Origin of the sequence: Pseudomonas sp. 10-1B (assembly GCF_000935045.1) — a bacterium.
Classification (GTDB): Bacteria; Pseudomonadota; Gammaproteobacteria; order Pseudomonadales; family Pseudomonadaceae; genus Aquipseudomonas.
This window is the reverse complement of sequence record NZ_JYKS01000040.1, coordinates 55196-112128: the sequence shown is the minus strand read 5'-3', so window position 1 is coordinate 112128 and position 56933 is coordinate 55196. Positions and strand designations below refer to the sequence as shown.

Annotated in this window: 53 protein-coding genes (1 of these 53 cut by a window edge); 37 read left to right on the top strand and 16 right to left on the bottom strand. The window is 64.4% G+C overall.

Going from position 1 to position 56933, the window contains the following annotated elements; translation table 11 throughout:
• Window positions 1-807, bottom strand: the 5' portion of a protein-coding gene (gene mdlC / locus TZ03_RS21260) for a benzoylformate decarboxylase (protein WP_051100249.1). Its footprint begins 780 nt before the window's first position; the window shows 807 of its 1587 coding nt (coding positions 1-807); its start codon is at window positions 805-807; its stop codon lies off the left edge, out of view.
• Window positions 808-924: 117 nt separating this feature from the next.
• On the opposite strand from mdlC, the gene TZ03_RS21255 reads away from it, so the two are divergent.
• Window positions 925-1821 carry a LysR family transcriptional regulator gene (locus TZ03_RS21255; protein WP_051100248.1) on the top strand — a complete coding sequence of 299 codons (897 nt, stop codon included), beginning with the start codon at window positions 925-927 and terminating at the stop codon, window positions 1819-1821.
• Here the strand turns inward: TZ03_RS21255 and TZ03_RS21250 are convergent.
• Window positions 1818-3149: an MFS transporter gene (locus TZ03_RS21250; protein ID WP_051100247.1), complete on the bottom strand. Its 1332-nt coding sequence runs from the start codon at window positions 3147-3149 to the stop codon at window positions 1818-1820. The two genes, TZ03_RS21255 and TZ03_RS21250, sit on opposite strands and share 4 nt — an antisense overlap.
• A gap of 558 nt (window positions 3150-3707) precedes the next feature.
• On the opposite strand from TZ03_RS21250, the gene mrdA reads away from it, so the two are divergent.
• The gene (gene mrdA / locus TZ03_RS21245; protein ID WP_051100246.1) at window positions 3708-5603 is read left to right on the top strand and encodes a penicillin-binding protein 2; all 1896 of its coding nucleotides are present in this window, start codon (window positions 3708-3710) and stop codon (window positions 5601-5603) included.
• A 26-nt stretch (window positions 5604-5629) separates the two neighbouring features.
• Here the strand turns inward: mrdA and TZ03_RS21240 are convergent, their stop codons facing one another.
• Complete coding sequence (locus TZ03_RS21240; RefSeq protein WP_051100245.1) at window positions 5630-6517, bottom strand: LysR family transcriptional regulator; 888 nt, start codon at window positions 6515-6517, stop codon at window positions 5630-5632.
• Window positions 6518-6644: 127 nt separating this feature from the next.
• Between TZ03_RS21240 and TZ03_RS21235 the strand changes: the two genes are divergently transcribed.
• The 13 genes from TZ03_RS21235 (at window position 6645) to TZ03_RS21175 (ending at window position 20840) form a co-directional block, all read left to right on the top strand.
• On the top strand, window positions 6645-7484 hold the full coding sequence (locus TZ03_RS21235) for an FAS1-like dehydratase domain-containing protein (protein ID WP_051100272.1): 840 nt from the start codon (window positions 6645-6647) through the stop codon (window positions 7482-7484).
• Between the two features lie 20 nt (window positions 7485-7504).
• Window positions 7505-8668, top strand: coding sequence for an acyl-CoA dehydrogenase family protein (locus TZ03_RS21230; protein ID WP_051100244.1), 1164 nt, complete (start codon window positions 7505-7507; stop codon window positions 8666-8668).
• A gap of 10 nt (window positions 8669-8678) precedes the next feature.
• Complete coding sequence (locus TZ03_RS21225; RefSeq protein WP_051100243.1) at window positions 8679-10028, top strand: MmgE/PrpD family protein; 1350 nt, start codon at window positions 8679-8681, stop codon at window positions 10026-10028.
• Window positions 10029-10046: 18 nt separating this feature from the next.
• Window positions 10047-11246: a CaiB/BaiF CoA transferase family protein gene (locus TZ03_RS21220; protein WP_051100242.1), complete on the top strand. Its 1200-nt coding sequence runs from the start codon at window positions 10047-10049 to the stop codon at window positions 11244-11246.
• Window positions 11243-12061 carry an HpcH/HpaI aldolase/citrate lyase family protein gene (locus TZ03_RS21215; RefSeq protein WP_051100241.1) on the top strand — a complete coding sequence of 273 codons (819 nt, stop codon included), beginning with the start codon at window positions 11243-11245 and terminating at the stop codon, window positions 12059-12061. The genes TZ03_RS21220 and TZ03_RS21215 overlap by 4 nt, the downstream gene beginning before the upstream one ends.
• 226 nt (window positions 12062-12287) lie before the next feature.
• Window positions 12288-13286 carry a TRAP transporter substrate-binding protein gene (locus tag TZ03_RS21210; RefSeq protein WP_051100240.1) on the top strand — a complete coding sequence of 333 codons (999 nt, stop codon included), beginning with the start codon at window positions 12288-12290 and terminating at the stop codon, window positions 13284-13286.
• A gap of 68 nt (window positions 13287-13354) precedes the next feature.
• Window positions 13355-13987, top strand: a complete 633-nt coding sequence (locus TZ03_RS21205) for a TRAP transporter small permease (protein ID WP_051100239.1) — start codon at window positions 13355-13357, stop codon at window positions 13985-13987.
• Entirely contained in the window at window positions 13987-15270 is a 1284-nt protein-coding gene (dctM, locus tag TZ03_RS21200) for a C4-dicarboxylate TRAP transporter large permease protein DctM (RefSeq protein WP_051100238.1), read from the top strand. Before TZ03_RS21205 ends, dctM begins: the two co-directional genes overlap by 1 nt.
• 300 nt (window positions 15271-15570) lie before the next feature.
• Complete coding sequence (gene msuE, locus TZ03_RS21195) at window positions 15571-16131, top strand: FMN reductase (RefSeq protein ID WP_051100237.1); 561 nt, start codon at window positions 15571-15573, stop codon at window positions 16129-16131.
• A gap of 9 nt (window positions 16132-16140) precedes the next feature.
• Complete coding sequence (locus TZ03_RS21190) at window positions 16141-17328, top strand: acyl-CoA dehydrogenase family protein (RefSeq protein WP_051100236.1); 1188 nt, start codon at window positions 16141-16143, stop codon at window positions 17326-17328.
• Window positions 17329-17337: 9 nt separating this feature from the next.
• Entirely contained in the window at window positions 17338-18438 is a 1101-nt protein-coding gene (gene sfnR / locus TZ03_RS21185; RefSeq protein WP_051100235.1) for a sigma54-dependent transcriptional activator SfnR, read from the top strand.
• 287 nt (window positions 18439-18725) lie between these two features.
• A complete protein-coding gene (locus tag TZ03_RS21180; RefSeq protein ID WP_051100234.1) occupies window positions 18726-20045 on the top strand; it encodes an NAD(P)/FAD-dependent oxidoreductase in 1320 nt (439 codons plus the stop codon).
• Window positions 20046-20057: 12 nt separating this feature from the next.
• Window positions 20058-20840 carry an NAD(P)-binding domain-containing protein gene (locus TZ03_RS21175; RefSeq protein ID WP_051100233.1) on the top strand — a complete coding sequence of 261 codons (783 nt, stop codon included), beginning with the start codon at window positions 20058-20060 and terminating at the stop codon, window positions 20838-20840.
• Window positions 20841-20973: 133 nt separating this feature from the next.
• Here the strand turns inward: TZ03_RS21175 and TZ03_RS21170 are convergent, their stop codons facing one another.
• Complete coding sequence (locus TZ03_RS21170) at window positions 20974-22452, bottom strand: FAD-dependent oxidoreductase (RefSeq protein ID WP_051100232.1); 1479 nt, start codon at window positions 22450-22452, stop codon at window positions 20974-20976.
• 297 nt (window positions 22453-22749) lie between these two features.
• On the opposite strand from TZ03_RS21170, the gene TZ03_RS21165 reads away from it, so the two are divergent.
• From TZ03_RS21165 to TZ03_RS21155, 3 genes are read left to right on the top strand one after another with little or no spacing between them, the layout of a single operon-like run.
• Window positions 22750-24129, top strand: a complete 1380-nt coding sequence (locus tag TZ03_RS21165) for an MFS transporter (RefSeq protein ID WP_051100231.1) — start codon at window positions 22750-22752, stop codon at window positions 24127-24129.
• Between the two features lie 11 nt (window positions 24130-24140).
• A complete protein-coding gene (locus TZ03_RS21160; RefSeq protein WP_051100230.1) occupies window positions 24141-24491 on the top strand; it encodes a cupin domain-containing protein in 351 nt (116 codons plus the stop codon).
• Between the two features lie 11 nt (window positions 24492-24502).
• Entirely contained in the window at window positions 24503-24844 is a 342-nt protein-coding gene (locus TZ03_RS21155; RefSeq protein ID WP_051100229.1) for a RidA family protein, read from the top strand.
• 223 nt (window positions 24845-25067) lie between these two features.
• On the opposite strand, the gene TZ03_RS21150 is transcribed toward TZ03_RS21155, so the two are convergent.
• Window positions 25068-26141: a GlxA family transcriptional regulator gene (locus tag TZ03_RS21150; RefSeq protein ID WP_051100228.1), complete on the bottom strand. Its 1074-nt coding sequence runs from the start codon at window positions 26139-26141 to the stop codon at window positions 25068-25070.
• A 200-nt stretch (window positions 26142-26341) separates the two neighbouring features.
• Between TZ03_RS21150 and TZ03_RS21145 the strand changes: the two genes are divergently transcribed.
• The 4 genes from TZ03_RS21145 to TZ03_RS21130 all read left to right on the top strand — a co-directional run bounded on the left by TZ03_RS21145 (window position 26342) and on the right by TZ03_RS21130 (window position 30684).
• Window positions 26342-27733, top strand: coding sequence for an NAD(P)/FAD-dependent oxidoreductase (locus tag TZ03_RS21145; RefSeq protein ID WP_051100227.1), 1392 nt, complete (start codon window positions 26342-26344; stop codon window positions 27731-27733).
• 10 nt (window positions 27734-27743) lie between these two features.
• Complete coding sequence (locus tag TZ03_RS21140; RefSeq protein WP_051100226.1) at window positions 27744-28712, top strand: NAD(P)-dependent oxidoreductase; 969 nt, start codon at window positions 27744-27746, stop codon at window positions 28710-28712.
• A complete protein-coding gene (locus tag TZ03_RS21135; protein ID WP_051100225.1) occupies window positions 28709-30160 on the top strand; it encodes an aldehyde dehydrogenase family protein in 1452 nt (483 codons plus the stop codon). Before TZ03_RS21140 ends, TZ03_RS21135 begins: the two co-directional genes overlap by 4 nt.
• A gap of 206 nt (window positions 30161-30366) precedes the next feature.
• Window positions 30367-30684 carry a DUF2388 domain-containing protein gene (locus tag TZ03_RS21130; RefSeq protein ID WP_051100223.1) on the top strand — a complete coding sequence of 106 codons (318 nt, stop codon included), beginning with the start codon at window positions 30367-30369 and terminating at the stop codon, window positions 30682-30684.
• A gap of 109 nt (window positions 30685-30793) precedes the next feature.
• On the opposite strand, the gene glcC is transcribed toward TZ03_RS21130, so the two are convergent.
• Complete coding sequence (gene glcC / locus TZ03_RS21125; protein WP_051100221.1) at window positions 30794-31558, bottom strand: transcriptional regulator GlcC; 765 nt, start codon at window positions 31556-31558, stop codon at window positions 30794-30796.
• A gap of 195 nt (window positions 31559-31753) precedes the next feature.
• On the opposite strand from glcC, the gene glcD reads away from it, so the two are divergent.
• From glcD to TZ03_RS21095, 6 genes are all read left to right on the top strand, one after another.
• Complete coding sequence (gene glcD, locus TZ03_RS21120) at window positions 31754-33253, top strand: glycolate oxidase subunit GlcD (RefSeq protein WP_051100219.1); 1500 nt, start codon at window positions 31754-31756, stop codon at window positions 33251-33253.
• Window positions 33253-34305, top strand: a complete 1053-nt coding sequence (gene glcE, locus TZ03_RS21115; RefSeq protein ID WP_051100217.1) for a glycolate oxidase subunit GlcE — start codon at window positions 33253-33255, stop codon at window positions 34303-34305. Before glcD ends, glcE begins: the two co-directional genes overlap by 1 nt.
• A gap of 9 nt (window positions 34306-34314) precedes the next feature.
• Window positions 34315-35550, top strand: a complete 1236-nt coding sequence (gene glcF / locus TZ03_RS21110) for a glycolate oxidase subunit GlcF (protein WP_051100214.1) — start codon at window positions 34315-34317, stop codon at window positions 35548-35550.
• Window positions 35543-35941 (top strand): heme-binding protein, encoded by a 399-nt coding sequence (locus TZ03_RS21105; RefSeq protein WP_051100212.1) that lies wholly within the window; start codon window positions 35543-35545, stop codon window positions 35939-35941. The genes glcF and TZ03_RS21105 overlap by 8 nt, the downstream gene beginning before the upstream one ends.
• Before the next feature lie 178 nt (window positions 35942-36119).
• A complete protein-coding gene (locus TZ03_RS21100) occupies window positions 36120-36458 on the top strand; it encodes a hypothetical protein (RefSeq protein WP_051100210.1) in 339 nt (112 codons plus the stop codon).
• 360 nt (window positions 36459-36818) lie between these two features.
• A complete protein-coding gene (locus tag TZ03_RS21095; protein WP_051100208.1) occupies window positions 36819-38252 on the top strand; it encodes a PLP-dependent aminotransferase family protein in 1434 nt (477 codons plus the stop codon).
• Here TZ03_RS21095 and TZ03_RS21090 read toward each other — a convergent pair.
• Window positions 38245-39441 carry a CynX/NimT family MFS transporter gene (locus TZ03_RS21090; RefSeq protein ID WP_051100206.1) on the bottom strand — a complete coding sequence of 399 codons (1197 nt, stop codon included), beginning with the start codon at window positions 39439-39441 and terminating at the stop codon, window positions 38245-38247. The genes TZ03_RS21095 and TZ03_RS21090 overlap by 8 nt on opposite strands.
• 200 nt (window positions 39442-39641) lie before the next feature.
• Here TZ03_RS21090 and TZ03_RS21085 point away from each other — a divergent pair, with 200 nt between their 5' ends.
• Complete coding sequence (locus tag TZ03_RS21085) at window positions 39642-40079, top strand: carboxymuconolactone decarboxylase family protein (protein ID WP_051100204.1); 438 nt, start codon at window positions 39642-39644, stop codon at window positions 40077-40079.
• Between the two features lie 130 nt (window positions 40080-40209).
• On the opposite strand, the gene TZ03_RS21080 is transcribed toward TZ03_RS21085, so the two are convergent.
• Window positions 40210-41220, bottom strand: coding sequence for an AraC family transcriptional regulator (locus tag TZ03_RS21080; protein ID WP_051100202.1), 1011 nt, complete (start codon window positions 41218-41220; stop codon window positions 40210-40212).
• Between the two features lie 168 nt (window positions 41221-41388).
• On the opposite strand from TZ03_RS21080, the gene TZ03_RS21075 reads away from it, so the two are divergent.
• Genes TZ03_RS21075 through TZ03_RS21065 form a run of 3 tightly spaced genes read left to right on the top strand, consistent with a single transcriptional unit; the run spans window position 41389 to window position 44029 of the window.
• Entirely contained in the window at window positions 41389-42573 is a 1185-nt protein-coding gene (locus TZ03_RS21075) for an acetyl-CoA C-acyltransferase family protein (RefSeq protein WP_051100200.1), read from the top strand.
• 13 nt (window positions 42574-42586) lie between these two features.
• On the top strand, window positions 42587-43435 hold the full coding sequence (locus TZ03_RS21070; protein WP_051100198.1) for a 3-hydroxybutyryl-CoA dehydrogenase: 849 nt from the start codon (window positions 42587-42589) through the stop codon (window positions 43433-43435).
• A 12-nt stretch (window positions 43436-43447) separates the two neighbouring features.
• Window positions 43448-44029, top strand: coding sequence for a TetR/AcrR family transcriptional regulator (locus TZ03_RS21065; protein WP_051100196.1), 582 nt, complete (start codon window positions 43448-43450; stop codon window positions 44027-44029).
• A 109-nt stretch (window positions 44030-44138) separates the two neighbouring features.
• Here TZ03_RS21065 and TZ03_RS21060 read toward each other — a convergent pair whose 3' ends face one another.
• The 5 genes from TZ03_RS21060 to TZ03_RS21040 are packed head-to-tail and all read right to left on the bottom strand — an operon-like array spanning window position 44139 to window position 50638.
• A complete protein-coding gene (locus tag TZ03_RS21060; RefSeq protein WP_051100193.1) occupies window positions 44139-44516 on the bottom strand; it encodes a response regulator in 378 nt (125 codons plus the stop codon).
• A 44-nt stretch (window positions 44517-44560) separates the two neighbouring features.
• The gene (locus TZ03_RS21055; RefSeq protein WP_051100191.1) at window positions 44561-45787 is read right to left on the bottom strand and encodes a hybrid sensor histidine kinase/response regulator; all 1227 of its coding nucleotides are present in this window, start codon (window positions 45785-45787) and stop codon (window positions 44561-44563) included.
• On the bottom strand, window positions 45781-46356 hold the full coding sequence (locus TZ03_RS21050) for a chemotaxis protein CheB (protein WP_051100189.1): 576 nt from the start codon (window positions 46354-46356) through the stop codon (window positions 45781-45783). The genes TZ03_RS21055 and TZ03_RS21050 overlap by 7 nt, the downstream gene beginning before the upstream one ends.
• Complete coding sequence (locus tag TZ03_RS21045; RefSeq protein ID WP_051100187.1) at window positions 46353-47174, bottom strand: CheR family methyltransferase; 822 nt, start codon at window positions 47172-47174, stop codon at window positions 46353-46355. The genes TZ03_RS21050 and TZ03_RS21045 overlap by 4 nt, the downstream gene beginning before the upstream one ends.
• Entirely contained in the window at window positions 47171-50638 is a 3468-nt protein-coding gene (locus tag TZ03_RS21040) for a response regulator (RefSeq protein ID WP_051100185.1), read from the bottom strand. Before TZ03_RS21040 ends, TZ03_RS21045 begins: the two co-directional genes overlap by 4 nt.
• A 246-nt stretch (window positions 50639-50884) precedes the next feature.
• Between TZ03_RS21040 and TZ03_RS21035 the strand changes: the two genes are divergently transcribed.
• A complete protein-coding gene (locus tag TZ03_RS21035; RefSeq protein ID WP_051100184.1) occupies window positions 50885-51235 on the top strand; it encodes a response regulator in 351 nt (116 codons plus the stop codon).
• A gap of 375 nt (window positions 51236-51610) precedes the next feature.
• Here TZ03_RS21035 and cobF read toward each other — a convergent pair whose 3' ends face one another.
• Window positions 51611-52360: a precorrin-6A synthase (deacetylating) gene (cobF, locus tag TZ03_RS21030; protein WP_051100182.1), complete on the bottom strand. Its 750-nt coding sequence runs from the start codon at window positions 52358-52360 to the stop codon at window positions 51611-51613.
• A gap of 67 nt (window positions 52361-52427) precedes the next feature.
• On the bottom strand, window positions 52428-53717 hold the full coding sequence (locus TZ03_RS21025) for an OprD family porin (protein WP_051100180.1): 1290 nt from the start codon (window positions 53715-53717) through the stop codon (window positions 52428-52430).
• Between the two features lie 362 nt (window positions 53718-54079).
• Between TZ03_RS21025 and TZ03_RS21020 the strand changes: the two genes are divergently transcribed.
• From TZ03_RS21020 to TZ03_RS21010, 3 genes are all read left to right on the top strand, one after another.
• Entirely contained in the window at window positions 54080-54439 is a 360-nt protein-coding gene (locus TZ03_RS21020; RefSeq protein ID WP_051100178.1) for a histone-like nucleoid-structuring protein, MvaT/MvaU family, read from the top strand.
• Between the two features lie 225 nt (window positions 54440-54664).
• Window positions 54665-55192, top strand: coding sequence for a lactoylglutathione lyase (gene gloA, locus TZ03_RS21015; RefSeq protein WP_051100176.1), 528 nt, complete (start codon window positions 54665-54667; stop codon window positions 55190-55192).
• A gap of 97 nt (window positions 55193-55289) precedes the next feature.
• Window positions 55290-55532 carry a hypothetical protein gene (locus tag TZ03_RS21010; RefSeq protein ID WP_051100174.1) on the top strand — a complete coding sequence of 81 codons (243 nt, stop codon included), beginning with the start codon at window positions 55290-55292 and terminating at the stop codon, window positions 55530-55532.
• A 67-nt stretch (window positions 55533-55599) separates the two neighbouring features.
• Here TZ03_RS21010 and TZ03_RS21005 read toward each other — a convergent pair whose 3' ends face one another.
• Window positions 55600-56421 carry a shikimate 5-dehydrogenase gene (locus TZ03_RS21005; RefSeq protein ID WP_051100172.1) on the bottom strand — a complete coding sequence of 274 codons (822 nt, stop codon included), beginning with the start codon at window positions 56419-56421 and terminating at the stop codon, window positions 55600-55602.
• 258 nt (window positions 56422-56679) lie between these two features.
• Between TZ03_RS21005 and TZ03_RS21000 the strand changes: the two genes are divergently transcribed.
• Entirely contained in the window at window positions 56680-56862 is a 183-nt protein-coding gene (locus tag TZ03_RS21000; protein WP_051100170.1) for a hypothetical protein, read from the top strand.
• The last annotated feature ends 71 nt before the right edge of the window (window positions 56863-56933 follow it).

Genomic DNA, 56933 nt, shown 5'->3' with positions numbered 1-56933 from the left:
CAGGTCATGCCCGGCCAGGTTGTGGCTGATACCGGCAATGGCCGCTGGCAGCACTCCGCGGAAGCAAGCATGGCGCGTGGGGAACGGGCAGCGCGACGCCGAAGGCGCAACCCAGGCCGGCATGCGCAGCTTTTCCGCCAACTGCACAGCCAGACCGTTGGCGCCACTGCCATCGACATCCGGGCCCAGCACCAGCACCGGGTTGCGTGCCACCGCCAGGCGCTGGCACAGCTGCTGCAGTTGCGCTGGCGACGGCAGGCCGGCGCTGCTGACTTGGCGCCGCGCCAGGTGCTCGACCCCGGCCGGGGCTTCACACGCCCAGTCGTCGTAAGGGATCGACACGTATACCGGCCCACGCGGTGCGAGGCTGGCGGTGTGAATCGCCTGGCTCAGGGCGCGCGGCACGTCCTGCGCAGTAGCGGGCTCGTGACTCCACTTGACCAGCGGCTTGGGCAACTGTGCAGCGTCGACATTGGCCAGCATCGCTTCCACCCCGATCATCGAGCGCACTTGCTGGCCGGCAGTGATCACCAAAGGGCTGTGCGAATACCAGGCATTGGTCAGGGCGCCCATGCCATTGCCGGTACCGGCAGCCGCATGCAGGTTGACGAAAGTCGGCTGACCGCTGGCCAGCGCATAGCCATCGGCCATGCCGACCACGGCGCCTTCGTGCAGGCCGAGGATGTAGCGGAAGTCCTCCGGGAAGCCCTTGAGGAACGGCAGCTCGTTGGAGCCAGGGTTACCGAAGATGGTGGTCAGGCCATGCTCGCGGAGGATGTCGTAGGTGGCGCCGTGAACAGTTTTCATAAAGCCCCTTGCAGCTTGTTTTTGGAATTCGGGTTACTTTTACAGCCACCTTCAGATTGATCAAATTGATACTATCTTTACCAAAAATAAAACTTGTCTATATGAAGCCAGCGCCCCATGAGCCACATCGACCTGAACCTGATCCGCACCTTCGTCACCCTTTACGAGGCCCGCAGCGTCACCCTGGCCGCCGAACGCCTGTTCGTTACCCAGCCATCGGTGAGCTATGGCCTGGCCCGCCTGCGCGAACTGTTCGACGACACCCTGTTCAGCCGCACACGTGACGGTATCCAGCCAACCTTTGTTGCCGACCAGCTGTACAGCACCCTGCGCGATGCACTGACGCGCATCGAAGGTGCCGTTCAAAGCACCCGTCAGTTCGACCCCGCAACCACCGAACGCAGGTTCCGCATCGCCCTTTCCGACCTCGGCGAAATGGGCTTCTTGCCGCTGATCCTGGCGCGCCTGAACCGCGATGCCCCTCGCGCCGAAGTCGAGGTGCTGCCGCTGCAGGTGGACCAGGTGGGCGACTGGTTGGCCAGCGGCAAGATCGACGCCGCCATCTGCCGCCCGCCTGTGCCGGGCACGCGCAGCCAGGTGCTGCTACGCGAGCGCTATGTGTGCCTGCTCAGCTGCGACCACCCCCGTATCAGCACAGAACTGAGCCTTGAACAGTTCATTGCAGAACGGCATATCAGCGTTACCCGTACCACCGGCCACGGTAGTGTCGAAGACGTGCTCAACAGCATGCAGTTGCAACGGCGCATCAGCCTGCAGGTGCCGCACTTTTCGGTACTGCCGAAGATCATCCCCGGTACCGACCTGCTCGCCGTATTGCCGGCACAAATCGCCCGGCTGTTCATGCAGGACGGTGGCTTGCGAATGCTCGAGCTGCCGTTCCAGGTCGCCGCGTTCAATGTCTCGCTGAACTGGCACCCCAACAGCGACAACTCCGCCGCCCTGCAATGGTTCTGCGCCACGGTCGCCGAGGCGATCATCGACGGCCAGGCTTAAGCGTCGGCCACCACCGGTCGAACCGGGCTGGCCGCCGGCCGCAACAACAGCAGGCAACCTGCAGCCAGCACGAACACGCTGGCGAACACCCCGTACAGGTGCAGAGGTTGCCAGCCGCCATCGAGCAATACCCCGGCCACGGTCGGCGACAGGATCGCGCCCATGCGGCCGATGCCGATACCCCAGCCCACGCCGGTGGCACGTACCGAGGCGTCATAGACCACCGGCGACAGGGCATACAACCCGGCCACGCAGCCGTTGGAGAACAGCCCGATTAGCAGCCCCAGCGCCAACGCAGCACTGACCGAGGCGCCATTGGCCACGAACAGCACCAGCAATGCCGCGGTGATGAGCATGAACAGCGCCAGCACACGAGTCAGTGGCCAGCGCGAAGCCAGGCCGCCGATCAGCGCCGCGCCGAGGATGCCGCCGACGCTCAGCAGCACCCCGCCGGTGATGCCCTGCTGGGCCGACAGACCGGCGGCAACGAGCAGCTTCGGGGTCCAGCTCATGACGAAGTAAAAGCCGAACATGACCAAGAAGAAGAGCAACCAGATCACCAGCGTGGTGCGACGCATGGCTGGCGCCAGCAGTTGCCTGAAGCCGGTGGCGGCACCCGCTACGGTTGCCGCTGGCGTCGGCAGTTGCGCCAATGCCGGCTGGCCCAGCCGCGCCGCCAGGCGGTTGACCCGGGCCAGGGCATTGGCTGGCCGGCGTGCCAGCAGGAAGTCCAGCGACTCCGGCAGCCACAGCAGTACCAGCGGGATCACCAACACGGTGGCGATACCGCCAAACAGGAACACCGAGCGCCAGCCCCAATGCCCCAGCAACCATACCGCCAGCAAACCACCCAAGGTCGCGCCCAGGGCATAGCCGGTGGACTGCAAGCTCACCGCCAGGCCGCGCCAGCGCTTGCTGGCGTACTCACTGGCAATCACGTTGCTACTGGCCAGGATGCCGCCAATGCCCAACCCGGTCAGGCCGCGCAACAGGGCCAATTGCAACGGGCTCTGGCTCAGCGCCGAAAGCAACATGCCGATGCCGGAAAGGACAAGGCACAACAGGATCAGCGGGCGCCGGCCAAAGCGGTCGGCCCACGGCGCGATGAACAGCGACCCAGCCGCCATGCCGAACAGGCCGGCGCTGAGCAGTAACCCTACCTGTGCCCCGTTCAGGCCCCACTCGGCGGACACCGAGGCGGCGGTGAAGGCCATTACCAGCACGTCGAAGCCATCGATCATGTTGAGGATGATGCAAATGCCAATCGCCAGGCACTGGAAGCGGCCCATCGGGTCGTTGTCCAGGCGCTGCTTGAGATCGGAATTCATACGGTCACCTGCCGGTTCACAGGTGGGAGGACAGATGCGCGCGCGCAGGCAAAGCGCAAGGAAACCTGACGGTTCCGTAGCCCTGGAAAACCATTCATGACTGGACCCTTTTTGTAATTGTTGTCGCATACGGCTGGAGGGCTCCGGCCGTTGTCAGGCGCTAATCAATCAGATAATGGATCCACAAACAACATCAACACTCACAGCCAAACCTGATTTTGGCCGTAAATTCATCATAAAAAAGATACGAAATCCATATTTATCTTTATTTATCAAAAAGTTAATTAAATTTACCATTATATGGTAACTGTTCGTTTATCGAACACTATTGATTTATGGATCCATAAAACACAGAAAATTCTCACCCTCAAACCTCATGCCCCCTGCCATGAACAAATCTTCATGTTTCCCGCCAAGGCTCTGATCACGGGGCATCCAGCCAATGCCAGCCCACCGCCAGTCGGCACTCGCCTTGAGGCTTCGAAACGTGTTGCGTAGCATCCCCGCCCCGTTCGCACGCCCGCACGGCCAACACGATGCCCGTAAAATGAGCCCCTGATGCCGCAACCTATCCCCCTCAAGGACCACGAAAAGGAAAAGCACCTGGTCAACCGCCGGCTTCTGGCCTGCGCTGCCCTGGTGTTCAGCCTGTGTGCCGTGCTGGTGGGCCGGCTCTATGTGCTGCAAGTACTGCAGCACGACCAGCAAACCGCTGTGTCGGAAAACAACCGCGTGCATGTGCTGCCCATCGCTCCCGAACGCGGGCTGATCTACGATCGCAACGGCGTGGTGCTGGCCGACAACAAGCCCAGCTTCGACCTAACCATGACCCGCGAGCGGGCCGGCGGTGACTCGGCCAAGGTGCTCGACACCCTGACGCAGGTGCTGGGCCTGTCCGAGGACGACCGCAAGCAGTTCGACAAGGACCTGCGCCGCGGCCGCAAGCCGTTCGAGCCGGTCACCCTGATGGTGGGCCTGAGTGAAGAGCAGATCGCCCTGGTGGCAGTCAACCAGTTCCGCCTTCCGGGCCTGGAGGTGGAGCCGCAGTTCATCCGCGAGTACCCGCTGGCCGAGCATTTCGCCCACTCGGTGGGCTATGTGGGGCGCATCAACGAGAAAGAAGCCAAGACCCTCGACAGCACTGAATACCGTGGCACCCAGTCGATCGGCAAGACCGGTATCGAGCACTTCTACGAAAGCCAGCTGCACGGCCACGTGGGTTACGAGGAAGTCGAAACCAACGCCCAGGGCCGAGTGATGCGCGTGCTCAACCACAAGGCCCCGACCCCAGGCCAGGACATCGTGCTGACCCTGGACGCCCACCTGCAGCTAGCCGCGGAAAAGGCCCTGGGCGACCGCCGTGGTTCGGTGGTGGTGCTGGACCCGGCCAACGGCGATGTGCTGGCGATGGTCAGCAACCCCAGCTTCGACCCCAACCTGTTCGTCAAGGGCATCAGCTTCAAGCAGTACGCCGCCCTGCGCGATTCCATCGACCGCCCACTGTTCAACCGCGTGCTACGCGGCCTGTATGCCCCAGGTTCCACGGTGAAGCCGGAAGTGGCCATCGCCGGTCTCGACAGCGGTGTGATCACCCCGGGCAGCCGGGTATTCGACCCGGGCTACTACGAATTGCCCAACTACCAGCACAAGTACCGCAACTGGAACCGCAGCGGTGACGGCTGGGTGGATATGTACACTGCCATCATGCGCTCCAACGACACCTACTTCTACGACCTGGCGCACAAGCTGGGCATCGACCGCCTGCACGACTACATGGCCGAGTTCGGACTGGGCCAGAAGGTATCGCTGGACATGTTCGAGGAAGCGTCGGGACTGATGCCGTCGGCCGAGTGGAAACGCGCCACCCGGCGCCAAGCCTGGTTCCCGGGGGAGACGCTGATCCTGGGCATCGGCCAGGGCTACATGCAGGTCACCCCGCTGCAACTGGCCCAGGCCACCAGCCTGCTGGCGAGCAAGGGCGTATGGCACCGCCCGCACCTGGCCATGACCGTGGGCGGCGATACACCGGTCGATCCCAACCCGATGCCCAATATCGTGCTGCACGACAAGCACGCCTGGGACCAGGTCAGCCAAGGCATGCAGATGGTCATGCATGACCCGCGCGGCATTGCCCGCGCTGCCGCGGCCGGTGCGCAGTACCGGATTGCCGGCAAGAGCGGCACGGCGCAGGTGGTGGCGATCAAGCAGGGCGAGCGCTACAACCGCGACAAGACCTTGGAGCGGCACCGCGACAACGCCCTGTTCGTCGGCTTTGCCCCGGCCGACCACCCCAGTGTGGTGGTGGCGGTGATGATCGAGAACGGCGAGGCCGGTGGCCGGGTGGCGGGGCCGGTGGTGCGCGAGGTGATGGATGCCTACCTGCTGGATGAGCAGGGGCATCTGAAGGCGGAGTTTGCGGGTGGCGGGACCACCAGGCAAGTGCCGCACACCTAGTGGCGGAAGGGCTCGACCCGCGCGCTTCAGCCGCCCGGCATCAACGTGGCGATCAACGCACGTACCGTTCCCGGCAGGGCATCCAGCTCTCGCACCAGGATGCTCCGCTCGCGCACCGCCCATGGCTCATCCAGGGTGACGGTGATCAATTCCATGGTCTGGCTGTGCCGCAGCGCCGCCGATTCGGGAATGATGCCGATCCCCACTCCCGCCTCCACCAGCCGGCAGATGGCCTCGAAGCTCGACAGTTGAATCCGCAGCGACAGGTTCAGGCCCATCCGTTCTACATGGTCACGCAGGAAACTCAGCAAGGTGCTGCCTTCATGCAGGCCGATGTGCTGGAAGGCCAGCGTTTGCTCCAAGGTAACCCGCTCGCGGGACGCCAGCTCGTGCCCTGCCGGCACGATCAACACCAGTCGGTCGGTACTGAAGTGCAGCACTTGCAAGCCGCTGGCCTCGACCGGCCCGGCGATGATGCCCATGTCGCTGCTGCCATCGAGCACCCCGCGCACGATGTCCCGCGACAGCCGCTCCTGCAGGTCCACCGTCACACCTGGGCGCTTGGCCAGGAACCCGGCCAGCACTTCTGGCAGGAATTCGGTCACGGCGGTGGTGTTGGCGAAGATGCGGATATGCCCGGCCGAGTCAGCGCCGAACTGAGTGAATTCGGCTTTCAGGTAATCCACCTGACGCATGATCAGGCGGGCATGCATCAACAGTTTATGCCCGGCAGGCGTCAACTCCACACCACGGCTGTCGCGGTACAACAGGCGCGTATCGAGCTGGGCCTCCAGCGCCTTGATGCGCGCACTGGCGGCGGCCGGCGAAAGAAAGGCGCGGCGCGCGCCTTGGGTCAGGCTCGGCGACTCGCCGATATGAATGAAAAGCCGCAGGTCAGCCAGGTCGAAATGCATGGGAGGTTCCGCTCGTTGCGATGGCGTTCAGCATACACGAACGCCACCTTACGAAAATGCAAATTCACAGAATGCCAGGTGCCTCGCATGATCCACTGCATAACAACAAATGCAGAGGCCCATGGTTATGACTGCTTCCACCCCGCTCACCGACTACAGCGCCTGGATCGGCCGCACCGAAGAGGCCGTCGATGAGCTCAGCCGCAACCTGGTCAAACGCATCGCCGCCACCTTTGGCGAGCCTGCGCCAGGCGCGGGCCAGCCCCTGCCGCCGCTGTGGATGTGGTGCTTTTTCCAAGAACCGGTGGTCGAATCGCAACTGGGCAGCGACGGCCACCCGGCACGCGGCAGCTTCCTGCCGCCGGCCGACAACCGCAACCGCATGTGGGCCGGCGGGCGGGTCGAGTTCATCGCCCCGCTCAAGGTCGGCGCCGAGGCCCATCGCCTGTCGACCATCGTGCACATCGAGGAAAAGCACGGCCGCACTGGCGCGCTGCTGTTCGTCACCGTGCGCCACGACTACTCGCAACACGGCCAGCTGTGCGTGCGTGAAGAGCAGGACATCGTCTACCGTGAGCCCAACCCGCCTAAGCTCGGCAGCGCTGCAGCCGGGGCACCGGCCGACTGGCACGAAGCCGTCACGCCAACCCCTACCCTGCTGTTCCGCTACTCCGCCGTGACCTTCAACGGCCACCGCATCCACTACGACTTCCCCTATGTCACCGAAACCGAAGGCTACGCCGGCCTGGTCGTGCACGGGCCGATGATCGCCACCCTCAACCTGCGTGCGTTCATCCGTGCCAACCCTGGCAAGCAGGTGCGGCATTTCACCTACCGCGGCGTGCGCCCCTTGACCGTACCCACGCCATTCGAGGTTGCCGGGCGCATCAGCGCACCCGGCCAGGCCCAACTATGGGCCGGCAATGCCGAAGGTGTGGCACAGAGCGCCGAAGTGCTTTTCGACTGAGACCTGACAGGTAACCCCGCATGCATACGTACGACAGCGATGACCTCAATGCCATCCGTGAAGGCGTGCGCGCCTTGTGCGCCCAATTCGACGCCAGCTACTGGCGCACCATCGATGAACAAAAAGGCTTCCCCGAAGCCTTCGTCAAAGCCATGACCGACGCTGGCTGGTTGTCGGCGATGATCCCGGAAGCTTACGGCGGCTCGGGCCTGGGCCTGGCCGAAGCGTCGGTGATCCTCGAAGAGGTGAACGCCTGTGGTGGCAACTCCGGCACCGTGCACGGGCAGATGTACAACATGTTCACCCTGCTGCGCCACGGCAGCGAGGCACAGAAGCGCCACTACCTGCCCAAGCTTGCCAGCGGCGAGCTGCGCCTGCAGTCGATGGGGGTGACCGAGCCGACCACTGGTACCGACACCACCAAGATCAAGACCACCGCCGTACGCCAGGGCGACAAGTACGTGATCAATGGCCAAAAGGTGTGGATCTCGCGGGTGCAGCACTCCGACTTGATGATCCTGCTGGCACGCACTACACCACTGGCTGAGGTGAAGAAGAAATCCGAAGGCATGTCGATTTTCCTGGTCGACCTGCGTGAAGCCATCGGCAATGGCCTGACCGTGCAGCCGATCGCCAACATGGTCAACCACGAAACCAACGAGCTGTTCTTCGACAACCTGGAAATCCCGGCCAGCAGCCTGATCGGCGAAGAAGGCAAAGGCTTCCGCTACATCCTCGACGGCCTCAATGCCGAGCGCACGCTAATTGCCGCCGAATGCATCGGCGATGGCCGCTGGTTCGTCGAGAAAGCCAGCCAGTATGCCCGTGACCGCGTGATATTCGGCCGCCCCATCGGGCAGAACCAGGGCGTGCAGTTCCCCATCGCCGAAGCGCATATCGAGATCGAGGCCGCCGACCTGATGCGCTGGCGTGCCTGCGCCGAATACGACAGCGGGCAGAACGCCGGGGCCAGCGCCAACATGGCCAAGTACCTGGCCGCCAAGGCCAGCTGGGAGGCGGCCAACGCCTGCCTGCAGACCCACGGTGGCTTCGGCTTTGCCTGCGAATACGACGTCGAGCGCAAGTTCCGCGAAACCCGCCTGTACCAGGTGGCGCCGATTTCCACCAACCTGATCCTGTCCTACGTGGCCGAGCACCTGCTCGAACTGCCGCGCAGCTTCTGAGGGCCCGAGCATGCACCATACCCAAGCCCTGGCCGGGTTCCTGGCCGACCTGCGCTACGCCGACATCCCCGGCCACGTGCTGGACCGCACCGAAGACCTGTTTCTCGACTGGCTCGGCTCGGCCCTGGCCAGCCAAGGTGCCCACCCGATACCGTTGTTCGAACGCTACGCCGAACGCATGGGGCCCACGCAGGGCAGCGCGCGGGTGCTGACCAGCGGGCGTACGTCATCGCCCTACTTCGCCGCATTGGTCAACGGCGCTGCCTCGCACCTGGTCGAGCAGGACGACCTGCACAACAGCTCGGTGCTGCACCCGGCCACCGTGGTGTTTTCCGCCGTGCTGGCGGCCGCACAGGACCTTGGCAAAAGCGGCCAGGACCTGCTGCTGGCCGCGGTCGCTGGCTACGAAGCCGGCATCCGCATCGGTGAATTCCTTGGTCGTTCGCACTACCGCATCTTCCACACCACCGCCACCGTCGGCACCCTGGCCGCCGCCGTGGGCGTTGGCAAACTGCTGGGCTTCGACCAGGACCGCTTCATCAACCTGCTCGGCAGCGCCGGCACCCAGGCCGCCGGGCTCTGGGAGTTCCTGCGCGACGCCGCCGACTCCAAACAGTTGCACACCGCCAAGGCCGCAGCCGATGGCCTGCTTGCCGCGTACCTGACCGCCGATGGCCTGAGCGGCGCGCGCAACATCCTCGAAGGCGACCAGGGCCTGGCGGCCGGCATGTCCAGCGACGCCGACCCGACGCGCCTCAGCGACCGCCTGGGCACGCGCTGGGCGCTGGTGGAGACCTCGTTCAAGTTCCACGCTTCTTGCCGTCACACCCACCCCGCTGCCGACGCGCTGCTGCAGTTGATGCAGCACGAAGGGCTGGGCCACGAGCAGATCGCCAAGGTGGTCACCCGGGTGCACCAGGGCGCCATTGATGTGCTAGGCCGGGTCACCACGCCGACTACCGTGCACCAGGCCAAGTTCTCCATGGGTACCGTGCTCGGCCTGATCGCCGTGCATGGCAGCGCACAACTCATCGAATTCCGCGACCTGGCGCTGACCGACCCCCGGGTTGCGCGCTTGCGCGAAAAGGTGGAAATGCAGCTCGACCCTGAAGTTGACGCCGCCTACCCGGCACGCTGGCTGGGTCGTGTCGAGGTCACCTGCACCGATGGCCGCACCTTCAGCGCCGCCATCGACGAGCCCAAGGGCGACCCCGGCAATACCCTCGCGCGCGCGGAGCTGGAAGCCAAGTTCCAGCGCCTGCTGGCCTACTCCGGCGCACGCAGCCCGGCCCAGGGCCAGGCCCTGATCGAGCAGGTCTGGCAACTGCGCGATGCCCGTTCGCTGACCGCGCTGCACTGATGATGAACAGGTGACCCCATGACTCGAACCGCACCCCGCCCGCTGGACGGCATCACCGTCATCAGCCTGGAACATGCCATCGCCGCGCCCTTCTGTACCCGTCAGCTGGCGGACCTGGGCGCGCGCGTGATCAAGGTCGAACGCCCCGGCAGCGGCGACTTCGCCCGTGGCTACGACCAACGCGTCGACGGCCTGGCCTCGCACTTCGTGTGGACCAACCGCTCCAAGGAGAGCCTCACCCTCGACCTCAAGCAGCAGGCCGCCGACGGCATTCTCGAAGCCTTGTTGGCCAAGGCCGACGTCTTTGTGCAAAACCTTGCCCCCGGCGCGGCCGCGCGCATGGGTTTGTCGTTCGAAGCGCTGCACCAGCGCTTCCCGCGCCTGATCGTGTGTGACATCTCTGGCTACGGCGAAGGCGGCCCTTATGAAAAGAAAAAGGCCTATGACCTGCTGATCCAGAGCGAGGGCGGCTTCCTCTCGGTGACCGGCGGTGCTGGCGACGAGGAAATGGCCAAGGCCGGCTGCTCGATCGCCGACATCGCCGCCGGCATGTATGCCTACACCGGCGTGCTATCGGCACTGCTGCTGCGCGACAAGACCGGACTGGGCAGCCGTATCGATGTGTCGATGCTGGAAAGCTTGGTGGAATGGATGGGCTACCCGATGTACTACGCCTACAACGGTGCACCACCACCGCCCCGCGCCGGCGCCTCGCACTCGACCATCTACCCGTACGGGCCGTTCCCTACCGGCGGTGGCGGCACCATCATGCTTGGTTTGCAGAACGAACGGGAATGGGCGCTGTTCTGCGAGAAGGTATTGCTCGACCCGGCACTGGCCAGCGATGACCGTTTCAATGCCAACTTCAAGCGCTCGGAAAACCGCGATGTGCTGCGCCAGATCATCGTCGATGGCTTCGCCAAGCTGTCGCTGGACGAGGTGGTGGCACGGCTGGAAGACGCGCAGATCGCCAACGCCCGGGTCAACGACATGCATGGGGTGTGGCAGCACCCGCAGCTACAGGCGCGCGACAGCTGGCGCGAGGTGGACAGCCCGGCAGGCAAGCTGCCGTCACTGCTGCCACCGGGGCGCAATGCGGCGTTCACCCCACGCATGGATGCGGTACCGGCGCTGGGGCAGCACACCCAGGGTATTCTGGGCGAGCTGGGGTTCAGCGCCGAGCAACAGGCCAGCCTGGCCGCAGGAGGGGTGGTATGAATACCGTGCGCTCCGCGCTGTTCGTGCCCGGCAGCCGGCCCGAACGCTTCGCCAAGGCCCTGGCGTCGGGGGCCGACGTGGTCATCGTCGACTTCGAGGATGCCGTGGAGCCCCCCCTCAAGCAGCAAGCCCGCGACAATCTGGCAGCCTTTCTGCATGCCACCCCGCAAGCATCGGTGTGGGTGCGGGTGAATGCACCACAACACCAGGAGCATGCGGCGGACCTCACCTTTTGCGCACAGCAGCCGGGTGTTAGCGGGCTGCTGTTGCCCAAGGTGGAAAGCGCCACCCAGGTGGCAGTCGCTTGGCACGCGGGCAAGCCGGTATGGCCGATCATCGAAAGCGCCAGGGGGTTGTTGGCCCTCGCCGAGATCGCGGCTGCCGCGGGTGTCGAGCGGCTGTCGTTCGGCAGCCTGGACCTGGCACTGGACTTGAACCTCAATACCGAAAGCGCGGCGGCGCGACAGGTCCTCGACCAGGCGCGCATGGCCGTGCAACTGCATTCGCGGGGGGCGGCTCTGGCGCCGCCGCTGGATGGGGTGTTTCCGGCCATCGCCGATACCGATGGGCTGCAGCGGGCCATGCGGCATGCCTATGACATGGGCTATGGCGGCGCGTTGTGCATTCATCCCAGGCAAGTGCCGGTGATTCATGCGGCGCTGGCGCCGAGTGCCGAGGAACTGGCGTGGGCGCGGAGCGTAATAGCGGCGAGCGAGGCTGCCAACGGGGCTGGTGCGTTTCAGCTGGATGGGCAGATGGTCGATGCGCCGGTGGTGTTGCGGGCGCAGCGGTTACTGGGCCAACAGATGAGTTGACGCTACTGGCCTCTTCGCGGGTGAACCCGCTCCCACAGCGTCACCACAGTCTTCGAGCCTTGCGCATACCTGTGGGAGCGGGCTCACCCGCGAAAAGGCCGGTACAGGCAGTCAGTGTTCAGCAAAGCCGAACGCCGCCTTACATAAATGCTAATTCTTCATACGCAGTCCCTTGGTCCATCTTTATGCTCAATCCTCCTACAACAATAAATCAGAGGTGACATCGATGTTGAAGCTGACCCAGGCGCTGTTCTGCGCCGCTGCAGTGTCCATGGCCGGCCTGGCCCAGGCCGCCGACCCGATCATCATCAAGTTCGCCCATGTGGTGGCCGACAGCACTCCTAAAGGCCAGGGCGCGCTGATGTTCCAGAAGCGGGTCGCCGACGATCCGAAACTCAAGGACAAGGTAAAAGTCGAGGTCTACCCCAACTCGTCACTGTTCGGCGACGGCAAGGAAATGGAAGCCCTGCTGTTAGGCGATGTGCAAATGCTGGCGCCTTCGCTGGCGAAGTTCGAGCACTACAACAAGCAGGTGCAGATCTTCGACCTACCATTCCTGTTCGATGATCTGGCCGCTGTCGACCGCTTCCAGCAGGGGCCGCAAGGCAAGGCACTGCTGACTTCGATGGAAGACAAGGGCATCCGTGGCCTGGCCTACTGGCACAACGGCCTGAAACAGCTGTCGGCGAACAAGAAAGTGATTCTGCCCAAGGACGCCCGTGGCCTGAAATTCCGCGTGCAGGCCTCCAGCGTGCTTGAGGAACAGTTCAAGGCAGTGCGGGCCAACCCGCGCAAGATGAGCTTCGCCGAGGTCTACCAGGGCCTGCAGACCGGCACCGTCAATGGCACCGAGAACACTTGGTCGAACTATGAAAGCCAGAAGGTCAACGAGGTGCAGCCGTTCTTCACCGAGACCAACCACGGCCTGATCGACTACATGGTGATCACCAACGCCAAGTTCTGGAACAGCCTGCCCGAGGACGTGCGCGGCGAGTTGCAGGTGATCATGGACGAGGTCACCGTCGAGGTGAACAAGCAGGCCGAAGCCCTCAACCAAACCTCCCGGCAAAAGATCATCGACGCCAAGACCAGCGAGATCGACCCGCTGACCGCCAAGCAGCGCCAGCAGTGGCGCGAGTCGATGCGCCCGGTGTGGGAGAAGTTTTCCGACCAGATCGGCGCCGACCTGATCAAGGCAGCCGAAAGCGCCAACAAGGCCTCCTGATCGACCCTCGCCCTGCCCTGGCCACCCGCCCACGGGTGGCCTGTCCTCTCTCTGTCTGGAGACCCCCTATGCAATCGCTCAGGCGAGTCTGGGAGCATTTCGAGGAAGGCATGATCGCCTTTCTCCTGGCGGCCATGACCTTGGTGACGTTCGTCTACGTGGCGCTGAACAACCTCTACACGATGTTCTACACGCTCAGTGACCACTGGGCGTTTGCCAGCGATCTGCTGCTCGACATTGGCGACCAACTGATGGCCTACGCCCAGGAAATGACCTGGAGTATCGCCCTGACCAAGGCGCTGTTCGGCTGGCTGATCTTCTTCGGTATTGCCTACGGGGTGCGCACCGCAGGCCACCTCGGCGTCGACGTGCTGGTGCGGCGCACAAGCAAGCCGGTGCAACGGGTACTAGCCATGATCGCCTGCGCTTGCTGCCTGGCCTATGCCGGGCTGTTCCTGGTGGCCAGCATCAAATGGGTCAATGCGGTACTGGCCGCGGGTATCGGCGCCGAAGACCTCGACCGCTACGGCATCAAGATCGGCCATATCGCACTGATCGTGCCGTTCGGCTTCGGCCTGGTCATCGTCCGCTATCTGGAAATTTTCTACCGCCTGTTCACCCATCGCCAGTACAGCCTGGGCCTGGCCGACGAGGCCGCCGAAGCCAGCAAGCTGGCCCACCCAGGTGAGGAGCACCACTGATGACGGTAATCTGCCTGTTCCTGCTGTTGTTCGTGCTCATGTTCCTTGGCGTGCCGATCGCCATTTCCCTGGGCCTGTCGGGGGCGCTGTCGATCCTGATGTTCAGCCAGGACTCGCTGAGTTCGCTGGCGATCAAGCTGTTCGAGACTTCCGATAGCTACACCTTCCTGGCCATTCCGTTCTTCCTGCTGTCGGGCGCCTTCATGACCACCGGCGGCGTGGCGCAGCGGCTGATCGACTTCGCCAACGCCTGCGTCGGGCATATCCGTGGCGGCCTGGCCATTGCCGCGGTGCTGGCGTGCATGCTGTTTGCCGCGCTTTCAGGTTCGTCGCCGGCTACCGTCGCGGCAGTCGGTTCGATCGCCGTCGCCGGCATGGTGCGCTCGGGTTACCCACGCGAGTTCGGCGCCGGGATCATCTGCAACGCCGGTACCCTGGGCATCCTGATTCCACCATCGATCGTCATGGTGGTGTACTCGGCGGCCACCGAGACCTCGGTCGGCAAGCTGTTCATGGCCGGTGTGGTGCCAGGTATCCTGCTGGGCGTGGCCCTGATGGTGACGATCTACATCGTCGCGCGGGTCAAGAAACTGCCGGCGCAACCACGGGCAAGCTTTGCCGAATGGTTGAGCACGGCCAGGCGTGCATTCTGGGGCCTGTTGCTGCTCGTGATCATCCTCGGTGGCATCTATAGCGGCATGTTCACCCCCACCGAAGCGGCCGCCGTGGCGGCGGTATACTCGGCATTCATCGCCTTGTTCGTGTACAAGGACATGCGCTTCAGGGACTGCCCGAAAGTACTGCTGGAATCGGGCCGGTTGACCATCATGCTGCTGTTCATCATCGCCAACGCCATGCTCTTCGCCCATGTGCTGACGACCGAACAGATCCCCCAGCAGATCACGCAATGGGTACTGTCCGAGGGCCTCACGCCGATCGGTTTCCTGATCATGGTCAACGTGGTGCTGCTGATTGCCGGCAGCTTCATGGAGCCATCGGCGATCATCCTGATCCTGGCGCCGATTTTCTTCCCGATCGCGATGAAGCTGGGGATCGACCCCATTCACCTGGGGATCGTGATGGTCGTGAACATGGAGATCGGCCTGGTGCATCCACCGGTGGGGTTGAACCTGTTCGTGACTTCGGCGGTGACCGGGTTGACGCTGGGGCAAACGATTCGCGCTGCGCTGCCGTGGTTGTCGATCCTGCTGCTGTTCCTGGTGCTGGTGACCTATGTGCCATTCATCTCGTTGGCGCTGCCAGAATGGTTAGGCATGCCGTAGGTACTTCCGCGCTCACAGGACAAACGGGGCCGCTTTGCGGCCCAAACTCATAAAGGAATAAGAATATGAATTCTTATTCTTTTTTATTCATCCAACAATCTTCTATAACTCTCCTCACTGTACAGCCGCCAACACTTGGCCAACTGTTCGCAGCGCAACACCTGATCAACATACAATGCCTGCACGGCAACAGCAGCGAACATAAAAATATCGCTAACATGTTGATTTAATAGAAGATTACAACCAGGCATGACGATTGCTCAAGCAAAGTCCCGCTCAACCCGAACCGGAGACCTGCCCATGAGCACCCCACTGAACGTCGTAGCCCTGTCCGGCGGCACTTCCCGCCCTTCGCGCACCCTGGCCCTGACGGAGGCGATTCTCGCCGAGCTGGCCGAGCACCTGCACATCAAGCCGCACCTGATCGAGCTGGGCGAGATCGCCCGCCCGCTGGGCAGCGCCCTGTGGCGCAGCGAACTGCCCGAGGCCGTCGAACAGCAACTGCGCCTGGTGGAAAAGGCCGACCTGCTGGTGGTGACCACGCCCGTGTATCGCGGCAGCTTCACCGGCCACTTCAAGCACCTGTTCGACTTGATCGGCCAGGACGCCCTGGTCGACACCCCTGTACTGCTCGCCGCCACCGGCGGCAGCGAGCGTCATGCGCTGGTGCTCGACCACCAGCTGCGCCCGCTGTTCAGCTTCCTGCAGGCACTGACCCTGCCCATCGGCGTGTTCGCCAGCCAGGCGGAAATGGCCGACTACCGGGTGTCCAGCGACGCCCTCGCCGCCCGTATCCGCCTGGCCGCCGAGCGTGCCGTGCCACTGTTCGGTGCCCACCACGCGCTGCGCCAAAGCGCCTGAGGAGCGGCCATGAATGCACCTGTGAATACGCCGCTGCGCCCGGCCCTGGTCATCGCCCGCGAACTGGCCGGGCAGTTTGCCCAGACCGCCGTCGAACGCGACGAGCGCGGTGGTACGCCGAAAGCCGAGCGCGATGCCTTGCGCGACAGCGGCCTGCTGTCGCTGACCATTGCGCAAGCCTTCGGCGGCCAGGGCGCCAGCTGGCACGACACCTTCGCGGTGGTGCGCGAGTTCGCCCGGGTCGACAGCTCCATCGCCCACGTGTTTGGCTTTCACCACTTGATGCTGGCCACCGTGCGCCTGTTCTCGCGCCCGGACCAGTGGCAGCCCTGGTTCGAGCAGACCGCCCGCAAGCAGTGGTTCTGGGGCAATGCCCTGAACCCGCTGGACACCCGCACCGTGGTCAAGCACTTCGATGGCTGGTGCGAATTCTCCGGCAAGAAAAGCTTCTGCTCCGGCGCCAGCGACTCGGAAATGCTGATTGCCTCGGCGGTGGACGAACGTGCCGGCGGCAAGTTGCTGATCGCCGCGATCCCCAGTGGCCGCACCGGCATCAGCCTGCACAGCGACTGGAACAACATCGGCCAGCGCCAGACCGACAGCGGCAGCGCCACCTTCGAGCGAGTACGGGTCGAACACAACGAACTGCTGCTCGACCCAGGCCCCTTGAGCACCCCGTTCGCGGCCCTGCGCCCGCTGATTGCCCAACTGCATTTCGCCAACCTGTTCCTCGGTATCGCCGAGGGCGCCTTCGACGAAGCTCGCCAGTACACCCTCAAGGAAAGCCGGCCGTGGTTCCGCTCCAGCGCCGCCAGCAGCGCCGAAGACCCTTATGTGCTGCGCCATTACGGCGAGTTCTGGGTCGGCCTGGAAAGCGTGCGCCTGCTGATCGAACGCGCCGCGCGCCAACTGGATGCCGCCTGGGCCAAGGAACATGCCCTCACCGCTGAAGAACGCGGCGACCTGGCCCTGGCCATCGGCATCGCCAAGGTCGCCGCCAGCCGCCACGGCCTGGACATCTGCAACCGGCTGTTCGAAGTCACCGGTGCCCGCGCCACCCACGCCTCGCTGCGCTTCGACCGCCACTGGCGCAACCTGCGCACGCAAACCCTGCACGACCCGGTGGACTACCGCATCCACGAACTCGGCGAGTGGGCCCTCAACGACAAGCGCCCTGCCCCATCCTTCTATTCCTGAGGATTGCCCATGCAACTGCTGACCCTCCCCCCGTCACCGACACTGGCTACCTCGATCAGGGCGACCGCACAGGTCTTCGAAGACCCCAGGTCGCAGGCGCTGCTCGCCCACCTGCAACAGGTCGCCCCCAGCGAGGCCAGCGTCCTGATCATCGGCGAAACCGGCACGGGCAAGGAGCTGGTCGCACGCCACATCCACAACCTCAGCGGCCGGCGCAACGGCCCATTCGTCGCGGTCAACTGTGGCGCGTTCTCCGAGTCGCTGGTCGAAGCCGAACTGTTCGGCCATGAAAAAGGCGCCTTCACCGGCGCCCTGGCGGCCAAGGCCGGCTGGTTCGAAGAAGCCAACGGCGGCACGCTGTTCCTTGACGAAATCGGCGACCTGCCGTTGCCGATCCAAGTCAAGCTGCTGCGTGTGCTGCAAGAGCGCGAGGTGGTGCGGCTCGGGTCGCGCAAGAGCATCCCGATCAACGTGCGGGTACTGGCGGCGACCAACGTGCAGCTGGAAAAGGCCATCAACGCCGGGCACTTCCGTGAAGACTTGTACTACCGGCTGAACGTGGTGACCCTGCAGTTGCACCCGCTGCGCGAGCGCCCGGGTGACATCCTGCCACTGGCTAGGCATTTCATCCGCAGCTACAGCGACCGGCTGGGCTACGGGCCGGTGGAACTTAGCCCCAAGGCCCAGGCCAAGCTGGTGGAGTACAGCTGGCCAGGCAATATCCGCGAACTGGAAAACGTGATTCACCACAGTTTGCTGACCTGCGGCGACGGCACGATTCAGGCGCAGGACCTGCGTTTGTCCAACCTGCGCATCGAGCGGCAAGAGGAAGAGCCGGCAGGCAATGGCGTGGAGGACCTGCTGCAGCGGGCGTTCAGCCGTTTGTACGAGGAACAGTCGGAAGACCTTTACGAGAAAGTGGAAAATGCCCTGCTGCGGTCGGCCTATCGGTTTTGCCACTACAACCAGGTGCATACCGCGCAGTTGCTGGGGTTGTCGCGCAACATCACACGCACACGGCTGATTGCGATCGGGGAGTTGGTGGTGAACAAGCGGCGCGGGCAGCAACAGCCGGCATTGGATAACCGTGTGGTGCGGTTGTCGATCTGAGGGTTGTATTGCCGGTACCGGCCTCTTCGCGGGCTTGCCCGCTCCCACAGGGATGGCATCAGGGTTGCCAGGTGCTCGCCACAGGCGCTGCATATCTTGTGGCAAACACCTATCAGCCCTGATGCGATCCCTGCGAGGCTTGCCGACGATTGGCCCATCAGCCCGATGCCCCCCAGCTCGCCCCGCTCAATGCCCCCAGCCCGAACATCCCATTCCCCGTCCCTCCCGTCATAGTCCCCGCACGTCCCCCAATGCCATAGTGGAGAAAACAACACGGATAAAATCCCATGTACAGAAACACCTCTACCCCCGCGGACGACAACGGTTGCGGCTGGTTCCACCTCAGCCCCAAGCGCCAGCCACGCGCTGCGCACCGGGGGCGGAGCGAGGCGCGCTGGGTGGTGCTCGGCGCGGGCTTCACCGGCCTGGCCGCCGCGCGGCAACTGGCGCTGCACCACCCTGACGACGAGGTGATCCTGGTCGATGCCCAGGAAGTCGGCTTCGGCGCCTCGGGGCGCAACTCCGGCTTTGCCATCGACCTGCCCCACGACATCGGTGCCGCCGACTACATCGGTGACCTGCCCACCGCGCGGATGAACCTCAAGCTCAACCTGCGCGCGCAGGCGATCCTGCGCGGGCTGATCAACCAGCACGGCATCGACTGCCAGATCCGCCCGGACGGCAAGTACCAGGCGGCAGTCGAAGACAAGGGCCTGGCCGTGCTCGAAGCCTACCGCAGCGGCCTGGAAAAACTCGGCCAGCCCTACCAGATGATCGACGCCCGCGACCTGCCCGAGCACTTCGGCACCGCGTTCTATCGCAAGGCGCTGTACACCCCGGGCACCCAGTTGCTGCAACCGGCCGCCCTGGCCAAGGGCCTGGCCGAAAGCCTGCCGACCAACGTGACCCTGCACGAACGCACCACCATCACCCATATCGAGCAGGGCCGGCGTATCACCCTCAAGCATGCCAATGGCGAGATCATCGGCGACCAGTTGCTGCTGACCAACAACGCCTTCGCCTCGCACTTCGGCTTCCTGCCCGGCCGTTTGCTGCCGATTTTCACCTACGCCAGCATGACCCGCCCGCTGACCGAGGAAGAACAGGCGCGCCTGGGCGGCAAGAGCACGTGGGGCATCATCCCCGCCGATCCGTTCGGCAGCACCCTGCGCCGTACCCCGGACCAGCGCCTGCTGGTGCGCAACAGCTTCAGCTTCAATGCCGACGGCCGCGCCAACCCACGCCACATTGCCCGCGCCGGGCGCCAACACCGTGAATCGTTCGAGCGGCGCTTTCCGATGCTCTCGGGCCTGCCGTTCGAGTACACCTGGGGTGGCTCGATGTGCCTGTCACGCAACCACCTCTCGCACTTCGGCACCCTCGCCCCCAACGTGCATGCGGCACTGTGCTGCAATGGCCTGGGCATAACCCGTGGCACCGCCACCGGCACCTTGCTGGCCGACTGGCTGAGCGGTGAGCGCGACGAACTGATCGACTTCCTGCTCGGTTCGGCCGGCCCCAACCGCAACCCGCCAGAGCCACTGCTGAGCGTGGGCGTCAACCTCAACCTGCACTGGGGCCAGCGCCGCGCCGGCCTGGAAAGCTGACAAGGAGGCAACATGCATAGCCTGGGTATTCTCGGGGTGGGCGAGCTGACCGAAAAAGTGGTCATCGGCCTGCGCCGCAGTGGTTTCGATGGCCCCATCCTGCTTTCACCGCGCAATGCGCAACGGGCCGCCATGCTGGCCCATGAGCAGGGTTGCGAAGTACTGGCGAGCAACCAGGCGGTGGCCGATCAGGCCGAACTGGTGATTCTCGGCGTACGCCCGCACTCGCTGGGCGAACTGGCAGACGAAGTACGCCTGCGCCCCGGCCAGCGCCTGGTATCGCTGGCCGCTGGGATCAGCCTTGGCCAACTGGCGAGCGCCTTCCCCGGCGCCCTCTGCGTGCGCGCGATGCTGTCGTACGCTGCGCAATACAACCAATCCACGGTGGTGGTCTGCCCGCCCGATGCGCTGGCTAAACAGTACCTTGGGCCGCTGGGTAAGCTGGTGGTCCTGCAGGGCGAACCTGAGTTCGAACTGGCCACGGTGGCAGCGTGCATGAACGGCTGGTTCTACTTCCTGCTGCACGACCTGCAGCAATGGCTGATGGACAAAGGCCTGCCGGCGGCAGAAGCACGTGCGCTGGTGCTGGGCAATCTACAGGACTGCGTGGCCAGCGCCGGACAGCAGCCGGAATACACGCTCAAGGCCCTGGGGCAGGCCATTGCCACCCCGGGCACGTTTACCGCCGATGGGCTGGCGGTGTTGATGCATCAACCGGTGAGTGCCACCTGGGGGGCGGCTTGTGAAGTGGTGCTGGATGCCTTGCTGACCCGGGCAACGTTGCCTGACCGGTAGCACTCTCCCGGTAGCCCGCTGTCATTGCACAAACTCTGACTCACTGGTTTAGCAGGCCCTTGTAGCGGCGGGCTTGCCCGCGAACACCGGCGAAGCCGGTGCCGGCGCCTGCTTCGCGGGCAAGCCAGTAGTTCTAGAGTTGCCGATACACCCGGGCAGTGTCCTCTTCGAAGTGTTTCAGCTCTTCCTGCCGCCGCGCCTCCGACCAGCCCATTGCCGCGGCCGCACACTGTGACAACTGCTCCACCCGCTCGCGCCCCAGGTCAGGGTCCAGCCCACACGGCAAGCGCCGCCGCACCAGGTCCACCAACCTCACCACATGCTCGCGGCCAATGATACGGGCAATGTCCTCGTGATCGATGCGCTCGCGCTCGATCATGCCCTTGGGCGCCTTGCCGCGCTTGCCCAGTCGCACCTCCACAGCACGCGCGATCAGCCGCGCCGCATGGCGATGGAGCATGATGGTCGAGCCGGTCAGGGTCAGCAAGTCCGGCTTGCCGGCCGCCTCGCTCAAACGCACCGGCAGGTAGCTGCTGCGCCCGTCCAGGGTAGAGGTCGGGCGCACGCCGCACCAGCAATGCTGCACGTCGTCACGGGTCAGCTGCAGTCCGGGGAACAGCTGGTTGGCCTCGGCGAGGATGTAGTCGATCTCGCCGTCCTCGACGCGCACCGTGTCCGGGTCGTCGGTGAAATGCGACTCGGTCGGGCCGATGAAGTGAAACTCGCGCCAGGGGAACACATAGTACGGTTCCCCCTTGCTGGAGAATGCCTCCAGGCCCTGACCGCGGTAGGCCTCGGGCAACCGCACCATGACGTTGACACCCTTGATGCCGAGTACCCGCGGGCCACGATCGGCGGCACCCGCCACGCGGTCGACCCAGGGCCCGGCAGCGTTGATCACCACCTTGGCAGTTACGTGCGCCTGGCCGAGGGCTTCGGGGGCCTGCTCGTCCAGGGTCAGCCGCCACTGGCCTTCGCTGCGCTGCAGGTGGCTGACACGGGTATAGGTACGCACCGTGGCGCCGCGCCATTGTGCGTCCAGCGCAGTGTCGACGCAGATGCGCTCGGGCCAGGCATACATGTATTCCTCGAACACGCCCACACCACGCAACGGCCCGCCGAGGCCGGCGACCATGGCGCTGTCATCGGCCGCCTGCCGAGGCGACTGGCGACGGTAAGCCAACGGCACCTTCCAGCCGCCGAGCGCCTCGACCAGGCGGAAACCCATGTCTACCAGCCACGGCGGGTAGCGGTCGCCCTTGCGAAACGGATAGTGGAAGCGATGCCGGGTCAGGTGATCGGGCATGTCCTTGACCAGCTCGGCACGGCAGCGCATCACCTCGCGGGTGTAGCGCAGGCGCTGCCACATGTCGAACGGGCGAAATGGGATCTGCCACAGCGGGTAGCGCGCGGCCAGGTAGCCCAGGCCTGAATAGAGCATGCGGCTGGAGCGCGACGAGGTGCCGGCACCGATGTCGCCACGGTCGACCAGCAGGGTGCGGAAGTTGCGCGCCGCCAGTTGTCGGGCAGCGGCGCAGCCGACCGCGCCGGCGCCGATGACCACCACGTCGTAGTGGTCACCGTCGAGGGATTGCAAGGGGGGACGGGTCATGAGTCAGGTTCCGGATTCTTGTGTTTGTTCTGGAGGATCTTCGAAGCTGCGGCAGCCCTGCGGGGGTGGCTTCACCCGCGAAGAGGCCAGCGAGGCAAACATGCGTACCTCGCCCGCCAGCCCACGATAGAAAAGCCCCGGCCTCCCCTCTAGAACACCCAGGACAACTTGCATAAGCCCTCGGCACACCGCGCCAGCGCATCCCATGACTCGTCCCAGCCGTTATATGGAGCCCCGCAAAGCCAGTGCCATAGTGCCGCGGCGCTGACGCGTGAATAACAACAAGAGGTAAGTAGAATGACCACATCCAAGCGCTCTGTCGAAGATGCTCCGCTTAACGCCTTCCACCGCAAGCTGACCGTCTACTCCGCGGGCGGCCCGTTCCTCGATGGCTATGTGCTGAGCATCATCGGCGTAGCCATGCTGCAGATCACCAACGCCTTGCAATTGACTGCTTTCTGGGAAGGCCTGATCGCCGCCTCGGCGTTGATCGGTGTGTTCCTCGGCGGCTTTCTTGGCGGCTGGTTCACCGACAAGTACGGGCGCAAGGTGCTGTACCTGGTCGACCTGATCGCCATCGTCGGTTTCTCGGTGGCACAGTTCTGGGTCGAGTCGGCCTGGGCGCTGTTCGCCTGGCGCCTGCTGATCGGCATCGCGGTCGGTGCCGACTACCCGATCGCCACTTCGCTGCTGGCCGAATTCCTGCCCCGCAAACAGCGCGGGCCGCTGCTGGCGGCGATGGTGCTAATGTGGTTTGCCGGCGCTGCCGTGGCCTACGTGGTGGGCGAACTGCTGCTGCGCGTCGGTGGTGACGACGGCTGGCGCTGGGTGCTGGCCAGTGCCCTGGTGCCGGGCGCACTGTTCCTGATCGCCCGCAGCGGTACCCCGGAGTCGCCGCGCTGGCTGCTGAGCAAAGGCCGCACGGCGGAAGCCGACGCAGTGATCAAGAAGGTCTACGGTGCCGATTACTCGATTGCCGACCTACCCGAGCAAAGCAGCGGCAAACAGGTATCGCTGTGGTCGCTGTTCCACTCCGGCTACGGCAAGCGCATGGCCTTCGTCACGCTGTTCTGGACCTGCGCGATCGTACCGCTGTTCGCCATCTACGCCTTCGCCCCCAAAGTACTGCAGGCGCTGAAGCTGACCGGCGACTGGGCCGCCTACGGCTCGATCGCCATCACTTTCCTGTTCACCCTTGGCTGCCTGCTGGCGACCCTGCTGATCAACCGCCTGGGCCGGCGCAAGATGCTGATCCACAGCTTCCTCTGGTCAGGCCTGTCGCTGGTGCTGCTGGGCGTGTTCCCCGAAGCCTCGCCGACCACCGTGCTGGTGCTGTTCGGCGCCTACGCGGTGCTGATCGGCGGTGCCCAGGTGCTGGAATACGTGTACCCCAACGAACTGTTCCCCACCGAAATCCGCGCCTCGGCGGTAGGCCTGGCTACTTCGCTGTCGCGCATCGGCGCGGCCGTGGGCACCTACCTGGTACCGATTTCCCTGGCCAGCTATGGCGTGGCCAACACCATGTTCGCTGCCGCCCTGATCTCGCTGTTCGGCGCGCTGACGTCCTGGTGGCTGGCCCCCGAGACCAGCAAGCTCGACCTGCAGCAAGCCGCCGCCCTTGGCGGGCAAGCACCCGCAGCATCCCCGCGTACGAAATCCGTCGCTCGTAAAGCCTGAAGGAACCTGAGATGAACCAAGTGCTTACCGTTGTTCGTAATGCCGCCGCCTCGCCACTGGGCGAGCCGGCCCCTGCCCGCCTGCCGATCGGTTTACCCATCGCCCAGGCCGCCACCGCCCAGGACCAAACCGACCAAGCGGTCGGCGCCAGCATCGGCGTCTGGGAAAGCAGCCCCGGCGTGTTCCGCCGCCACCTGAAAAACCGTGAGTTTAGCCATATCGTCAGCGGCTGGTGCACCTTCACCCCCGACGGTGGCGAGCCGGTGGAACTGCGCGCTGGCGATGCGGTGCTGTTTCCGGAGAACTGCGAAGGGGTGTGGGACATCCGCGAAACCCTGCGCAAGACTTACGTGCTGTTCTAAGGAACCCGTCGATGATCGAACGTATCAACCCCGGCCCACGGGCCAGCCAGATGGTGCTGGTGGATGGCCGCATCGAAACCTCGGGCATTGTCGCGCTGCAACCGGGCGATATCGCCGCGCAGACCCGCTGCGTGCTGGCGCAACTGGAGCAGTGGCTGGCGCAGGTTGGCGCGGGCAAGGGCAACCTGACGCGTGTGCAGATCTGGTTGGCCGACATGGGTGAGTTTGCCGCGATGAATGAGGTGTATGACGCCTGGGTGGGCGCTCAGCCGCCGGTGCGGGCCTGTGTCGGTGCTGCCCTGGCGGCGCCGGATTACCGCATCGAGATCCAGGCCTTCGGCCAGCTCCCATAGGGATAGCGCAGGGCTCAAAGCAGGGTTGCCAGTGCTCGCCGCTGCATATCTTGTGGCAAACACTTGTCAGCCCTGATGCGGCCTCTGTGGGAGCGGGCATGCCCGCGAACACCGGCAAGGCCGGTGCCATCCACCGCGCTGGATTCTTCGCGGGCACGCCCGCTCCCACAGGTGCTGTGCAGGTTTCGGGCTCCCACAAACAGCAAAAAGCCGCGGTGGCCTGCTACAGTTCCGGGTCCAGCCCCACCTTGTCGCCATGCCAGTCGAACCGCTCCACCTCATGCCGCCGCTTGCGGAAGTTGTAAGGGGTCTCGCCATACTGCTTGCGGAACCACAAGATGAAGTGCGACGCATCGGAAAACCCGCACGCCAAGGCAATGCTGGTGATGTTCTGGCTGGTATTCACCAGCAACCGCCGAGCATGGTCCAGGCGCAATTTGCGCCAGTAGTTGGCCGGCGGCTCCTGGGTATTGGCAACGAACTCGCGGTGCAACTGCCGGGGATGGGTGCCCACCGCTTCGGCCACGGCCTTGAGGGTCATCGAGGCATCCAGGTTGGCACGCATGAAACTGATCGCCCGCTGCACTCGGTCGTTCTGGTACACGCACTCACTGGCCGCCTTGCCCTCCTGCTCGTCGCCGCGCTCATCCACCAGCAGGTACTCGAGCCCCTTTTGCGCCCGCACCGCGCCGCAATGCCGACGGATCAGGTTGGCCGCCAGGTCGATGGCAGTACCGCCCGGGCAGGTGATGATGCCGCGGTCATCGACGTAGCTTTTGTCGATCACCGCCGTGGACAGCGGGAAGCGCTCCTTGAACTCATCACGCAAGGTGAAATGCAGCGCACAACGCCGGCCATCGAGCAGCCCGGCCTTGCCCAATACGAACGACCCCGAGCACAGGGCGATGATCGGGATGTTGGCCGCATGCACCTCGCGCAACGCATCCAGCAGCCAGGCCGGTGGGTTGCGGGTTTCGTCCAGCAGGCCGCCGGCCAGCACGATGTAGTCGTACTGGGCGAACAGATTCAGCGGCTTGGTCGGCGAAACGGGCATGCCGCAGCTGGCGGTGATCGGTTGGTCGTCGAGGGTCATCCAGTCCCACTGGCAAAACACCTGCTGGCTGCGGAACGACTTGTCGGCGGCAAAGCGCAGCGAATCCACCAGCCCGGCCACCGGCACCAGGGTGAAGTGGTTCATCAGCACGAAGCCCACTCGCAGTTCGGGCTTTACCTGCATGGCGACGGCGGCGGCCGGTGCCGGCTCTATCTGGTGTTCTATTTGTTGTTGGGCAACCATGGAAGCTGGCCTCATGACATCCACAATGGCGCCATTCTAAAGCGCGCCCTGCGTCCGTCATATCATATGCATCCCCACAAATAGGAAATCCATGACAAAAGGCGGCGCCGTTCTATCAATTGTCATGACTGTAATATCGGCCCCCCAGCCCGGCTGAGCATCATGTGTGCACAAGACAAACATGCTTAGAGGCACCCTTCATGTACCGTGGATTCTGGTATGCCCAGGCGCTCGACCTGGACAGCGACCTGGCCCCTGCCCTGCAGGACTCGATTCAAGCCGACGTGTGCATCGTCGGCGGTGGTTTCCTTGGCCTGTGGTCGGCCATTCGCCTGAAACAGGCCCACCCGGAAAAAACCATCGTCATCGTCGAACGCGACCGCTGCGGTTCAGGTGCCAGCGGGCGTAACGGTGGCGTGGCCACCAACTGGTGGGGCAAGTACCTGTCGCTGCGCACAATCTGCGGCGACGTCGAGGCGCGGCGGATCTGCGAGGCGGCCGAGTCGGCCATCGACGAAATCGGCACGTTCTGCCAGGAGCACTGCATCGACGCCCAGTACCGCAAGGACGGCTGGCTGTGGACAGCCACCAACCAGCGGCAGATGAACTCCTGGCGTGTGCTCACCGACGGCCTGCAGAAGCTCGACGTCAACCCATTCCAGGAGCTGGACCGCCAGACCATCCGCGGCCGCGTCGGCTCGCCACTGGTCCTGGGCGGCATCTTCGATCCCAACGCCGCCACCGTGCAGCCGGCCATGCTGGCCCGCGGCCTGCGCCGCGTGGCGCTGAAACTGGGTGTACAGATTTTCGAAAAATCGCCGTTCACCCACCTGCAGCGCGGCAAGCAGCCGGTGGTGCATACCGGCAAGGGCCAGGTGAAGGCCAACCAGGTGGTGCTGGCGCTGAACGCCTGGGGCGCGCAGTTCCCCGAGCTGCGCCGGATGATCGCGATCATGTCCAGCGACATGGTCGCCACCGCGCCAGCCAAGGCCAAACTCGACGCCATCGGCTTCAGCGGCGGCGAATGCATGACCGACTCGCGCACCGTACTCAACTACTGGCGCAACACCCCGGACGGGCGCGTGGTGTTCGGCAAGCCGCTGGGCCAGTTCGCCTATGCCGGGCGCATCGGCAACCTGTATGAAAAGCCCTCGCCGGCCGCCGACAGGGTGGCCGCCGAACTGCGCCGGCTGTACCCGCAGCTGCAGGACGTGCCGGTGGTCAGCAGTTGGACCGGGCCGATCGACCGGGCCATGAAAGGCCTGCCGAACTTCGGCTACCTCGACCATCACCAGAACATCAGCTACGGCATCGGTTTTTCCGGCAACGGCGTGGCCACCACCGTGTTCGCCAGCCGCATCATCAAGTCGCTGGTCGAGCACGCCAATGACGAGTGGGCCAACTGTGGCCTGGTCAACCAGAAGATGAAGCTGCTGCCGCCAGAGCCGTTGCGCTTCTTCGGCGCGCACCTGGTGCGCGATGCGTTGGTGCGCAAGGAGTCGCTGGAAGATCACGACCAGGACGCCGGCTTCATCACCCGCCAGCTGGTGGGCATGGCACCGGCCGGCTACGTGCCAGCGCAGAAAAAATAAGGACAACACCGTGAGCGAACATATCGTCTTCCTCGATGACGAAGGCCTGGCGCCTTCCACCCGCCTCAAGCGCCCTGACTGCGAGCACAGCTGGCAGCAGTTTGCCTACACCCATCCCGAGCAAGTGCTGGAGCACTTGAAAGACGCCACCGTGGCACTGACCTGCAGCGTGCCGCTGCGCGAAGAGCACCTGCGCCAGTTGCCCAAGCTGAAGATGATCTCGCTGGCCCTGACCGGCCGCGACATCGTCGACGTCGACTACTGCGAGGCCCACGGCATCGAAGTGTCGAGCGTGCCGGGCTATGCCGCCAATACCGTGGCCGAACACAGCATGGCGATGATCCTGGAACTGTTTCGTCGCCCGGCCGCGTTCACCCGCCTGATGCGCCAGGTGCATGCCGGCGACAAGCCGCACCAGAACATCTACTTCAACCACCGCATCCGCGACATACGCGGCAAGCAGTTGGCTATCATCGGCAGCGGCCCGATCGCCCTGCGCCTGGCGCACCTGGCGCGGGCGTTCGGCATGCAGGTGCTGTTCGAAGACCGCGGTGGCAAGCGCAAGGGCCCCGACTGCCGGCCACTGGCCGAACTGCTTGCAAGCTGTGACGTGCTGTCGATCAACTGCCCGCTCACGGCAGAAACCCACAACCTGATCGACGCCGGTCAACTGGCGCTGATGAAGCCCGATGCCGTGGTGGTCAATACCGGCCGTGGCGGCGTGGTCAACGAAGCGGCCCTGATCCAGGCACTGCAGCAAGGCCTGCTGGGCGGCGTGGCGCTGGATGTGGTGGAAGTGGAGCCGTTGCACCCGAGCAACCCGTTGTTCCAACTGATCGACCGCGATGACTTCCTGCTCAACCCGCACATCGCCTGGAGCAGCGAAGACGCCATGCAACAGCTGATGGACAGCGCCGTGGACAACATCAGTGATTTCGTCGCCCGCCAGGTTTCTGCAAAAAGGATGCGTACCGCATGACCCTCGTTACCAAGAGCAGCTACGTCGATGGCGCTTTCGTCGCGCTCGGCAGCAGCACCGACCTGCTGGAAAACCGCAACCCATCCAACCCGGCTGAAGTGCTCGAACGCTTCGAACGCGCCGACCATCTGCTGACCGAGCGTGCCATCAGCGCCGCCCGCCGCGCGCAGCCGGCCTGGGCGCGCAGCAACCCGCAGCAGCGTGCTGACGCGCTGGATTTCATCGGCACGGAAATCCTCGCGCGCCGAGAAGAACTGGCCACGTTGCTGGCCCGCGAAGAAGGCAAGGTGGTGCGCGAAGCCCTGGGCGAAGTGGACCGCGCCGGGCGCTCGTTCAAGTTCTACGCCCAGGAAGCCCTGCGCGCCGAAGGCGAGAAGTACCAGTCGGTGCGCCAGGACGTGGGCATCGATGTGTTCAGCCAGCCGCTGGGCGTGGTCGGCATCATCGCCCCGTGGAACTTCCCCATCGCCATCCCGGCGTGGAAGATCGCCCCGGCACTGTGCTTTGGCAATTGCGTGGTGTTCAAGCCAGCCGAACTGGTGCCCTCCTCGGCCTGGGCCCTGGCCGAGATCATCGCCCGCGCCGGCTTGCCGGCGGGCGTGTTCAATATGCTGATCGGCCCGGGGCGCAGCGTCGGCGATACCCTTATCCGCTCGCCGCTGGTCGACGGTATCAGCTTCACCGGCTCCGAACACACCGGCCGGCAGATCGCCCGCCTGGCCGCCGAAGGCATGAAGAAAGTGCAGTTGGAGATGGGCGGCAAGAACCCGCTGATCGTGCTGGACGATGCCGACCTGGAGCAGGCAGTGGACGTAGCGCTGAACGGCTCGTTCTACAGCACCGGCCAGCGCTGCACGGCCAGCTCGCGGGTGATCGTGACCGCAGGCATTCACGACGCCTTCGTCGCGCGCCTGGCCGAACGTACCCGTGCACTGAAAGTGGGCGATGCGCTGCAGCCCGGCACCGACATCGGCCCGGTGGTCGACAGCCGGCAACTGGAGCAGAACCTGGCGTACGTGGCCGCGGGCCTTGAGCAGGGCGCGAAGCTGGTGTGCGGCGGCGAGCGTATCGACAACCAGGCGGGTGCGTATTTCTTCACCCCGGCGCTGTTCACCGAGGTAACGCCCGACATGCGCATCTACCGCGAAGAAATCTTCGGGCCGGTGCTCAGCGTGCTCAGGGTGCGTGATTACGCCGAAGCTTTCAGCGCGGCTGAAGACACTGCGTTTGGCCTGTCCGCCGGTATCGTCACCACTTCGCTGCGCCATGCCGAGCACTTCAAGCGCAACAGTTCGGCGGGCATGGTCATGGTCAACCTGCCCACGGCCGGGGTGGATTACCACGTGCCGTTTGGTGGCAATGGTGCATCGAGCCTGGGCTCGCGGGAGCAAGGGACGCATGCGCGGCAATTCTTCACGCGGGTGAAGACCACCTATCAGTTGGCTTGACCGGGCCTCGGGGGCTGCTGCGCAGCCCAATCGCCGGCAAGCCACACAGCTACCGCGCAATCCTGTGGGAGCTGGCTTGCCGGCGATGGGCCGCAAAGCGGCCCCTTGCAATCTCCAGCACAGAAAGGGAACTACCACCACCCCCGCGCTTTCTTAAACACTGAGTGGTTAATTTCCTTGGGCTTCACCCTACTGGAGAACACGACATGCGCCACCTACTCCTCGCCCCTGCGCTGCTGCTCCTGCTGCCTGCCGGTGCTGCCCTGGCCCGCGTCGATGCGGGCGACGTCGCCACCTCGGCGGGTATCTCCGCCTCGCTTTACTCGACTTTCAAGGACGACAAACGGATCATCCCGGCCCGTGACGAGCTTTCCGCGTTTGTCGCCAGCGGCGGTGCAATCCGAGGCGCCTATGTGGAGTCGGCGCTGGAACAGGTCCGCAAGGACCATCCTGGGCTGCAGGCCAATGATGAAGAGCTGGCCCGGGCTATCCTGTCCCAGGACGATCCCGTAGCCGATCATTGAGGTACTCCCGTGCCGGCCCTTTCGCGGGTAAACCCGCTCCCACAGGGGGCGCACAAATCCGTCCCTGTGGGAGCGGGTTTACCCGCGAAAGGGCCGGTACAGGTAAGACTCAGCCCCAGCCATCCATGCGCATGGTCGCCCGCACCAAGCGCTGTTCTTCCTGCTCGATCTCCCGCAAGCTGTCCCGTATCCCGTTGATATGCTCCCGCGCCGCCCGCTGCGCCTGTTCGGGCAATTGCTCCATCACCGCGCGATACAAGCGCGCATGCTGGCGGTCGATCTGGCGCTTCTGCGCCGGGCGGCAGTACAGGTTGTTGACCGAAGCGAACACCGTGCTCAAGGTCAAGTCGCTGAGCGACTGCAGGGTGTGCACCAGCACCGGGTTGTGCGAAGCCTCGCTGATCGCCCGGTGGAAAGCGTGGTCGCGGCGGGCATGTTCTCGGGCATCGAGCGCCTCGTGGACGGCGTGCGCGGCGAGCATCTCTTCGTAACGCCGGCGAATCAGCAAGCGGTCCACATCGGTGGCACGCAAGGCCGCCAGGCGCGCTGACTCAGCCTCCAGCAACGCCCGCACCTCCAGCAGGTCGAACAGCGTGCGCGGTTGCGAGCTGAACAGATGCATCAACGGCGTGGTGCCCGCCTGCCCCGTCAGGTCGGCGACGAACGAGCCACGCCCCTGCTCGGTGTCGATGATGCCGCGCCCACGCAGAATACGCAGGCCTTCGCGCAGGGCCGAGCGTGAGCAGCCAAGTTTCTCCACCAGCCGCCGCTCCGACGGCAGGGCCTGGCCCACCTTGAGCACGCCTTCGACGATCAGCCGCTCGACCCGTTCGGCCACCAGGTCGGCGACCTTGGCCTTGCCTTCAGTACCCACTGCGCATCCTCCTACTGGTAGGACCACTTCGGCCACCTACTCCAATCTAGCCGGGTAAAGCCGTCAATAACCAGCACCCGACAGAAAAACTGGTAGGACCAGTGCCTGGCGCACTCGACCCCAGCCGCTGGCACGCGCAGGCTGCAAGGGTGAGCGCTTTGCCAACAACAACAAGAACCGTTGCCGAGTGAGCCCATGAATATCCTGTACGACGAACGCATCGATGGCGCGCTGCCCGCCGTGGACCCGGTGGCCCTGCGGCAAGCGCTGCACGATGCCCTGCCAGACCTTGAAGTTCTGCACCGCGAAGAAGACCTCAAGCCCTACGAATGCGACGGCCTCTCGGCCTACCGCACTGTACCGCTGCTGGTGGTGCTGCCCGAGCGCCTGGAACAGGTTCAAACCCTGCTCAAGCTCTGCCACCAGCGCGGCGTGCCGGTGGTGGCGCGTGGGGCCGGTACCGGCCTGTCGGGCGGCGCCCTGCCGCTGGCCAAGGGCATCCTGCTGGTGATGGCACGCTTCAACCGCATTCTTGAAGTCAACCCGCAGGGCCGCTTCGCCCGTGTGCAGCCCGGCGTGCGCAACCTGGCCATTTCCCAGGCCGCCGCGCCCCACGGCCTGTACTACGCGCCAGACCCATCCTCGCAAATCGCCTGTTCCATCGGCGGCAACGTCGCCGAAAACGCCGGTGGCGTGCACTGCCTCAAGTACGGGCTGACCGTGCACAACCTGCTCAAGGTGGAAATCCTCACCATCGAGGGTGAACGCCTGACCCTGGGCAGCGACGCCCTGGACAGCCCCGGCTTCGACCTGTTGGCGTTGTTCACCGGCTCCGAAGGCATGCTCGGTATCGTCACCGAGGTTACCGTCAAGCTGCTGCCCAAGCCTCAGGTGGCACGGGTGCTGCTGGCCAGTTTCGACAGCGTCGAAGACGCCGGCCGGGCAGTGGCCGAGATCATTGCCGCGGGGATCATCCCTGGCGGCCTGGAGATGATGGACAACCTGGCGATCCGCGCCGCCGAGGATTTCATCCACGCCGGCTACCCGGTAGATGCGGCGGCCATCCTGCTATGCGAACTGGATGGCGTCGAAGCCGATGTGCACGACGACTGCGAGCAGGTCGCCGCCGTGCTGGCGCAAGCCGGCGCGCGTGACGTGCGGCTGGCCTGCGACGAGGCCGAGCGCATGCGCTTCTGGGCCGGGCGCAAGAATGCCTTCCCGGCGGTGGGGCGCATTTCCCCGGACTACTACTGCATGGATGGCACCATCCCACGCCGCGAACTGCCACGGGTGCTCAAGGGCATCAGCGCACTGTCCACGGAGTACGGCCTGCGCGTGGCCAACGTGTTCCACGCCGGCGACGGCAACATGCACCCGCTGATCCTGTTCGATGCCAACCTGCCCGGCGAACTGGAGCGTGCCGAAGCCATCGGCGGCAAGATCCTCGAACTGTGCGTGGCAGTGGGCGGCAGCATCACCGGCGAGCATGGTGTGGGGCGCGAGAAGATCAACCAGATGTGCGCGCAGTTCAACAGCGACGAAATCACCCTGTTCCACGCGGTCAAGGCCGCCTTCGACCCCCAGGGCCTGCTCAACCCCGGCAAGAACATCCCTACCCTGCACCGCTGCGCCGAATTCGGCGCGATGCATGTGCATCAAGGGCAACTGCCCTTCCCCGACCTGGAGCGCTTCTGATGAGCATGGACCGCGACAACAGCCAGGCCCTGCTGGAGCAGGTCAACCAGGCTTTGCACCAGGGCACGCCATTGCGTATCCAGGGCAGCAACAGCAAGGCCATGCTCGGCAGCCCGGTAACCGGCGAAGTACTCGACACCCGCAGCCATCGTGGCATCGTCAGCTACGACCCGACCGAACTGGTGCTGACCGCCCGCGCTGGCACACCGCTGCGCGAGATCGAGGCGGCCCTGCACGAAGCCGGCCAGATGCTGCCCTGCGAGCCACCGTACCTGGGCCCCGAGGCCACCCTGGGGGGCATGGTCGCGGCTGGCCTGTCTGGCCCTCGACGGCCGTGGGCCGGGTCGGTACGGGACTACGTGCTCGGCACGCGGGTGATCACTGGCCACGGCAAGCTGCTGCGCTTTGGTGGCGAGGTGATGAAGAACGTGGCCGGTTATGACGTATCACGGCTGATGGTGGGCAGCTTCGGTTGCCTGGCGCTGCTGACCGAAGTTTCGTTGAAAGTGCTGCCGCGGCCGCGCCAATGCCTGAGCCTGCGTCTGCCGATGGGCCGCCACGAAGCACTGGCCGAGCTGGCCGGGTGGGGCCAGCAGTCACTGCCGATCAGCGCGGCCTGCCACGACGGCGACGCACTGTACCTGCGCCTGGAAGGCGGTGAAGGCTCGGTGCAGTCGGCGCGCCAGCGCCTGGGTGGCGAAGCACTCGACAACCGCTTCTGGAGTGACCTGCGCGAACAGCGCCTGGCATTTTTCGCTGACCCCGCGCCGCTGTGGCGCTTGTCAGTGCCCATCGCCACTGGCGAGCTGGAGGTGCCCGGCCAACAACTGGTCGACTGGGGCGGGGCCCAGCGCTGGCTAAAATCCACGGCAACGGCCCAGGCCATTCGCCAGCGCGTCGCGGCAGTGGGCGGCCATGCCACCTGCTATGCCCCGGGCGCTGACAGCAACCCACCGCTGCCCGCTGCACTGATGCGCTACCACCGCGCCCTCAAGCAGCAACTCGACCCCCAGGGGGTGTTCAACCCTGGCCGCCTGTACCCGGACCTGTGAGGCCAGAGCATGCAAACCAACCTGAGTGAAACATCCCGGCACCTGGCCCGCGCCGACGAAGCCGAAAGCATTCTGCGCTCCTGCGTGCACTGTGGCTTCTGCACTGCTACCTGCCCCACTTACCAGTTGCTGGGCGATGAACTGGACGGCCCGCGCGGACGTATCTACCTGATCAAGCAGATGCTCGAAGGCGCACCGATCACCGCCAGCACCCAATTGCACCTGGACCGCTGCCTGAGCTGCCGCAACTGCGAAACCACCTGCCCTTCCGGGGTGAAGTACCACGACTTGCTGGACATCGGCCGCGCCGTGGTCGACCAGCAGGTCCCGCGCCCGCTTGGCCAGCGCCTGCTGCGCCAGGGCCTGCGTGCGCTAGCCCCCCACCCAGCACTGTTCAAGGCCCTGACCCGCACTGGCCAGGCCCTGCGACCACTGCTGCCGGCCACGCTCAAGCACAAGCTGCCGGCGCGGATCGCCCCTCCTGGCCAGCGCCCCGCAACGCGCCATGCGCGCCGGGTGCTGATGCTGGAGGGCTGCGTGCAACCAGCCCTGTCGCCCAATACCAATGCCGCCGCGGCGCGCCTGCTGGACCGCCTGGGCATCAGCGTCGAGCCGATCCATCAGGCCGGCTGCTGTGGCGCGCTGGACTACCACCTCAATGCGCAGGAACAAGGGCTGGCACGTGCACGGCGCAATATCGACGCCTGGTGGCCGGCTATCGAGGCCGGTGCCGAGGCCATCGTACAAACCGCCAGCGGCTGCGGCGCGTTCGTCCGCGACTATGGCCACCTGCTGGAACACGACCCCCACTATGCCGCCAAGGCTGCACGGGTCAGCGCCCTGTCCCGCGACCTGGTGGAGGTGCTGCGCGCAGAGCCGGTCGAGCAACTGGGCCTGTGCGCCGAACAACGCCTGGCCTTCCATTGCCCATGCACCCTGCAGCACGCCCTGAAGCTGGGCGGTGCGGTAGAAGCATTGCTCACCCGCCTGGGCTTCACGCTGACAGCAGTACCGGACGGCCACCTGTGCTGTGGCTCGGCCGGCACCTATTCGCTGACCCAGCCCGCGCTGTCGCTGCGGCTGCGCGACAACCGGCTCAACGCGCTGGAAAGTGGCAAACCGCAAGTCATCGCCACCGCCAACATCGGCTGTCAGGCCCACCTCGATGGGGCCGGGCGCACACCGGTGCGGCACTGGATCGAAATCGTCGAAGCAGCCTTGAACCCGGAGAACCGCCATGCATAGCAAGCCCGTGATCGGCCAGGCCGAAGTCGCCCGTGTACTGACCGCCGCCCGCCAGGAAGCCCAGGCCCAACAATGGAACGTGACCATCGCCGTGGTCGACGACGGCGGCCACCCGTTGGCCCTGGAGCGCATGGACGGCTGCGCGCCAGCCAGTGCCTATATCGCGGTGGAAAAGGCCCGCAGCGCGGCGCTGGGACGCAAGGAAACCCGTGACTACGAGCAAATGGTCAATGGTGGCCGTACCGCCTTCGTCACCGCGCCGCTGCTGACCAGCCTGGAAGGTGGGGTGCCGCTGCGGGTGGATGGCCAGGTGGTGGGCGCCATTGGTGTGTCCGGGGTCAAGTCCGAGCAGGATGCCCAGGTGGCCAAGGCTGGGGCGGCGGTGCTCTGAGTCCTGGGCCGGCCTATTTTGTGCCGCAGACACCTCCCCCCGCCAGCCAGGGGTGGCACCCCAACACCTTCAGACGCCTCCTACGCCATGATCGGAAAGGTCCTACTTGTTAGCCCTGGCCGCTGAAAACATGATCGGCACTGGATGACGCAAGGTCGCGATCCAGAGGAGGTTCCGCATGCACCTGTACGCCCGCTCCATCGCCGAACTGCGCAGTAGCCTGCGCGAAATGCTGGCCCATGAAATGAGCAACCCCGATGAAGACCCGCACCTGTCAGGGGTGATGTTCTTCTGCGCCACCGACGAACGCTCCCGACAGTTGATCGAGCGTATCGAGTTACTGGCCAGCGAGCTGTTCTTCGACCCGAACGGGCGCGCCATTACCGACCACTTGAAAGCTGCCGCCGTAGAGGGCGTGCGCATCAAGCGCAACCGCAAGGCGCCGGCGGATGAGACAGTGATACGCATAGCGCTGGCGGACAAGGGCTATATCACGGTGAGTACGGCCCGGTTGTGAGCATGAACCGTGTATCAGGTGGCATGCGGACTACTCTTGTTACGGGGGCTGCTACGCAACCCATCGCCGGCAAGCCAGCTCCCACAGGTATTGCGCCAGTCTCAAGGGCTGCGCATACCTGTGGGAGCAACTGTCTTGTATTGCCTGGACTGGCCTCATTGCCGGCAAGCCGGCTCCCACAGGTATTGCACAGGGTTTGAGGCCTATGCGGTCGAGGTGGGAGCTGGCTTGCCGGCGATGGGCCGCAAAGCGGCCCCAAATTGCTTAATTGGCTGACATTAGGGCTGGGTGATCTCCTACAAATACTGCGTAGCATTCCAATCCGCTATCCTGAGCACTCCCGCCGCTCCGGACCACCCTATGGAACTGCACATTCGCCTGGAAGGTCGCAAAGGCCTGGCCGACCAGCTCTACCAGCAATTGCGCGCCGGTATCGACAGCGGCCACCTGGCCGCCGGCACCCAACTGCCACCGACCCGGCTGTTGGCCGAGCAACTGGGCGTGTCACGCAAGACCGTGGCCGAGGCCTATTCCCGGCTGACCTACGACAACCTGCTCAGCGGCGTGGTCGGCCGTGGTACCTTCATCACCCCGCGCCAGCCGCTGCACACCCGCGAATCAACCAGCATCCCCCTGGCCAGCGCCGCCGCCCTCGAACGCTGGCAGCAGCGTGCCACCGTGCTCGGTCAACGCCAGTTGCAGGCGCCATCACGCTACGACTTCGTCGGCGGCGCGTCGAACAAGGCGCAGTTCCCGTTCGACCAGTGGCGCAGTTGCCTGAACTATGCCCTGCGCCGCAGCCAACGCCACTCCGAGCGGCAATTCCCGGCCCAGGGCCTGCCGGAGCTGCGCGAAGCCATCGCCCACCACATCGCCTACGCCCGCGGCGTGCATTGCAGCGCCGCCGACCTGCTGGTGTGCAACGGTGCCCAGCAGGCACTGGACCTGATCGCCCGGGTGCTGATCGAGCCGGGCTGCCAGGTGGCCATGGAAGACCCCGGCTACCCGCCGGCGCGGCAATTATTCCTGGCCCTGGGCGCGCGCCTGCAAGCGGTGCCGGTAGACGATGAAGGCCTGTGCGTGGAGCAGATCGCCGACGGCACCCGGCTGATCTATGTGACGCCCTCGCACCAGTTCCCCCTGGGCATGCCGATGAGCGAGCCACGCCGGCACGCCTTGCTGGCACGGGCCGCCGAGCTTGGCGCGTTGATCATCGAAGACGACTACGACTGCGAGTTCCGCTACCACGGGCCGGCCTCGGACGCGCTGCAGCGCCTCGACCGCCATGGCCTGGTGGCCTATGTGGGGACCTTTTCCAAGACCTTGCTGCCGGAGCTGCGCCTGGGCTATGCCGTGCTGCCAAGCTCCGTGCTGCAAGCCGCCTGCGTGGCCAAGCACCTCAGTGACTGGCACAGCCCGACCCTGCTGCAATGGGCGCTGGCGCGCTTCCTCGGCGAAGGCCACCTGAACAAGCACATTCGCCGCTGCCATGAAATCTACAGCGCCCGTCGCACACGTATCCTAGCGCGCCTGGGCGACGACCTGGCGCCCTGGTTCAGTGCCATTCCGGCCAGCGCCGGCTTCCACCTCAGCGCCTTGGCCAAGCCTGGGGTCGATGTCGAGCTGTTGGCCAACCTGGCGCGCAAGGTGGAGGTCGGCCTGTACTCGCTGGCACCGTTCTTCAGCGAAGCGCCGGTGCGCCCGGGGCTGTTGCTGGGTTTCGGCGCCATCGAACTGCTGGATATCGACCCGGCGCTGGACCGGGTACGCGATACCCTGCAACGCCTCAGTTGACCGGCACTGCCGTGGCCGCCGCTGCCCGGCGGGAAATGGCTGCGGCATAACCCCGTGGGTTGAAACACGCGGTCACCAGCAGCATCGCCACCACGGTCACGGTCAGCAGCGTCCACGCAGCCTGGAAGTCGCCACTCACGTCACGCAGCCAACCGGCGATATACGGCACGATGCCGGTGATGATGAACCCGATGCCCTGCACGAACGCCGCCAGGCTGCCGGCCTCGGCGGGCGTTTTCAGGTGCTCCAGGGTCAGCGTCAGGCTCTGGCTGAAGCAGGCGCCCAGGCCAAAGCCGATCATCGCCACCCACAGCCCCGAAGCCTGCGTCGGCGCCAGCAACAGGCCGAGAAAGCCCGCCAGCTGGATCGCCAGCGCCAGCCACAGACCTGGGCGACGGTCTGCCCAGCGCCGTAGCAACAGCGGCAGGCCTAGTGCGCCAGCCACCTGGAAGATGGTCATCAAACCCACCAGGTCGGCGCCGCCCTGGGCGCTGCCGCCGTGTTCGATGTGATAGGCCGGCAACCAGGCCACCATGCTGGTGTAGCCGCCGTTGATCAGGCCGAAGTACAAGGCCAGCAACCAGGCCCGGCGCGTGCCGAACCAGTGCCCGTTAGTGGCCCCGGCCAGTTTCGGCGCGCCCTGCCGTGGCCGCAGCACGACCCAGGCCAGTACCGCCAGCAGCGCCGGGATCGCCCACAGGCCCAGACCGGCCTGCCAGTGGCCGAAGTAACCGCTGATATGCGGCCCGAGCACAGCGGCCACGCCACCGCCCGTCATCAACGCGGCCGAGTACAGGCCCATCGCGCCCGCCAGGCGGCCGGGGAACCAGCGGTTGACCAGCCCCGGCATCATGCCCTGTACCACCGCCACGCCAAGGCCGGCGATCACCGCACTGGCAATCAGCGCCCAGGCGCTGTCCAGCTGCAAACGCCACAGGCAGGCCAGGGCGATGGCGGCCAGGCCACCGAGCATGCCGCCATGCTCGCTGATCCAGCGCCGTAACCAGGGTTGCAACAAAGGCACCAGGCCCATGCACAGCACTGGCAACGCCGTCAGCAAGGCGGCCTGCTGGTAGCCCAGGCCGGTGCTGGCACGCATGGGCTCGAGCAACGGGCCGATGCTGGTCAGGATCGGTCGCAGGTTCAATGCCAGCAGGATGACCAGCAACAGGTTCAGAGCAGCCCTCATGGTGAATCAGTTCTCTTGTAGCAAGACCTGGTCATTATCCCGGCTTGGCGCCCGTGGCAGAAATGAAGAGATTGGATGCCTGTCAGTGGCCACCTGAATGGTCGATTGGCCTCCCGCTTAGGTGTGCAATTGGCTATCGGGGTAGCCAATGGGCGGCGCTACAGTAGCGTCATTCCCACCCCATACCTTTGGAGACAGCCATGCACAACCGTATCGAATGGGCCAAGCACGCCCCTGAAGCTTACAAAGCCATGGTCGGCCTGGAACAGGCGTTGGCCAGCAGCGGCCTGGAGAACTCGCTGCTGGAACTGGTGCGCCTGCGGGCTTCGCAGATCAACGGCTGCGCCTACTGCGTCAACCTGCACGCCAACGATGCACGCAAGGCCGGCGAGACCGAAGCGCGCCTGCAGACCTTGTGCGTATGGCAGGAAACCGCCTACTTCACCCCACGTGAACGTGCGGCGCTGGCCTGGGTCGAGAGCCTGACCCGCTTGCCGGAGCAGGGCGCGCCGCAGGCGGAATATGAAGCCTTGCAGCAACACTTCGAGCCGGCCGAGGTGGCCAACCTGACCTTGGCGATTGCCACCATCAATGCCTGGAACCGCTTTGGAGTCGGGTTCGCCATGGTGCCGGCCTGATCATTGACCGCTAGCCTGTTCTGGCCTCTTCGCGGGCTTGCCCGCTCCCACAGGGATCTCACAGAATCTGAAAGCTGTGCTGTACCTGTGGGAGCGGGCAAGCCCGCGAAGGGGCCGGTGCAGGTATCAGCTACCGCCCGGCCAACCGCGCCCGATAGCTCCCCGGACTTTGCCCGGTCCACTTCTTGAATGCCCGGTGAAACGCACTGGGCTCCTGGAAGCCCGCCTGTTCGGCAATTTCGGCAACGCTCAATACCCCTTCACGCAAGCGCTCGAAGGCCATCGCCCGGCGCACCTCGTCCTTGATCTGCTGGTACGAACGCCCCTCCCGCTCCAGCTGCCGGCGGAAGGTGCTGGCACTGACCCCCTGCTGCTGCGCCAGCGCGGCCAATGTCGGCCACTGCCCATAGCGCCGCGCCCGCAGGTGCCGGTACACCTCGGCGACCAGGCCGTTCTGGTTGCGAAAGCGGATCACCAGCCCCTGCGGCGCGCTGCGCAGGAAGGTCTTCAGCGCTGCCAGGTCCTGCACCACCGGCAGGCGCAGGTAGGCGCTGTCGAACTCCACCTCGGTGCGCCCGCTGCCCAGGCGCAAATCCGGCCCCCACAACAGCAGGTCGTCTTCCTGAGCCGGGCGCGACACCGCCAGTTCGGTGCGGTCGATGGCGATCCGCCGCCCGGCCAGCCAGCACAGCATGCCAATCATCAGCACCAGATAGGTTTCCTCGGCATACACCCGGGTCAGCGGGTCGGCAATGTTCGATTGCACGCTGATCAGCGCCCGCCCGCCACGCACCGTCAGGCTGCCGCGCAGGTCATGCAGGAACAGGCCGAAACCGCCCATGCACTGGCGCAAGGCCTTTTCCAGGTTCGGCTCGAGGATCAGGCCCCGGCAGATCAGGGCGAAACTGCCCAGCGGCATACCGTGGCTGTCGAGGCGGAAAAACTCGTCGTCCAGGCGCTGGATCAGCGCCAGCCACAGTTGGGAGAAGGCCTTGGCCGGCACACGCGCCTGGGGCTGCTCGAGCAGTTGCGGGTCGATGCCCACCGCGCGCAGTTGCGCATCGCGTTCGGCCGGGCAGTCGCGCAGGGCGTGGAGCATGGCATTGAGGAAGTACACGGCGACCGAATCGCTATCGCGCATGGCGGTTTTCGCTGTCTATGCTGAGTGGCAAAAAGTGCCAGGTTGTTTGAACAGTTCCGGCATAGGCTGCAACAGGGCCTTTGCCTAGACTCGGTCCCACTCCGGGATTGCCGGCCATTCTCGCAGAGCCTGGCCCGGTCCCGCCATGCCTTCGCAATCGGAGCCTCTATGAGCAGCACAGAAATCTACGTCGTCAGTGCCGTCCGTTCAGCCATTGGTGGCTTTGGCGGTTCTCTCAAGGACCTGCCGCTGGCCGACCTGGCCAGCGCCGTGACCCGTGCCGCCATCGAGCGCTCGGGCGTGGCCGCCGAGCAAGTCGGCCACCTGGTGATGGGCACGGTGATCCCCACCGAACCCCGTGATGCCTACCTGGCCCGGGTGGCGGCAATGAATGCCGGCATCCCCAAGGAAACCCCGGCGTTCAACGTCAACCGCCTGTGCGGCTCGGGCCTGCAGGCCATCGTCTCGGCGGCCCAGGGCCTGCTGCTGGGGGACACCGACGTGGCCGTGGCGGCCGGTGCCGAATCCATGAGCCGTGGCCCGTACCTGCTGCCACAGGCACGCTGGGGCGCACGCATGGGTGACCTGCAAGGCATCGACTACACCGTCGGTGTGCTGCAGGACCCGTTCCAGCACTTCCACATGGGCATCACCGCCGAGAACGTGTCGGCCAAACATGGCATTACCCGTGAAATGCAGGACGAACTCGCCCTGACCAGCCAGCGCCGTGCTGCCCGCGCCATTGCCGAAGGCCGCTTCGCCAGCCAGATCGTCCCGCTGGAACTGAAAACCCGCAAGGGCAGCGTGCAATTCAGTGTCGACGAACATGTGCGTGGCGAAGTGACCGCCGAGCAACTGGCCGGCATGAAGCCGGTGTTCAAGAAAGACGGCACCGTCACCGCCGGCAATGCCAGTGGCATCAACGATGGTGCAGCCGGCCTGGTGCTGGCCAGTGGTGATGCGGTGCGCCGCCTGGGCCTGAAGCCGCTGGCACGCCTGGTGGGCTACGCCCATGCTGGGGTCGAGCCCGAGCTGATGGGCCTGGGCCCGATCCCGGCCACCCGCAAGGTGCTCGAAAAGACTGGCCTGAAGGTGCAGGACCTGGACGTGATCGAGTCCAACGAAGCCTTCGCCGCCCAGGCCTGCGCCGTGGCCCGCGAGCTGGGCTTCGACCCGGAAAAGGTCAACCCCAACGGTTCGGGCATTTCCCTCGGCCACCCGGTGGGTGCCACCGGTGCGATCATCGCCACCAAGGCCATCCATGAACTGCAACGCATCCAGGGCCGCTACGCCTTGGCCACCATGTGCATCGGCGGCGGCCAAGGCATCGCCGTGGTCTTCGAGCGCGTCTAAGGGAGCCTGACACATGAGCATCGAACAGATTGCCGTGATCGGCGCCGGCACCATGGGCAACGGCATTGCCCAGGTGTGCGCGGTGGCCGGCTACCAGGTGCTGCTGGTGGACGTTTCCGATGCAGCGCTGGAGCGCGGCGTGGCCACCTTGAGCAAGAACCTCGAACGCCAGGTCAGCAAAGGCACCCTCGACACGGACAAGGCCGCGGCCGCCAGGTCGCGCATTCGCACCAGCACCGACTACGCCCAGCTCAGCGGCGTGCAGCTGGTGATCGAGGCCGCCACCGAGAACCTGCAGCTCAAGCAGCGCATCCTGCAACAGGTGGCCGCCAACGTCGCCGCCGACTGCCTGATCGCCACCAACACCTCGTCGCTGTCGGTCACCCAGCTGGCCGCCAGCATCGAGCACCCCGAGCGCTTCATTGGCGTGCACTTCTTCAACCCGGTGCCGATGATGGCGCTGGTCGAGATCATCCGTGGCCTGCAGACCAGCGACAGCACCTATGCCCAGGCGCTGGTGGTGACCGAAAAGGTCGGCAAGACCCCGATCACCGCCGGCAACCGCCCGGGCTTCGTGGTCAACCGCATCCTGGTGCCGATGATCAACGAAGCGATCTTCGTGCGCCAGGAAGGACTGGCCAGTGCCGAGGACATCGACACGGGCATGCGCCTAGGTTGCAACCAGCCGATCGGCCCACTGGCCCTGGCCGACCTGATCGGCCTGGACACGCTGCTGGCGATCATGGAGGCCTTCCATGAAGGCTTCAACGACAGCAAGTACCGCCCTGCCCCGCTGCTCAAGGAAATGGTCGCGGCCGGTTGGCTGGGGCGCAAGAGCGGCCGCGGTTTCTTCACCTACTGAGGAGCAAGCGCCATGCCCCCGGTCAATGCCGCGATGCGCTGTGCCAACTTTGAAGAGCGACGTGAGCGGGCCATGGCGCTGTTTGCCGAAAAGGGCTTTGGCCAGGTCAGCATGCGCGAGCTGGCAGCCCATGTGGGGCTGACCGCGGGCTCGCTGTACCATCACTTTCCAAGCAAACAGGACCTGCTGTACGACTTGATCGAGGAGTTGTACGAGGAATTGCAGGCTACCCTGGACCAAGGACGACGGGCCATGGCCCGCGGGGCTTCGGCCTTGGGCTGCCTGATTGCCGCGCACTGGCAGTTGCATGCCGAGCGGCCGATGCAGTTTCGTTTGGCAGAGCGCGACTTCTGTTGCTTGAGCGAAGACCAACAAGCGCGCCTGGCCTTGTTGCGGGGGCGCTATGAAGCGGGGTTGCTGAGGTTGATTGCGCCGCAGGCAAAGTTGCAGGGCGAGGCGTTGCTGGCCACGGCGCATGTGGTGGCGACGTTGCTGAACCAGTTGCCAGGGTTGTTGAAGGCGTTGCCGGAGGACCAGGGGCTGGGGTTGATGGAAAGCATGTTGGTGGGGGGCCTGGAGCGGACCCTGCGGTAAGCTGTAGTGGCCCTATCGCCGGCAAGCCAGCTCCCACAGGTACTCTGCAGGTCTCAAAATCCGTGCAGTACCTGTGGGAGCTGGCTTGCCGGCGATAGGGCCATCAGCTTTAACGCAACAGGCTCTGGATCTGCTCATGCAAGGTATCCAGGTCGAACGGCTTGGCCAGGATCGGTGCCGTGCGGGTGATCGGGCTGCCGGATTCGAGAATCTCCGCCGGGTAGCCGCTGATGAAGATCACCTTCAGGTCCGGGCGCAATTTCACCGCAGGCTCGGCAATCTCTACCCCGGAAATCCCCCCCGGCAAGCGAAAGTCGGTCACCATCAGGTCCAGGTGCGGCTTGCTGGCCAGAATGGCGAACGCCTGCTCGCCATCTTCGGCCACCAGCACGTGGTACCCCTCGCCCGCCAGGTAATCGCGCAAAATCATGCGAATCGCCGGTTCGTCCTCGACGACCAGAACCACATCTTGTGCATCTTCACTCATGTCAACGCCTTGAAATACTTCTAGTTGGCCATCAGACCCCAGGCTCAGGCAGAGGTTGCCCGAGCCTGGTCGTTTTGTTGTTCGAATGAAGCCAGCGGCAGTTGCAAGGTGAAGATAGCGCCTTTGCCCTCTTCACTCTCGACCAGTATGCGCCCACCGTGGGCCTGGACGATCTGCTCCGATATGTACAAGCCCAACCCCAACCCGCCACTGCCTTGCTGAGTGGCGACCCGCTCGAACTGCTGGAAGATGCGCTGCTGGTTGGCCGCGCCAATGCCGACGCCGTGGTCCTGCACCTGCACCCAGGCCAGGCCGTCCTGCTCGAACACGCGTACCTGCACCGGCTTGCGTTCGCCATAGCGCAAGGCATTGGACAACAGGTTGGCCACCACTTGCTCGATGCGGAACTCGTCCCACTCGCCCTGCATCGGCTCGCAACGCTGCAACTCGATATAGGTTTCCAATGCCGTGGCCTGGGCGGAGAAATTCTCCACCAAGCCGCGCACCAGCTGGCTCAGATCGAACGCCTTGGGCCGCAACGACAACTTGCCGGTGCGAATGCGCGACACATCGAGCATGTCCTCGATCAGGCGGATCAGGCTGTTGATCTGCCGTTCGTCGCGCTCGACCATGGCCTGCAGCTTGTCGGCACTGAAAGCCTCTAGATTGCCGCGTGCCAGATGCATCTTGCGCAGTTGGGTTTCCAGGATCAGGCCGTTGAGCGGGGTACGTACCTCGTGGGAGACGATCGACATGAAATCGTCGCGCATGCGCACCGCATGCTCCAGCTCAACCCGCGCCGTTTGCAGTTGGGCCAGCAGCAGCTCCTGCTCCTGACGGCTGCGCTCCAGGGCCTGCAACTGGCGGTCGAGCACCTTGCGCTGGCGGTACAGGTCGACGAACACCGACACCTTGCTCTTCACCGCCTGGGTATCGAGCGGCTTGTGCAGGAAGTCCACGGCGCCACTTTCGTAGCCCTTGAAGGCATAGTTCATCTCCCGCCCAGCCGCGGTGACGAAGAAAATCGGAATATTGCGGGTCTTCTCCGTGCCGCGCATCAGCTCGGCCAGCTCGAAACCGTTCATGCCGGGCATCTGTACATCAAGTATGGCCAGGGCGAACTCATGTTCGAGCAACAGTGACAACGCGGCCTCGGCCGACTGGGCCTGGTGCACCTCACGATCTTCGCCCTGGATCAGGGCATCGAGGGCCAGCAGGTTTTCCGGCAAGTCGTCGACGATCAGCAGTTTGGCGATGGTGTGGCTTAGCATGCGCTGGGTTCCAGGGCAGCGAGCAACTGCTCGATGCCGCTCAGAGAAAGAATATGGTCGGGCCGATGCAGGGCCAGAGCGGCCTCGGGCATCAACGCAACCTGTGCGTCATGAGGGTCCTGGACCACGGTCCGCCCCCCATTGTGCTTGATATAGGCCAGGCCTTCGGCACCATCCTCGTTGGCACCGGTGAGCAGCACGCCCAGCAGGCTGCTACCGTAGGCATCGGCCGCCGACATGAACAGGTAGTCGATCGCCGGCCGGGAAAAATGCACCGCGGGCTCCTGGCTCAGCGACAGGGTCAGGTCGCGCTCCACCGACAGGTGGTAACCCGGCGCTGCCACGTAGATTTGCCCGGCGCGCACCGATTCCTTGTCACGCGCCTCACGCACAGGCCGGTGCAAGCGGCGTTGCAGCACCTCGGCCAGCTGGCTGTGGCGGTCATCCGGCAGGTGCAGCACGCACAACACCGGGATGGCGAAGCCAGCCGGCAATGCGCCGAGAACCTTGAGCAACGCCGCAACGCCACCCGCCGAGGCGCCGATCACCACCGCGCGTACGCCGTTCATGACTTGCGGTAGATCCGTTCGGGCTTGACCAGCGGCTCGAAGCGCTCGCTGTAGGCGGAAAAGTCCACCGACTCCTTGCTGCCCAGCAGCAGGAAGCCGCGGTGGCACAAGGACTCATGAAACAGGCCCAGGGCGCGGTCCTGCAGCGCCTTGTTGAAGTAGATGAGGACGTTGCGGCACGACACCAGCTGGGTTTCGGAAAACACGCTGTCGGTGGCCAGGCTGTGGTCGGCGAAGGTCACGTTGTCGCGCAGGGTGCTGTCCATGATGGCGTTGCCATAGGCCGCGGTGTAGTACTCGGAAAAATCCCGACGGCCACCGGCCATACGGTAGTTTTCGGCGTACTCGCGCATGCTCTGCATCGAGTAGATGCCTTGCTTTGCCTTGTCCAGCGAATGCGGGTTGATGTCGGTGGCGTAGATGATGGTGCGCTCCAGCAGCCCCTCCTCGCGCAGCAGGATGGCCATCGAATACACCTCCTCACCCGTGCTGCAGCCGGCAATCCATACCTTGATCGACGGCCAGGTGCGCAGCAACGGCACCACTTCGTTGCGCAGCGCCAGGAAATGCCCGGGGTCGCGGAACATCTCGCTGACCGGGATCGTCAGGTACTGCAGCAGCTGCATGAACATGCCGGGGTCATGCAGCACGCGCTCCTGCAGCGCCGACACCGTCAGGCAGCTGAACTGGCGCAGCGCATGCAGGATCCGGCGCTTGATCGAAGCGCCGGAGTAATTGCGGAAATCGTAGCTGTACTTGAGGTAGATAGCCTCGATCAGCAAGCGGATTTCGATGTCGGTATTAGGTTCGCTAGTCAAATTCGCTCCAGTTGCGGCAGCCATACACGGATCAACGAGAACAGCCGGTCCAGGTCGATCGGTTTGGCAAGGTAATCATTGGCGCCGGCCTGCAGGCAACGCTGCTGGTCATCCTTCATCGCCTTGGCGGTCACGGCGATGATCGGCAACTTGCGCCAGCGCGGTTGCTGGCGGATCAGCCGGGTGGCCTCATAGCCGTCCATCTCCGGCATCATCACATCCATCAGTACCAGGTCGATGTCGCCATGCTGTTCCAGGCGCTCGATGGCTTCGCGGCCGTTGCGGCCGATCTCGACGATCGCGCCCTTGTGTTCCAGTGCGCTGGTGAGGGCGAAGATGTTACGCACGTCGTCGTCCACCAGCAGCACCTTGCGGCCCTCGAACACCTTGTCGCGGCTGCGGGCGGTCTTGAGCATGCGCTGGCGTTCGTTGGACAGCTGCGACTCGACCTTGTGCAGGAACAGCGTCACTTCGTCGAGCAGCCGCTCCGGCGAACGCGCGCCCTTGATGATGATCGAGCGCGAATACTTGAGCAGGTCGGCTTCTTCCTCGCGAGTGAGGTTGCGCCCGGTATACACGATTACCGGCGGGAAGGAACGGATATCCTCGGCGGTCATGCGCTTGAGCAGCTCGTTGCCGAGCATGTCCGGCAGCTTGAGGTCGATGATCATGCAGTCGTAGACATTCTCGCGCAGCAGCGCCAAGGCATCCTGGGCCATGGCCACGGCGGTGATCTCGACATCGTCGTCGCCGATCAGGCGGGCAATGCTTTCGCGCTGCAGGTCGTCGTCTTCCACCAGCAGGATGTGCTTGAGCTTTTGCGTCAGCTTGGCCTCTAGGCGGGCGAACACTTCCTTCAGCTGTTCGCGGCTGGTGGGCTTGACCGCATAACCGACGGCACCCATGTGCATGGCGGCTTCGACGCGGTCTTCCACGGAAATGATATGCACCGGGATGTGCCGGGTACTGGCCTGCTCCTTCAGGCGTTGCAGCACGGTCAGGCCGGAATGGTCGGGCAGGCGCATGTCCAGCAGGATCGCATCGGGGATGTACTGGCCGGCCAGCTCGAAGCCTTCGTCGGCGCCCTGCGCCACCAGGCAGCTGTAACCCAGCTCATGGGCCAGGTCGAAGAGGATGCGGGCGAAATTTGGTTCGTCTTCGATCACCAGGATGCAGCGGTTGCCGAACGGTGCACGTTCGCGATCGTCGGCAAAGGCCGCTGCCGGGTGTTTCTGCACCGTCGCCACCGGCACCTGCGGGGTCGGTGGCAGGGTATCGACCGCCGGGCGCAGGCTGAGGGGCTCGACGTCCGGCGCCACGCCCTCATAGCGCTCCGGCAGGATCAGGCTGAACACGCTGCCTTGGCCGGGACGGCTGTCGACGCTGATCTGCCCGCCCAGCAAATGCGCCAGGTCACGGGAGATCGACAGGCCCAGGCCAGTACCGCCATAACGGCGGTTGCTGGTGCCATCGACCTGGTGGAAGGCGCCGAAGATCGCCTGCTGCTGGTCGGCGGCAATGCCGATGCCGGTGTCGCGCACGGCAAAGACGATGCCGGTGCCCGGCTGGTAGCCGATGTTCAGGCTGACCTGGCCATGCTCGGTGAACTTGATGGCGTTGGACAGCAGGTTCTTGAGGATCTGCTCCAGGCGCTGGCGGTCGGTGAACAGGGTGGCCGGTACCTGCGGCTCGGCGGTGACCTCGAAAACCAGGCCCTTGTGCCCGGCCAACGGCTCGAACATGCCACGCAGGCCTTCGACCAGGCGTTGCACGTGGGTGGTCTCGGGCCGCACTTCGAGCTTGCCGGCCTCGACCTTGGCGATGTCGAGGATATCGTTGATCAGGTTGAGCAGGTCGTTACCGGCCGAGTAGATGGATTCGGCGAACTTGACCTGCTCTTCGCTGAGGTTGCCTTCGCCGTTTTCCGCCAGCAGCTTGGCCAGGATCAGCGAACTGTTGAGCGGCGTGCGCAGCTCGTGGGACATGTTGGCCAGGAACTCGGACTTGTACTTGCTGGAGCGTTGCAAGTCCTCGGCGCGCGCCTGCAGCTCTTCCTGAGCCTGGCTGAGTTCATCGTTCTTGCGATCCAGCGCCTCGGTGCGCTCCGACAACTGCTCGTTGGTCTGCTCCAGCTCAGCCTGCTGGGTCTCCAGGTGGGCCTGGGACTCCTTGAGCACGCGGGATTGCTCTTCCAGTTCTTCGTTGGCGGTTTTCAGTTCCTCTTGCTGAACTTGCAACTCTTCGTTCAACTGCTGGGTTTCAGCCAGCACTTCCTGCAGGCGCTGGCGATAACGGGCGCTTTCGATGGACATGCCGAGGTTGCCAGCGACCCGCTCCAGCAGTTCGCCATCGCGGTTTTGCAGCGGGCGCAGGAAACCTAGCTCTACCACGCCATTGATCTGGCCATCTTCCATCGCTGGTACCAGCAGCCCGCTGCGCGGAAGGCCGCTACCAAGCCCGGAACTCAGCCGATAGTAATCCTCGGGCAGATTGTCCAGGCGCAATACGCGGCCTTCGCGCACCGCTTGTGCCAACAGGCCGTCGTGATCGTCTTTGACTTGCTCGCGGGCCTGTTCCTCGGCATCCAGGCCATAACTGGCCACCCGCACCAACCGCCCGTGCCCGTCGCGCAGGTACACCGCGCCAACCACGCTGCCCAGGTAAGTGGCAAAGAAACGCAAGATGTTGTCGCCCAGCATCGGCAGAGTCAGTTGCCCGAGCACCTGCTGGGACAGCTGGGTCTGCCCGTTGCGCAACCAGGCCTGGTGCTCCAGGCGCTCGGCAGCGCGCTGCTGGGCCTGCAGGTTTTCGTCGTAGCTGGCGGACAACGCCAGCAGGTCACGCCGCCCGAGATAGGCCAACAACGCGGAGAGGCCGACGATGAACAACACGAAGGTCGAAATGGCCGTGACAGTGACGCTGCTGACTTTTTCGTTGCGGGCCGTGCGCAATTGCTGCTCGGTGCCGATCAGGCCGTCGAACTCCTTGCGGATCTCGTCAGTCAGGCGCTTGCCCCGGCCATTGTTGATCGACGCCTGGTAGTCGCCCTGGCTGCGACGCAGGGCGATCATATCGCTGCCGAAGGTGTTCCAGGCTTGCTGCAAGGCGATCAGCCGGTCGATGCGCTCGACCTGCTGCGGGTTGTCCTCGACCATGCCACGCAGGCTCTGCAGGCTGCTCAGAATACGCGGCTTGGCCACCTCGTAGGGGTCGAGGAAACGCTCGTCGCCGGTGATCAGGAAACCGCGCATGCCGGTTTCCATGTCGATCGACAGCTTGACCGTCTCGTTGGCATTGCCGATCACCCGGTCGGTGTGCTCCACCCACTGCATGGCCGAAAGCAGGTAGTTGATCACCGCGACGAAGGCCACGGCACCCAGCAGGCCCACCCCTAGGGGCAGGCCGATGTTACGGCTCAACAGCTTGCGAAAGCTGCGTTGGTCCATCGAGGCTGCTTGAATCATGTGAAAACGCCCGAGCGAGAAGTCCATCGAAAAGTATGGCGGATCAATCGTTGTTGTTGTCTGCCACTGCACCGTCCTGTCAAGCGAGTCTAACCAGCTTTACCGGCTCTGGCAGGGCATTTAGCCAGCATTTGAAGGTAGCGTGCGCCAATCGTTCCATCTTATTGAAGGGATCGGTATTCTCGGGAACTTCTGGGGCCGCCAGGCGCACAGATTAAAGACATTCATTTGCACAGGATCCGAACCATGCACCTTCTGGTAGTCGAAGACGACGACATCGTACGCATGCTGATGGTCGAAGTGCTCGACGAGTTGGGCTACACGGTCATCGAGGCGGAACACGCCAGCGCTGCGCTGCGGATTCTCGAAGACCCGAGCCAGACGCTGGAGCTGATGATGACTGACGTGGGGCTGCCGGACATGCGCGGTGAAGCGCTGGCGGCAAAAGCGCGCGAACTGCGGCCGCTGTTGCCAGTGCTGTTTGCCAGTGGCTATGCCGAGAGCGTCAATGTGCCGGAGGGCATGCACCTGATCGGCAAGCCGTTCAGCATCGACCAACTGCGGGAGAAGGTGCTGGCCATTCTGGGCAACCCTTGAGGTCGGTGGCGCCTGCTTCGCGGGTGAACCCGCTCCCACAGGATCACCACTTCCCCAACACCTGTGCACTCCTGTGGAAATAACTGTCTTGCCAAAATCTGAAGGCTTGCGCAATTTTTGTGGGAGCTGGCATGCCCTAATGCCAGTCAGTGAAGCAATTTGGGGCCGCTGTGCGGCCCATCGCCGGCAAGCCAGCTCCCACAGGTACTGCACAGTTTTCGGAGCCTGTGGTCAACCTGTGGGAGCTGGCTTGCCGGCGATGAGGCCAGTCCAGGCAATACAAGACAGTTGCTCCCCCAGGTACCGCACAAGTTTAGGGCTCATGATGCACATGTGTGGGGTTACCCACGAAGAGGCCGGCAAAGGCACCACACCTCACAGCTCCCGGCGCAACAGATAGGTATCCATGATCCAGCCCTTGCGCGCCCGCTCGCGCTCGCGCACTTCCAGGATCCGTCCCTTCACCGCCTGCAATGGCCCGGCAATCAGCACCTCATCCGCGGTACCCAGGTACGCGCCCCAGTAGATCGTCAACGCCGGGTCATCGAGCTGGGCAAACGCGCACTGCCCGTCGAGCATCACCACCACATTGTCGATATGACCCTGCCCGGCCAGGCGCCGTCCCGGCAGCACGGTCAGCGGCTCGCCGATACGGTTGAGCGCCACCTGATGGCGCGCCGCCAACGCCTGCACGCTGCTGATGCCCGGGATCACCTGCAAGCGCAGCGCCACCCCGCGCTCGCGGACCAGGTCAAGAATGCGCAACGTGCTGTCATACAAGGCCGGCTCGCCCCACAGCAGAAAGGCGCCGGTCTCACCGGCGCCGATTTCCTGCTCGATCAGTTGCGCATACAGGGCAGCACGCTGCCGGTGCCAGTCCTGCACCGCGCCCAGGTAGTCATCTGCCTGGCCATCGCGCAAGGGGTCAGCCACCTGTACCAGACGATAACCACCCTCAGGAAGATAGCGTTGCAAAATAGCCTTGCGCAGGCGCACCAGCTCGTCCTTGTCGCTGCCTTTGTCGAGCACGAAGAACACGCAGGCGCGGCGCAGTGCGTCGACAGCCTCATAGGTGACCTGGCGCGGGTCACCCGGGCCGATGCCAATCAACAACAGGTCTTTCATTGCCCTGCCCTTTGCCGAAACCAGCAGCCATTGTCAGGCGGCTGCCGGTTTTTGGCAAAGTGAGCGCCTAGAAGACCGAGAAGTTGTAGCTGACAATGACCCGCGTCTCGTCCATGTCACGCGCCCATTTTTCATAGTTGCTGCGATAAGTGGAATTACGCAGGCGCACGCTGACGTCCTTGAAAGTGCCACTTTGCACCTGGTACTTGAACTCGGTGTCGCGTTCCCATTCCTTGCCTTCGGCCGTGCTGCCCGGCACCTTGATATTGTCACCGTTGATATAACGGGTGAAGAAGGTCAAGCCAGGCACACCCAGTGCCTTGAAGTCATAGTCATAGCGCACTTGCCAGGAGCGCTCCTGGGCGGCGGCGAAGTCGTTGACCTGGGCATAGTTGACCAGGTACGGGTTGCTGCCATCCAGATACGGCATGGCACTGTCGCCATACATGCGCTGCCAGCCGGCACTGAGCTTGTGGCCACCCAGGCTGTAACCGAGCATGCCGCTGAAGGCTCGGTGGTCGATTGCGCCGGCGCGGGCATTGCCGATGTCATCGCTCTTGATCAGGCGCAGGTCAGCCGACAGGCTGCCCACCGCCAACGGCTGGCTGGCCACCAGGCCGAGGAAGTGCTGGCGGTAGATGTTCTCCAGCTTGGCCACTTGGTATTGGGCGCTGAACCGCTCGTTGAAACGGTAATCGACACCGGCCAGGTCGAAGTGGTCGGCCTCGATATCACAGGCATAGCGCTTGTTCTTGCAGTGCACGCGAATGTCCTGGCGGTCGGTGGAATCGCGTGCGGTGTACTTGTCCAGGCGCGCCAGGGTGAACTTCAGGTCGCGCAGTTCTTCCGAGGTAAGCATGGCGCCATGGAACATGGTCGGCAGCAGGCGGCCATCGTTGTACTTGAGCAGCGGCACATCCGGCATCATCGAACCGTACTTGAGCACGGTATTGCCTAGCTTGACCTTAGCCGCCAGGCCCAGCTTCGCGTACTGGTCGGCCGAGTGCCGCGGGTCGTGGCCGGAAGACGGCAGCAGGCCGCTGTTACTGTCCGCCGGACTTGAGTCGAGCTTGAAGCCGAACATGCCCAGCGCATCCACGCCAAAACCTAGCGGCCCTTGCGTATAACCCGACTGCACATTGAGGATGAAGCCTTGTGCCCATTCTTCGCGCTTGGATGCACCCTGGCTGGAACTGCTGTGGCCGTCACGAAAATCCCGGTTGAAATAGACATTGCGCGCTTCGACCTTGGCACTGCTGTCTTGAAGAAAACCGGCAGCCTGGGCATTGACGCCGGCACACAACAGGAATAGGCCGGCAACACGACGCCCGGGGGCGAGGGGGAAAGGGGCAAACATGCGAGGAAACATCCAGAATCAAGGCGAGTGAACAACCTGTGGCGCGTACTGGCCACGGTACTGCGGCGGGGCCGAAGAGTAGTCGGCCATCATCTGACGATGATCGCGCAACAGCTCTGGCACGGGCCATTGGACCATGGTCTAGGTGCGCAGAAAGGCAATCGCAAAAAAATCGCGAAGTACCTCGCGCAAAACTAGGAAAGTTCCCGAATTACTTACAAAAAAGTTTGCAGTTTACCCAGTACCCATGAATGACTACACTCGATATCAGCGAACAGCGAAATCCCACCGCGTGGCCGGCGTTTTATTCTTCTTCAATGTTCGTCACGCCCTGCCACGACCGACGTACAGGAGTGATTACAGTGTCCAGACTTGCAGAGTTTCGTGCTGCCGAAAAAGCGCTCCAGGAACAGATGGCGCAACTGGAAGCGTTGAAAAAGGATGCCGGCCTCAAACGCGAAATCGAATTCGAGCAGAAACTAGTCGGCCTGATGAAAAGCTATGACAAGAGCCTGCGCGATATCATCGCCATTCTCGACCCGAAAGCCGCGACTCGGGTTGCCAGCGCCGCGCCCAAGCAACAACGCCGCCCGCGCGTGGTAAAGGTTTACCAGAACCCGCATACCGGCGAGCGCATCGAGACCAAGGGCGGCAACCACCGCGGGCTCAAGGCCTGGAAGGAAGAATACGGGGCCGCCACCGTGGAAAGTTGGGTAAACTGATGAAACGTCTACACACACTTCACACTTTTTTCACAAGGGTTGGCTCAGTATCGAGACAGCTAAAGGACTAGCGACCCCATCACGCGCCCGCACATGCGGGCCTCTAATTCCAGCGCCCTGCCTTGTGCAGGGCGCTTTCATTTGCGCAATCGGCGCACTCCCGTATCATGGCCAGCCTGTCTGTTTTGCCGGCGCCTCGCGCCTGGCCCTGTCTCAGGAGTTCCCATGAGCCTGCACGATCTGCAAACCCTGCCTGGCGTCACCGCCCAGCCCGATGCCGCCACCGCTCAGTTCGTCTTCAACCATACCATGCTGCGGGTCAAGGACATCGAGAAGTCCCTGGACTTCTACACCCGCGTGCTGGGCTTCCGCCTGGTGGACAAGCGCGACTTCCCGGAAGCCGCCTTCAGCCTGTACTTCCTGGCCCTGGTCGACCCCGCGCAGATCCCCGCCGATGACGCCGAACGCCACCGCTGGATGAAGTCGATCCCCGGCGTGCTGGAGCTGACCCACAACCATGGCACCGAAAACGATGCCGAGTTCGCCTACCACAACAGCAACACCGACCCGCGCGGTTTTGGCCACATCTGCATTTCGGTGCCCGACGTACGCGCAGCCTGCGCACGCTTCGAGGAGCTGAACGTGCCGTTCCAGAAACGCCTGCAGGACGGGCGCATGAACCACCTGGCCTTCATCAAGGACCCGGACGGCTACTGGGTCGAAGTGATCCAGCCAGCCGAGCTCGAAGGCTAGGCATCGATCGCTGTTCGCTCGTCGGGCCGGGAACTCCCGGCCCCTTGCTGTGGTATATGAAAGTAACTGTTTCACATGCCACAGCGAGGTAAGGACGATGCAATCTCTTCACTGTGAATACCGCGAGTACACCATCACCGCCAGCGTGATGCCCCATCCCGATTCCCCCCTGCCCTATGCCGCCGGGTGCCGGATCACCGATCCCGAAGGGCACACCAGCAAGCGCATTTCGATGCCGATGAAGTTCTTCTCCGACCTTGAGAATGCGCAGCATGTGTCGCTGGCCCATGGCCGGGCGCTGGTTGACCAGCAGTTGGATGAAGGGCACAAGGTGTTCTGATCTTGTCATGGCCTGTGCCGGCCTCTTCGCGGCGGTTCGACGCCTCGAAGAGGCCGGCACAGGGGCATCAGGCATCCCGGGCGTAAGCCACCGCCGCGTCCACCTGGGCCCGCGTCGGCCGCACCCCGGTGTACAGCACGAACTGCTCCAGCGCCTGCAGCGCAATCACCTCCAGCCCGGTGATCACCGGCTTGCCCAACGCCTCCGCCCGCCGGATCAACGGCGTGCGCGCCGGCATCGCCACCACGTCGAATACCCGCGCCGCCGCAGCAATGGCGTTTTCGCCAAACGCCAATTCCTCGGCCTGCGGCCCGCCCGCCATACCAATCGGCGTCACGTTCACCAGCATTGGCGGACACACGTCGCCCAGTTCGGGCACCCAGCGATAGCCACAGACATCCGCCAGCTGCCGCCCGGCCTGCTCGTTACGCGCCACGATGATGCCTTCGGCGAACCCGGCATCGCGCAAGGCACTGGCCACGGCCTTGGCCATGCCACCACTGCCACGCAGGGCAAAGGCGGTACAGGGGTCGACCTGGTGCTGCACCAGCAACTGGCGCACGGCCAGGTAATCGGTGTTGTAGGCCTTCAGGTGGCCATTGCTATTGACCAGGGTATTGACCGCTTCGATGGCCGCGGCGGACGGGTCGATTTCGTCGACCAGGGCCATGCACGCTTCCTTGTAGGGCATCGACACCCCGCAGCCGCGGATACCCAAGGCGCGGATCCCTGCCACCGCCGCCGGCAGGTCATCGGTACGCATGGCCTTGTAGTAGAAGTCCAGGCCCAGTTGCTGGTAGAGGTGATTGTGAAAACGCACGCCGAAGGTGCCAGGGCGCCCGGCTAAAGAGATGCACAGCACGGTATCTCTGCTGGGAGTTGTCGACATAACCTGCTCCTGTGTCATGACTGAAACGTTTGTGCAGCGTAACAGAGCAACCGCTGGTCGTCCCTTACACAACCTTTACCGTTCCCCTGCGCTCAGCTGACGGAGACTGGAGTCATAGTATCGAGGCCCCGAGCTTGGGGCGTTATGGCCCGCCGCGCTGGTAACGGTTGATAGAACTAATGACCACTATCGAGGAAGTTGATTTCAAACCGCCCCGGCTGCTGCGTATGGTAGAGCCATGTTTCACAGGAGGTCCTCATGGCCACTATCCAGATCATGTCCGTTGTCGGCAGCGCCGTCCCTGCAGCATTGCGTGAGCAGGGCCTGCTGGCGTGCTGGTACCTGGTGCGCAACGGCGAGGCCGTAAGCGGCCCGATGCCGACCCTCGCCTCAGCCCAGGCCCTGGTCGAACAGCTGCAACCAGGCACCTTGGTCGCCTGACCCGTATTTGTTGTGCGTTGCTCCCTACGCCCTTATGGCCCGCCAATTTGGCGGGTCTTTTTTTGCTGTGC

Bases quoted from the DNA above. Each gene is read 5' to 3' on its own strand.
- cobF (WP_051100182.1), bottom strand. From the start codon at position 52,360: ATGAAAGACCTGTTGTTGATTGGCATCGGCCCGGGTGACCCGCGCCAG.
- glcF (WP_051100214.1), top strand. From the start codon at position 34,315: ATGCAAACCAACCTGAGTGAAACATCCCGGCACCTGGCCCGCGCCGAC.
- TZ03_RS21205 (WP_051100239.1), top strand. From the start codon at position 13,355: ATGCAATCGCTCAGGCGAGTCTGGGAGCATTTCGAGGAAGGCATGATC.
- TZ03_RS21100 (WP_051100210.1), top strand. From the start codon at position 36,120: ATGCACCTGTACGCCCGCTCCATCGCCGAACTGCGCAGTAGCCTGCGC.
- TZ03_RS21250 (WP_051100247.1), bottom strand. From the start codon at position 3,149: ATGAATTCCGATCTCAAGCAGCGCCTGGACAACGACCCGATGGGCCGC.
- TZ03_RS21255 (WP_051100248.1), top strand. From the start codon at position 925: ATGAGCCACATCGACCTGAACCTGATCCGCACCTTCGTCACCCTTTAC.
- glcD (WP_051100219.1), top strand. From the start codon at position 31,754: ATGAATATCCTGTACGACGAACGCATCGATGGCGCGCTGCCCGCCGTG.
- TZ03_RS21095 (WP_051100208.1), top strand. From the start codon at position 36,819: ATGGAACTGCACATTCGCCTGGAAGGTCGCAAAGGCCTGGCCGACCAG.
- TZ03_RS21220 (WP_051100242.1), top strand. From the start codon at position 10,047: ATGACTCGAACCGCACCCCGCCCGCTGGACGGCATCACCGTCATCAGC.
- TZ03_RS21175 (WP_051100233.1), top strand. From the start codon at position 20,058: ATGCATAGCCTGGGTATTCTCGGGGTGGGCGAGCTGACCGAAAAAGTG.
- mrdA (WP_051100246.1), top strand. From the start codon at position 3,708: ATGCCGCAACCTATCCCCCTCAAGGACCACGAAAAGGAAAAGCACCTG.
- sfnR (WP_051100235.1), top strand. From the start codon at position 17,338: ATGCAACTGCTGACCCTCCCCCCGTCACCGACACTGGCTACCTCGATC.
- TZ03_RS21040 (WP_051100185.1), bottom strand. From the start codon at position 50,638: ATGATTCAAGCAGCCTCGATGGACCAACGCAGCTTTCGCAAGCTGTTG.
- dctM (WP_051100238.1), top strand. From the start codon at position 13,987: ATGACGGTAATCTGCCTGTTCCTGCTGTTGTTCGTGCTCATGTTCCTT.
- TZ03_RS21025 (WP_051100180.1), bottom strand. From the start codon at position 53,717: ATGTTTGCCCCTTTCCCCCTCGCCCCCGGGCGTCGTGTTGCCGGCCTA.
- TZ03_RS21150 (WP_051100228.1), bottom strand. From the start codon at position 26,141: ATGGTTGCCCAACAACAAATAGAACACCAGATAGAGCCGGCACCGGCC.
- TZ03_RS21035 (WP_051100184.1), top strand. From the start codon at position 50,885: ATGCACCTTCTGGTAGTCGAAGACGACGACATCGTACGCATGCTGATG.
- TZ03_RS21180 (WP_051100234.1), top strand. From the start codon at position 18,726: ATGTACAGAAACACCTCTACCCCCGCGGACGACAACGGTTGCGGCTGG.
- TZ03_RS21240 (WP_051100245.1), bottom strand. From the start codon at position 6,517: ATGCATTTCGACCTGGCTGACCTGCGGCTTTTCATTCATATCGGCGAG.
- TZ03_RS21065 (WP_051100196.1), top strand. From the start codon at position 43,448: ATGCCCCCGGTCAATGCCGCGATGCGCTGTGCCAACTTTGAAGAGCGA.
- TZ03_RS21075 (WP_051100200.1), top strand. From the start codon at position 41,389: ATGAGCAGCACAGAAATCTACGTCGTCAGTGCCGTCCGTTCAGCCATT.
- TZ03_RS21190 (WP_051100236.1), top strand. From the start codon at position 16,141: ATGAATGCACCTGTGAATACGCCGCTGCGCCCGGCCCTGGTCATCGCC.
- glcE (WP_051100217.1), top strand. From the start codon at position 33,253: ATGAGCATGGACCGCGACAACAGCCAGGCCCTGCTGGAGCAGGTCAAC.
- TZ03_RS21130 (WP_051100223.1), top strand. From the start codon at position 30,367: ATGCGCCACCTACTCCTCGCCCCTGCGCTGCTGCTCCTGCTGCCTGCC.
- TZ03_RS21005 (WP_051100172.1), bottom strand. From the start codon at position 56,421: ATGTCGACAACTCCCAGCAGAGATACCGTGCTGTGCATCTCTTTAGCC.
- TZ03_RS21000 (WP_051100170.1), top strand. From the start codon at position 56,680: ATGGCCACTATCCAGATCATGTCCGTTGTCGGCAGCGCCGTCCCTGCA.
- TZ03_RS21165 (WP_051100231.1), top strand. From the start codon at position 22,750: ATGACCACATCCAAGCGCTCTGTCGAAGATGCTCCGCTTAACGCCTTC.
- TZ03_RS21070 (WP_051100198.1), top strand. From the start codon at position 42,587: ATGAGCATCGAACAGATTGCCGTGATCGGCGCCGGCACCATGGGCAAC.
- TZ03_RS21050 (WP_051100189.1), bottom strand. From the start codon at position 46,356: ATGAACGGCGTACGCGCGGTGGTGATCGGCGCCTCGGCGGGTGGCGTT.
- TZ03_RS21170 (WP_051100232.1), bottom strand. From the start codon at position 22,452: ATGACCCGTCCCCCCTTGCAATCCCTCGACGGTGACCACTACGACGTG.
- TZ03_RS21225 (WP_051100243.1), top strand. From the start codon at position 8,679: ATGCACCATACCCAAGCCCTGGCCGGGTTCCTGGCCGACCTGCGCTAC.
- TZ03_RS21105 (WP_051100212.1), top strand. From the start codon at position 35,543: ATGCATAGCAAGCCCGTGATCGGCCAGGCCGAAGTCGCCCGTGTACTG.
- TZ03_RS21080 (WP_051100202.1), bottom strand. From the start codon at position 41,220: ATGCGCGATAGCGATTCGGTCGCCGTGTACTTCCTCAATGCCATGCTC.
- TZ03_RS21215 (WP_051100241.1), top strand. From the start codon at position 11,243: ATGAATACCGTGCGCTCCGCGCTGTTCGTGCCCGGCAGCCGGCCCGAA.
- TZ03_RS21155 (WP_051100229.1), top strand. From the start codon at position 24,503: ATGATCGAACGTATCAACCCCGGCCCACGGGCCAGCCAGATGGTGCTG.
- TZ03_RS21135 (WP_051100225.1), top strand. From the start codon at position 28,709: ATGACCCTCGTTACCAAGAGCAGCTACGTCGATGGCGCTTTCGTCGCG.
- TZ03_RS21160 (WP_051100230.1), top strand. From the start codon at position 24,141: ATGAACCAAGTGCTTACCGTTGTTCGTAATGCCGCCGCCTCGCCACTG.
- TZ03_RS21210 (WP_051100240.1), top strand. From the start codon at position 12,288: ATGTTGAAGCTGACCCAGGCGCTGTTCTGCGCCGCTGCAGTGTCCATG.
- TZ03_RS21060 (WP_051100193.1), bottom strand. From the start codon at position 44,516: ATGAGTGAAGATGCACAAGATGTGGTTCTGGTCGTCGAGGACGAACCG.
- TZ03_RS21055 (WP_051100191.1), bottom strand. From the start codon at position 45,787: ATGCTAAGCCACACCATCGCCAAACTGCTGATCGTCGACGACTTGCCG.
- msuE (WP_051100237.1), top strand. From the start codon at position 15,571: ATGAGCACCCCACTGAACGTCGTAGCCCTGTCCGGCGGCACTTCCCGC.
- TZ03_RS21085 (WP_051100204.1), top strand. From the start codon at position 39,642: ATGCACAACCGTATCGAATGGGCCAAGCACGCCCCTGAAGCTTACAAA.
- TZ03_RS21145 (WP_051100227.1), top strand. From the start codon at position 26,342: ATGTACCGTGGATTCTGGTATGCCCAGGCGCTCGACCTGGACAGCGAC.
- TZ03_RS21010 (WP_051100174.1), top strand. From the start codon at position 55,290: ATGCAATCTCTTCACTGTGAATACCGCGAGTACACCATCACCGCCAGC.
- TZ03_RS21090 (WP_051100206.1), bottom strand. From the start codon at position 39,441: ATGAGGGCTGCTCTGAACCTGTTGCTGGTCATCCTGCTGGCATTGAAC.
- gloA (WP_051100176.1), top strand. From the start codon at position 54,665: ATGAGCCTGCACGATCTGCAAACCCTGCCTGGCGTCACCGCCCAGCCC.
- TZ03_RS21230 (WP_051100244.1), top strand. From the start codon at position 7,505: ATGCATACGTACGACAGCGATGACCTCAATGCCATCCGTGAAGGCGTG.
- TZ03_RS21235 (WP_051100272.1), top strand. From the start codon at position 6,645: ATGACTGCTTCCACCCCGCTCACCGACTACAGCGCCTGGATCGGCCGC.